A 51729-nucleotide genomic window follows, 5' to 3' on the forward strand; every position below is an offset into this window, starting at 1 on the left:
GTTCATAGCCAGAGAATAGCCGCAGCGCACGAGAGCGCGGCGCCCCAGCCATAGGTGAACGCTGGGCGTCCAGGCGGAGGCGGGGTTATTGGTTGTGGAGCTCTCGAGTTCGGCACGCAGTTCATCATCGACAGCGCGCCGCTGGGCGCCGGCATCGGGGCCGGGCGCAATGCTCTTGGCTGCGCCAACGGCGGATGTGAAAAGGGAGTTTAGCTGCTGCGCCACTGAGTCGTCCACCGGCTGGCTTCCGATAGGGGCCAGGCCCGCGCCGGCCAATAGGGGGTAGGCCGTGGGGCCCGGAATGGGACCGGTTTGGCCCGGCCTGACGAAGAGAAGCCCTGCAGCCGCGAGAGAGACGACAACAGCGATTTTGAGGGAAGTTTTCATAAATACTTGGGCTTAAGTTCTGCGAGCAGCGCTATGCGCCCACCCCGGACAGGGCAGTTTGGGAAGCTTTCCTTTTTATACAGATAAGCATGGTTTATTGGCAACAGACGCTTCCGGCGATCGGTTGGCTTATGGATTTGCTGCACACTAGTACAAGTAAAATTGGAGGCCGATCGGTCACCAAAATATTCAGAAAAGCAAACAAAGTTTGACATTGCTTATGGTTTGAGACGGGAGGGCTTAGAAGAAACCCCCAGCTTCAGGGCCGCGGCGGCAACTTTGCGGCGATGCCTGGCAATGGCCGGATGGGAGACGTGGAGGGCCAAAGCGATCTCGTTGACGCGAAAGCCGTCATACAATAGCAGCAAGACGGCAGCGTCGAACGGGTCCAGGACGGCCACCATCAACCGAAGGAGGTCATGCGCGCAGACGTTCTGGAGAACGTCGTCGGGGTCAATCAGGCACGCAGCGCAATCTTCAAGAGCCAACCTGAGCGGCTGCCGCTTAGGCGCATCGATGCTTCGTCCGATTTTGAGGACGTTCCTTGCGCGAAGGAGACAGCTATCTACATAACCAACTAGGCGTCTTGCCAGGATAATCGCGTTGAACCTGGGAGAGGTGTTCAGTGGCATCCTGCGAAAGTTCGTCTGCCAGAGCCGAGGCAACAAGAGGCGGAAGAGCTCAGCTTCGTGAGTTTGCTCAAGCGGGCGGCAGGTGCCAAACAGCGTGGCGAACAGGTGATTTTCGCAACAAGCGAACCCTTAGCGAGCATTCAGACCATGACGGCCGGGCTCAATCCTCAAATCATCCACTATGAAGGGCGCGTGATTACGAAATATTGATGAGTTGGGCGTGCTCCCGAGGGCGAAATGAATATGACCCGCAATACCATCAGCGCCGATTAGCGTCAAACTCCTTCATTACAAGGATGTTATGCACTACCCTTCCTCACCCTTAAACCATCAATCCAACTACCCTCCAAATCCCCACGATTTCGAGGTCTTCCGCCCCTCTTTATCCTGTTCGCATATGCTAAATTCATCATCATCGATCAACATCGGCTCACAGCCCGACAACAACAACAACCACAACCACAACCTCACCGTTCTCGACGCCGAGCTCCAAGAACAACGCTATAAAACAGCCGGGCTCGCCGGCATCCGCAACTCCATCCCCAACCTGCGCCATAAAGAAGCCAGCGACATCGAAGTCCTCCGCGGAATCGTTTCGGCCGAAAAGCTCGCTGAGTCCTCCCGTGAGGACAATGTCCCCCATCGGAATGACCTCCCGCCTCGTGAAGAGATGCCCTATTGCCCTTCCGGCCCCACCTTTGGCGAGATGCTCCAACACGAGATGAGCCGGCGCGCCTTAGCGTCAAAACCGCAGCCCCAGCCCCGGCAGCCCCTTGCCCCCTCCGAACGTCCCTCGAACGTCTCTCAAACGACATCTCACGGTAACCCACAGTAACCGTACGGTAGCTTACGGTAACCCACGGTAACTCCCGGTAACCATAAATCCCCACAACACTGACGGCCAGACTTACCTCCGCTTTAACCCCCTCAAGGCCGACGCGCACAAACTTTTCCATCAAAACACTGCCCTTGGGCTCCCGACCAGCCTCCTTGGAGCCTCAGGCCCCCTCAGACTTTGACACCATAGGTGACCATGTTGCACTTGTGTTGCACTTCAAAGTGCAACATAAAAACCGCATAATATCAGCGACTATATCGTTAATGTAGCATGTTGCACTTCGTTTTTCCTTTCCCGCGCGCAAAACTTTTCCACCCAAAACGCTCGATGCTCAATGCTACTGGCCACATCACGCTCACTCTCGGAACCGTCGGCGTTAGGTCCCGTCTGCTCTCGGTTGCTCTCCCGTCCCCCCATCCCCCATTAATTGCGCCAAATTGCGCCAAATTGCACGAAATTGCAGCAAATTCCCGCAAATTGCAGTTCGACTCCAGTGCGCACCATCCGCTATGTTGAGAATGTTCGACCTTTGAGCGTTCGATGTTCTGGCCCCGTCCGCTCTTCCGCAAAAAACCGGAGTCAACCGCTGCTATCTCAGTTTCCTTCAGCTTCCGCACTTGAAACTGAATCTCCGTAACGCTAAGTAACGCTAAATAACGGTAAATAACGCTATTTTATTATGTTTCAGTTTCCCTGTTGTTCATCCATTTCACCCCCGATATTCGAACCCCGCCTTCCGAGCCCCGCCCAGTTATTCCAATTCCACAAATCCAAAAACCGACCCGGCGTCACCGGTGGACACCGGTTGACACCGGTGGACACCGGTTGACACTACAGAGCCCACCCCCCTCATTCCCGTGGTGTTCATTTTTCAACACCGGCGACAGAGCAGGACTTCGAGCACCGTTTTCTTCTCCGTTTCAGTTTCTGTGGGGATGCTTGCATTTCCCGACGATTCCTTGTGCGGATGCAAAAGGAAGTTCTTCAGTTCTTCCACATACCCGTATTCCGCGGTTTCGATTTGGTCGCGACTATGCCGCGCTGTGCCTCTGCCGCTTTTTGGCGGCCTTGTCTTCCCCTTCGTGTAAATTCGTGAAATTCGTGTCTCCTCCCCGCCTTCTTCCGCGTTCTTTCGCGGCAACTTCCTAACATGAACTACATCCTTAAATCTGCCGATGCTTCTCCCTCTCCTCCTTTGGAGGAGAGGGCCGGGGAGAGGAGGCCCTGCTGGGAGGATCGTGGGATGGACTACCGCTCCCACCCGTCCATCTGACCAAATCTGACCAAATCTGAGTGATTTTTTCACTCATATGAGATTCGAGGCAACCAGCCCGAACAACCCCGCCCAGAGTCCTGTCAGTCAAAGGACACGTTTTGTCGTGGAATATAGGGTGAAGACATATGAAAACCACCACCGCCTCGATCTGGCCCGGCCAGCCAACCAACGCGCGGACCGCTCGCCCCCAGTCTCCGATTAAACCCACGCGCCAGCTAAGCGAGTCCGCGAGCGCCGTCAATGCTGCCGTTTTTCGATCAAGAACGTTGCGACGCGGTGGAGTGCGCCCGGATTGACGTTGGGGCGCGCATCGGTCAATCTGGGGCGAAGCCGGTCGATTCATTCCCGGCACGAACTTTGTTTTGAGATGAGCAACGGCCTGCAGATTGTTTCCTTGTCGCGCAGTTCGCGCGATATCAACCGATTTTTAAACGTCAGCTACTGCATTTACAATGGTGATCCCAATTGGGTAGCTCCGCTGCTGATGGATTTGAAAAAGGTCTTCACGGACGACAACCCACTCTTCGAGCACGCCAAAATGCAGCTTTGGGTCGCCTCCCGGAACGGTCGCGATATAGGCCGCATTGCCGGCATCATTGACGAGACCCATAACCGCTTGGTTGAGCCGGGGGCGTTCTTCGGCTTTTTCGAATGCCTCAATGACCCGGCAGCCGCCGGGGCCTTGCTCAAAACGATGGCGGATTGGGCGGCGCAGGCGGGCTTGAAACGGGTGCTGGGGCCGATGAACCCCACGACCAATGATGAATGCGGTCTGCTGGTCGAGGGGTTTGATTCACCGCCTGTGTTCATGATGACCTATAACCCGCGCTATTATGTGGATTTGGTGGAAGCGGACGGTTTTCGCAAAGCCAAGGACCTTCTGGCATTCCACATCGACCTCTCGAATATCCCAATGGACCGCTTAACGCGAATCGGTGGGAAGGTCAAGCAGCGCAACCCGGGCTTGGCCTTCCGCCCCGTGTTGCGCAAGACACTCGACCAGGACATCGTGAAGATAAAAGAGGTCTATAACGCCGCCTGGCAGCAGAACTGGGGGTTTGTGCCGATGACCGATGCCGAGGTGGATTTCATGGCGGAGCGCCTGAAACCCTTGCTTATGGAAGGATTGATTTGGCTGGCCGAGGCGGGGTCGCAGCCGGTGGGTTTTCTGCTGGCATTGCCTGACTACAACCCGGCCCTTCAGCCGCTGCGGGGGCGCTTGCTAACCCCGCGCGTGTTGGGATTCATTCCCTATCTGATGGGCTGGAAACGCCCGAAACGAACCCGAGTTCTGACCCTCGGGGTCACTGAAAAGTATCGCTCGAAAGGCATCGAATCGGCGCTCCTGATCGAGGGATTGAAGGTCGGGTTCGATGCCGGGGTGACCGAATCGGAGGCCTCGTGGATTCTTGAGGACAACGTGATGATGTGCCGTGTGCTCGAGGCCATCGGGGGCAGAGTGTACAAACGATACAGGATTTACGAGAAATCTCTTTAGACGCGCGTGGCCGATGTCTTTTTGAGCATGGCTTTAGTCTCGGCCTGAAGGAGCTCCAGCTCTGCGCGCAGTTCTTCTTTGGATTTTTTATCCATCCGATCGATGAAAAGAATCCCGTGAAGGTGATCGGTTTCATGTTGAACGGCGCGCGAAAGCAGGCCGCCACAACGAAACTCCAATGGCCTGCCCTTTTCATCAAGGGCTTTCACATCCACAACGTCGGGCCGGGTAATTTCAGCAAAAACCTCAGGAAAACTCAGGCACCCTTCCGGTCCGGAGACCGGCTGGCCAATCGGGGTAATTTCGGGATTCAGCAGCACCAGCGGCATAAAGCTACGCACGTCGGTTGGTTGGCCCTTGATTTCGAGAGAAGAGGGCCGGTCTGTTACCCCGCGCACGTCGATCACGGTGAGCTGGAGCGCCAAACCGACCTGTTGCGCGGCCAGGCCGATGCCCTTGTATTCATACATTGTTTCGAGCATATCGGCGATCAGCTTCCTGATTGCCGCGCTCACCGTATCTACGCGGGCGCCTTTGTGCCGCAACACCGGCGTGCCATATTTGATTATCGACAATACCATTCCGTCACCATGATTCAGCCCGGCCAGTTTCGCAACATCTGCGCAAGGTCCCGAATCGCCGGGCTTTGGCCGGTGCGCACGTAAAACCCACTGGTGGTCACGCCGCTCAGCAGGCAGCGCTCGGTCGTGAAACCCAGTAATTTGCCCAGGCAAAAACCGGAGTTGAAGTGGTCGCCGGCGCCGGTGGTGATCTTGGGTTTGGGAGCAAACGGCCCCTGAACGATGGCCTCTCCATCCGGACCAGAGGCCAGCGCGTAAGCGGTTGGATGGATGATAATCGTATCAATCGGGATGCGCAGGTGGATTTCCTTGCAGACCTTTTGCAGCCCTTCCGGCGAATGGTCTTCGGCCTTGAGTCCGAGGTTTTCTGCTATTTCGTAACCTTCCTTTTCGTTCAGGCCCAGGATGACGTCAAAATACTTTTGGAAGGCGCGGATCAATTCGAGGGCGCGCAGGATATCTTCATTGGTCCGTTTTTCGGGATCGGCCAGATCGATGAAGAGCTTGCGGCGGGTTCCCTGGAGTTTAGGGCAGATTTCTTTCAAGACAGCGGACCAGATGTCGCTCATCGAGGTGAGCATGGTCCAGTTCACGAAGCCGACCAGGTCGGCCTGGCCGAAGTGAGCGGCAAATTTGTCCTGACCGAACCGGCTCTTGATATTGTCCCAATTCATTTGTTTCAAGGACTCATGTTTGCCCAACATGATTTTGCCGTCTTCGAATTCCAGCGCGTCGGTATAGCCCGGCTCGGCGATGGAATGGACCTGGGCGATTTTGGCAAAGCTTGCAAAAACCGGGTGCAGGTTCGGGTAACCCAAGATGCCCAGATAAGTTATTTTCAGGCCGAAGCTGGCCAGGGCATTGGCCATAATGGGGCCGTTGCCTCCCAGTTTGGTCAATTGGCTGACCAGCTCGATATTGGTGCTGCGGCCCGCCGCAGCCGCCAGTCTTTGCGCCAACTGGGCGATAGTGGGCAGCCGCACGTATTTGTCGGCGCTTTCACGCTTGTCCACCACGTGCAGGATGTCATCCACAAAACCGTCGAGCCCGACAAAAGCAGACATCTGGCCCGCGCGCTGGATGTTGGTTTCGAGCTGGGTTGCGGTTTGTTTGCGTAATTCAGGATCGTTCATGAGTAGGATAGGTGTTTGAATTAAATCGTGAAGGGACCTGCCAATTCAGTCCGCCCTGACCCCCAGGATTTGCAGCACTCGCTCCAGCTCGGCGTCGCTGTAAAAGGCGATTTCCAGCGCCCCTTTTCCATGGGCATAGCGCAGCCGGATTTTTGTGCCGAGGCGTTCGCGAATCTGGTCTTCGAGATTGGCAATGTGGGCGTCCCGATTCGGCGGAGCGGCGGGCGGCGACTTGGATAAAGTTGAAGCTTGGCGGGCATGCAGGTGGGCCACAAGGGCTTCGGTTTGGCGCACATTGAGGCCGTCCCTCAGAATGCGCTCGGCCGCGCTTTTCTGGTGTGTTGGCCCGGCCAGGCCCAAAATGACCTTGGCGTGGCCGACCGACAACTTTCCCTCACGAAGATAGCCCTGCACCTCTGCGGCCAGCTTGAGCAAACGCAGCGAGTTGGCCACCACCGTCCGGCTTTTGCCTACCTTGGCGGCCACTTCTTCCTGCGTAAGCTGAAACTGCTCGATCAATTGGGCGTAGCCCTGGGCCTCTTCGAGGGGATTGAGGTTCTCCCGCTGTAAGTTTTCGATCAGTGCCAGTTCGAGCACCGCCCGGTCATCGGCTTGCCTCACAATGACGGGGACATCAGCCAGGGCCAGGAGTTGGGCGGCGCGCCAGCGGCGTTCTCCTGCGATCAGCTCGAGATGCCCGTTGCGCTCGCGCACAATGAGGGGTTGGACGATGCCTTGCTCCCTGATTGAATCGGCCAGTTCGCGGAGGGCTTCCGGAGCGAAGTCTTTGCGGGGTTGAAAAGGGCAGGGGACGATGCGCTCGAGGGCGACCCGCTGCACGTGGTCCGGCCCCGGAGTGGCGGGCAGGACCTCGGGAGGAGGGTGCGGGGTTGCGGCCGGGAAAGGAGGTTGCGCGAGGGGACTGCCGCCCAACAACGCTCCCAGGCCCCGGCCCAAAGCTGGCTTTGCCATGCGCTAGAGGGTGTCCAACCGCGGCAAATATGTCAATTCAGTCCCTGCCCCATCGCAACCTGGACTGGCCTGGACCATTGAACCTGCGACTTCGGCTTTGGGTTTTGCTGCGCAATTGTGTATGGTTCATTCGTGGCACTCACAAAAACTGACTTCACTGGTTTGATAGCATCCCTCAAGGGACGGGGTTTGCCCCCACAGTACCTCGGTTACTTTGAATGCTTTAATCAGCAGCTTTTTTTCGAGGCCCACGAGGTTTTGGAGGGACTTTGGCTTCGCGAGCGAGGTGGTCCCAAGGATTTATTCTACAAGGGCTTGATTCAATTGGCAGGGGCATTCGTGCATGTGCAGAAGGACCGCCGCGGGCCGGCAGCGGCTTTGCTGCATTTGGCACAAGCCAATTTCGCGCGGTATCCAGATGTTTTCGATAGTCTCGAATTGAATTCGTTGGGGCAGATGATCCAACTCTGGCTGGGGCGCCTGCAAGAGGGCACAGGCTCTTCGAATCCGCTCTGGATTGGCCCCTACCCGCAGCTCAGGCTGGAAGCGCCCTGATTGGCGGATTTGTTATTCCGACACGCCTGTGCCATATTGAACCCAATAATGCCCGCTTTCTTTAACGTGTACGACTGCGAGCCTTTGCATTATGCTCAACGATATTTCGATTTTACTGGCGGAGGATGACGATAATGACATTTTCCTCATGCGGCGTGCCTTCGAGCGAGCCGGAGTTCCCAACCCTCTGGCGGTCGTACACAACGGCCAGGAGGCGATCGATTATCTGGCCGGCACCGGTAAGTTCTCCAACCGCAAACAGTATCCGCTGCCCGGTTTAGTGCTTCTGGATCTGAAGATGCCCTGGATGGATGGGTTCGACGTGCTCAAATGGCTGCGCACCCATCCGCAGTTCGATACCTTGCCAGTCGTTGTGCTGACCTCCTCCAAACTTCAGGCCGATGTGGATAAATCCCGTCAATTGGGCGTCTATGATTATCGGGTCAAGCCCCAGGGCTTTGATGACCTGGTCAGCCTGCTGGATGATGTGCGCAAGTGCTGGCTGGATGAGAGGTTTAATCGATACTGCGCCAACCCGGGGCAAACCACCGACGGGGAACGGCCCAAGCTTCAGAAGTAATAGGAGGACGCGGGGGATGGGCTACGCATAGGGGACCCTCTGCCCTTCTGAAGGAAAGAGGGAGAATCCTGTGCAGCTTGCGGTTGCAGGACACGTTACAGACTCCTCTGAGCGCGGCTAACTAAAGCCGGCTTGCTACGCGGCGGAAATGATAGCCGATGACCGCTAACTCGATAGCGCAACGGAGTTGCCGCGGACGCCGTAAAAGAATGCTCCAAAAGAATCTCCAATAATTGTGACGGCCACGTTCCAGGATACCCAGCATCCAAAAGGATTTCAGAAAGGCCTTTAAATCCGACGGCGATACACGCAACCGCGGCCCGGAAGGCCGGTGGTTCTCCAGGAACGTGCGAATTCTTTGATAGTAAGCCTTGGGCTCGTAAAGGCGCCTCATCAGGTCGCGATAGCCGTTTTGCAGAAACTCCCGGTTCAGGCGCGTCCTGAAATTGAGCACCGCTTCGGTATTATTGCCGGTCGCTTCAGATTCCAGGCGGCCTTCGCGCTTGAGCCGCTGGTACAACTTGGTTTGCGGCAGGGCCTGCAGCAAACCCACCATCGCGGTGACAACGCCGGATTGTTGGATGAATTCAAACTGTCGCTTGAAGATGTCTTGCTGGTCATTGTCGAAACCGACAATAAAGCCACCCATGACTTCCAACCCGGCACGCTGGAGAATCTGGATGGATTCGACCAGATCGCGGCCTTTGTTCTGGAGCTTGTGGCACTCCTGCAGGCTCTCTGCCAAAGGCGTTTCGATGCCGACGAATACCTTCTTAAACCCTGCTTTGGCCATCAACTCGCAAAGCTCGGGGTCGTCCGCCAGGTTCACCGAGGCTTCGGTGAAAAAGCCCATGCTCGGCTGCACCCGTTGGCGCCAGGCAATCATCTCACCCAACAGCGCCTTGGTTCGCTTTTTGTCTCCGATAAAGTTGTCATCCACGATAAAGACCATATCCTTCCAGCCTTGCAAGCGGAGGGTCTCGAGCTCGCCGATGAGTTGGGCTGGAGTTTTGGTCCTGGGCACCCGGCCATTCATGATGATGATATCGCAAAACTCACAATCATAAGGACAGCCGCGTGAGAACTGGACCGCCATCGTGACGTAGTGTTTGAAATCAATCAGGTCCCAGCGGGGCGCCGGCACACGCGTGACCGCTGGCCGTCCGGCAGCCCTGTACAACGGTTGCACGGTCCTGGCCGCCATATCCGCAGCCAATTGCGCCATGAGGTCCTCGGCCTCGCCCAGCACGAAGTGATGGATTGCAGGAAAATTCTCGTAACCGGTGGTGAACAGAGGTCCTCCGGCGATGATGGGCTTGCCCAAGCCGTTGCAGCGGGCGGCGATTTCATTGACAGACTGTGTGTGGACGATCATCGCGCTGATCAGGACGTAATCGGCCCAAAGCAGATCGCTGTCGCTTAAGCGTTTAACATTCAAATCGACCAGGCGAAAATTCCATTCCGAGGGCAGCATCGCCGCGATGGTCAGCAGGCCCAGCGGCGGAAAGGTCGAGCGCTTGGAGACAAAGCGCAGGACATGTTTGAAGCTCCAAAAGGTGTCCGGGTTCTGTGGATAAACCAACAATACGTTCATAGGATTCTCGTGTTCCGATTCCTCCAGCGAGCTTAGCACAGCCTTTCTGTCAATGCACTACTTACACTACTGGGAGGAGGGTGGGATGGACTACACATAGAGGGACCCCTCTCCCCTTCGGAAGGGGAGAGGGAGAAGCATCGGCAGATTAGAGATGTAGTTCATGTTCGGGACTCCTCAGTATAGCGATTATAGCGCTTCATAAGGCGCTTTGCGGTTCTTGCGCCGTGCCAGTTCGCTGGCGTACTTGCGGCCCAGCGTCTCGGCGTGCTCACGCGTCCAGTTGGTAAGCCGGGTGGTTCCCAGAGGAGGGGAATGGGTGCACAAAAGGTTCTGCATCAGGCCCTGAATCTCATCCCTGGTGATCAGGACATCCCCGGTGAGCTTGCCCAAGACCTGGGCCAGGAAAAAACCCACCGAGGGTGGCACGGAAATCATCGGGCGGCGCTTGCCGATAATGGCGCCGATTTGCCGCACCAGCTCGCGGTAGGTGAACGTCTCTGGGCCGATGGCATCCAGGATGGCGTTGCTCCTTTGAGCCCCTTGCGTGATGGCGAGCTGGGCCAGGTCATCGACATAAATCGGTTGGAGTTTGTATTGGCCATCGCCGAACACGCCGAACACAGGCAATCGGCGCAGGCACCAGGCGATGTTGTTGATGAGAATGTCTTCGCGCCCGAACAAGACCGCTGGCCGCAGAATGGCATAGGATGAACCCGATTCCGTGAGCGCCCGCTCCAATTGGGCCTTGCCGCGGAAGTATTCCAAGGGGGATTCGAGCGACGGATTGGTGATACTGACATGAACTACGCGTGAAACGCCGGCCACTCGGCAGGCCTCGAACAATTTGAGGCTGTTTTCGATAGCCCGCCGGCGCGAAAAATCACCGTAGTTGAATCTTACCCAATAGGTATTGTAGAGAACGGCAGCACCATTGAGAGATTCGGCGAGTTTCGCCGGATTATCGAACGAAAAAGGGAGGGCCTGCACCTGGTCGCCGAAAGGGTTGGCCCTTTCGAGCGAGTTGGTGAGGGTCCGTACGCGATGACCCGCCTCGAGCAGGCGGGCGGCAATGTATTTACCGGAATAGCCAAAGGCCCCGGTCACCACATGGAACTCGCTGCTTGTCCCGCCCGGTTTCATTTGTCAGCGCACCCGCTTTCTTCCCTTCGAGCGAAGAAAAGCTCAGGTCTTTAGCTGTGCTAGACATCCTGATGATCGGCGAAGAAGCGCTGCATCGCAAATTTTCTGCTGAATTCGATCGAGTCTTCGAGGCGATGCCGCTGGTGCCGTGACATTGGCCTGAACCCACGCGCCAGCGCCGCGTTTTGCTCGATGTGCGCGAGTTGGGGCATCCCGACGCTGGCCAGTGAAACGGGAAGCGAGAGCGCGTACGCCAGCAGTTTCTCGAAAGGAGCTGCGCCGATCAAATGCTCCTGGCCGGAGACTTTCATGGCGATGATGCCGAGCTGCTTTTCAATTGCCACCGGGAGCGCCAGGCGCTCGAAGCTCTCGGGCCCTGCTGGCGCAGTCTTCATCGCGTCGGTCATGCTGGCCAGCCCCGCATTCAGCGCCATCTGAGTGCAGTCAAAGTCGAACCGCAGCAGCGCCGTGCGTAAGGCCGCGGGACTTGCATGGCACGTAATGCCGATCGCGTGAGTAATCCCTTGGTCACGCGCCGCGTAGAATGCCTCCACGACTCCCCCGGGCTTGCCGATGGCCGCCAGGTCCTGCGCATCCTTCAATGCGTGAATGTGCAGCACATCGAGGTGGTCGGTCTGGAGTCGTTTGAGGCTCAAGTCGATTTGCCGCCGGGCCCCGTCCGCCGTGCGGGCTGCGATCTTGGTGGCGAGCGTCACTTCCTTGCGCCGCGTCGCCATGATTCGCCCGACTCGTTCTTCGCTGCGGCCATTGCCATACGAGTGAGCGGTATCGATATAGGTTATTCCAAGGTCAATGGCGCGATTAAGGGCTTCGAGGGCCTTGTCCTCCTCCGCGTACATGAGGAAGCGGCTGCCGGAGCCGAACCCGAGAATGGGTACCGTGAGGCCGGTTCGGCCTAGAATACGGCTCGGAAGCTTTCCGAAGGGAAGGGCGGCCAGGGTGGGTGCTGCGAGGAGGCCCAACGCCGCGGTTTCGAGGAATTGGCGACGGTTCATACCCAAGCAAGCTCTCCCATGTCGAGCGGAAGCACAAGGAGAAAGGATTGGTGAATGAGCAGCGTGGTGGTGCGTGGTGGCGTTGCTCTTTGTAACGCCAGTCTTTGTTGAAGGTGAACTCTTCTTCGGCGCGGCGCGCCCTGGTGCGGGCTTGCCAATTGCTCCACGGAGTGCGGCTTTTCTACGAGCGCCCCGTTGGACCACACGAATAAGCAAATATAGGCTTATCTGCCATGCCGACCGCCGCCGTGGCCAAATCCACCATGGCCACCGCCACTCCGGGCAAATCCTCCGTGCCCTCCACCATGGGCAAAGCCTCCAGGCCTGCCAAATCCTCCATGAAACCCGCCTCGGCCTGCAAACCCTCGATGGCCGCCATGGAAGAATCGGCCGCGATCGTGATCACCGAAGCCATAAATGCCCCCACCGTAGAAGTCACCATAAAGGCCAGGGCCGTAGTACCCGTAATCGGGGGCGTAATAGCCGTAGTAGGGGCCATAATCATTATAATAATCGCCGTACCACCCGGGCTCCCCATAGCCATAATAACCGTAATCGGCACAACCGGTTAACATTCCGGCGGCCAGGAGACAAATCCATAGCCTCCACGCCCGACCTAATCTCTTCAATTGTTGCATTCCAACCTCCTCTGCGCGATCTGTCCCCCCAACCAACTATCCATTTCCCCTGATCAGGGGACCGTCACATATTTCATCTCTTTACTTTTCCTGGTATCTCATCTCGACTGTTGCGATCCAAGGCGGGTTTAGTGTTCACCCAACAAACCAATCTACCCCCCAAAGTCGTTCCCAGCAAGCCAGGCTCACCCTATCCTACGCTTGCGCAACGCCATCTGATTTCGTCATCATGGAACATTGAATTTGGTTGCCGATCAGCTCAGCGTTTGGCGTCAAATGCGATGTGGCTTTGCCTGGGGACCACACGACGCATATGAAGCGCATTCACCTATTCGAGATTGAGGACCAGGATTGGTGTCCGCGTGTTTTGCGGGATGCGGCCACGGATTATCTTCGGTTTGTGTCGTTGACGACCAAGCCCTACGCAGCAATCGTTCCCATTCTGGCCTCGGCACTCCAGCGGGCCGGCAAAGGGCAGATTGTGGACCTTTGCTCCGGCGCGGCGGGGCCGTGGTCTTGGCTTCAGCCCGCCTTAGCCGTAATGGGATTACATGTCTCGGTTTGCCTGACCGATAAGTATCCTAATCTTGCAGTCTCCGAAGAATTCAACCGGGGGACCAATCCGGCTATCCGCTATCACCCTCAATCCGTCGAGGCAGCACAAGTCCCTCGAGAGTTGAGGGGTTTCCGCACGATGTTCACCGCCTTTCACCATTTTGCGCCACAGAAGGCCAGTGCGGTGCTGGCCGACGCGGTTCGCCAGGGAGAAGGCATTGCGGTTTTTGAGGCCACTGAGCGCAGCCTCTTGGGCCTGCTCTTAATGCTGTTGGCCCCGCTCATGGTGTTGGTCATGACCCCGTTCATCCGCCCATTTCACTGGTCACGTCTGCTGTGGACGTACTTGATTCCGTTGGTGCCGATGGTGTTGCTGGTTGATGCTGTTGTTTCCTGCTTGCGAACCTACAGCCTCGCTGAGTTGGCTGAATTGACTGGGAAAATTGGCGCGGAGGATTATCAGTGGGAAATCGGTTCGCGAAAGAATAACAGGGCGCCCCTTCGGGTTACCTATCTCATCGGGATTCCTAAGCCGTAACGAATCAGTTTAAACAGGGAGCGGCTCAGTTCACCTTAGGGCGGGGCCGGCGATTTTCGGCTTACGATTTGAGCTTGTGCTTGAGCAAGAAGCCGCTGAGCAAACCGGCGCCCATGGCAAGGGCGCCCGAGGCGCAGGGTTTGGATTGGATGCGGCGCTTGACTTGGGCATTGAGGTGCCGAGCACTGAGCCGCTCGCGCAACTGCTCGACGGTTTCAGTCATCCGGTCCTGAGTTGCTTCAACGCGAGTCTGTAACTCGGCGCTTGAGGGAGAAGGCGCTGGCTCGGGCTGCGGCGCGAGTTCTGGTTTGCCTTGCAACTCGTTCCAGGTGTGAACGGTCCGTTCGGGCTTAAGCGATTGTTTGGAGAATGCCTTCAGGGCAGTGAGCAAAAGGGCGCCCCCAATCATCATCACCACTAGACCCATAACCGCCAGGCCGAGGAATCCCGCGAAGACGGGCGAAAGACCTGCATTCTCGAATGCCCACGCCAGCAACCATCCCAACCCGATCAGCAAAACAATCAAACCCGCGTAAGCCACAAACCCGCCCACCGCCAACGCAGCCGCGTCGCGCGCCATCGCTGAGAGTTTCTCGGAAATTTCTGTTTTGGCCAACTGCAGTTCCTGGCGGACGAATCCCCGCACATCTCCGGTTAAAACACGCAACAATTTCAAAATCGACATGCGTCTGGGTGATTCCATCGTGTCCTCCACGGAGCATTATCGCATTCCAAGCGGCGATTTCAATTTGCTGCGGGCTGAATATCTGTGGGGAAAAGACCTATCAGGGCGCTCTATTTGTCCTCCGCTTCGAACGTGGCGACCAGGGGCCTGTGATCCGAGGCCAGGCCCCAATTGGGGAGGGCCAGCACGTAGCTCGCGTTGGCTTTCCATTCCCGCCCCATCCCGCGAGAGAGCAGAATGAAATCAATTCGCGAATAGGTGTCGTCCTTGGGATAATAGTGTGTCCAGGTAACGTTTCGGCTCTCGCGACTGGTCCCAGAAGGAGAGTTATCGCCGTTGCGCTCGGCGGGACGTGTGTCGATGAGCTTGAGTTTGCCTTTGCCAATAACCGCTTTTGTCGAAGCGGAGGCCCATGTATCGTTGAAGTCGCCTAGCACAATAAGGTTGGCCTCCGGGTCCGCAGCAAGGCGAGCGTCGATGATTTCCCGCAACAGCCTTGCTTCTTCGAGGCGCATTTCGGCCTCATCCGCTTGCGGAATGGCGCGCTTGGATTTGAGATGAGCTGCCAGCAAGGTGAAAGAATAACGTGGGCTGACCTGGACTTCCACCTCGCAGAAACCCCGGCCCACTCTCAAGCGCCTTCCACTCAGCAGGTAGCAATCGTTTGTATGCGGGCGCCGCGCCGAAAACGGAAACCGGCTGAGGATGGCCAGGTGAATGTTCGTTTCGGCGCCGGCGATGAATTCCCAATAAGGCAGGTCCAACCCTTCGGTCTTCAAACTCTCGCGCAATTCGAGGAGGGCGTCGGTGCTGCCCATTTCCTGCAATGCCAGCACGTCTGGCTGAATCACACGCAAGCTTTCACGAACTTTGGCTTTGGATTCGCTCGATTTCGCAAAGCGCCCAGGTGTGGTTTCTTCCTGGTAGCCCTCGACATTGTAAGTGACAACCCGGAACAAATCGCCGCCCTGTGCCGCCGGTAATCCAAATCCAAGACATAACCAGCACAGCCAGATACACGACCCCGCTCGTTTGATCCCAAAACACATTTCTCGCACGCGCGTAAAATTGCTCGTTGACGGCGCCAAGTCAATTAAACTGTTAGGTTGCAAATCCCCTGGTCCCTGCTACCTTTGGGCTCATGCTTAAACCCGTGGAAAACGGCTCGATTCGTGCCCGGCGCAGCGCTCTGAAAGCCCCCAGACCGGCGGCGCGTGACCGCGCGCTGGCGCCACCCGTTTTGCATAGGGCAGAGAAGGCGCCATTGCATGATAAACAGAGCGAGCGCGACTACCGCGAACTGCGCATCGATAAGGTGGGGGTTCGGGGCCTGCGCTTTCCCATTACGGTGCGGGACAAAGAACGGACGGTGCAGAACACGGTGGCAACGATTGGCATGTTTGTGGATCTGCCCAAAGAGTTCAAGGGAACGCACATGAGCCGCTTCATCGAGGTGCTCAACGCGCACGGCAACGTAATACATGTCGAGAACATCCCGGACATTCTCTACGCGCTCCAGGCAAAGTTCCACGCCGCCACATCGCACCTGGAGATAGAGTTCCCCTATTTCATGGTAAAGAAGGCCCCCGTGACGCGCCTGGAAAGCGTCATGGATTATACGGCGCGCTTTGACGCGACTGCTTGCCGGAAAGAGATCGATTTCATATTGACGGTGAAAGCGCTCGTCACAACCTTATGTCCCTGTTCAAAAGCCATTGCAGCTTATGGGGCTCACAACCAGCGGGGAGAGGTCACCGTCCAGATTCGATTTGGCAAACCGGTGTGGATCGAGGATGTGATTGCGATTATCGAAGGCTCGGCCAGCTCGGAGTTGTTCGCCCTGTTGAAGCGGCAGGACGAAAAGGCCGTGACGGAGCGGGCGTATGAGAATCCGGTGTTTGTGGAGGACCTGGTGCGAAACGTGGCGCTGAAGCTCAATGCCAACCAGGAGGTGACGTGGTATAAAGTGGAGGCCGAGAATCATGAGAGCATTCACAATCACAATGCATACGCCTGCATTGAGAAGGGGTAGCAGCATCCTGCGCCAGACCGCCACCGAGGGGAATCAGGACCGGGAGGGTTCTTTAGGCGCGACGGCCCCGCTTTTTGGGCTGTTTGGCCGCCCGTACCGGGCAATTTACCCCTTCAAAACTTTTTGAAAATAGTTATGGAGTATTTAGGTTCCTTTGCTACATTCGCGCACCCTCAAAGGGTGGGGGATTACGTCCGAAGGGCGATGGAATGAACAAAAACGAGAATCAGTGATTGAGTTGTGACAACGAAGAAGAAAGAAGTTAGCAAGAAAGCGCCTGTTGGCCAGAAGCCTCATGGTTCAGCCACGGCTGCCTCCATCCTCGGCCATGCCGTGGTGAAAGTGAAGAAGAACGGCGAAATCAAAGTCCGGGCCGAATGGGCGAAATTCTACCAGAGACTGCTGGAATTGCGCGATCAGCTCACACGGCAAATGAACGGCTTGGCCAAGGAATCCGCCCAGGAAATGGCCGGTTACAGCCTCCATATGGCCGATTCCGGCACGGACAATTTCGACCGGGATTTCGCGTTGAGCCTTTTGTCTTCGGACCAGGACGCCATGTATGAGATTGAAGAGGCGCTCAAGCGAATCGAGAAAAACACCTATGGCATTTGCGAATTGACCGGCAAGCCGATTCCCAGAAGCCGCCTGGAAGCGATTCCCTGGACCCGCTTTACGGTTCAAGCCCAGGCCCAACTCGAGCGGGAAGGGGCTTTGCGCCAGCGCCGTTTGGGCGCCCTGGGCACCGTCGATGCCGTGGGCGTTGCCGAGGTGGAAGCCGAGGAAGAGGAGCCCGAAGAGAAGCCGAAGGAAAAGGAATAATATGCCCAGGGAAATTGTCACGCTCGAATGCACCGAAGCGCGCAAGGAAGGCAAGTCGCCCTCGCGCTATACGACCACTCGGAACAAGAAACTAAAGACCGAGAAGCTCGAACTCAGGAAGTACAACCCGGCTCTGCGCCGCCACACACTGCATCGAGAAATTAAATAATCCTCACCTATGCCTCGCAAAACACGCCCTGATAAACCCGCAAAACGTGGCGCGCGCGGCCGCAGTTCTTTTGCCGAGGCGCGCACCCCGCGGCCCAAGCCCAAGATTGACTTTACGGTGGACGCCCTCGATTTCAAGAACACGAATCTCTTGAAGCAGTTTGTCACCGATCAAGGCCGTATCCTGCCCCGCAAATACACCGGGCTGCCCGCCCATTATCAGCGACGATTGAATCGAGCGATCAAACGCGCCCGGCAGATGCTCCTGATGAAGTAAAAAAAGAAAGGCCACGCTCAGGCGCGGCCTTGTCCAGATTCAGTTCAGGTTTTTCATCGTTTTTAAGCCGCCTCGGTGGGTTCCCACTCGCTCAGATGCAGGTATTCCTTAATTTTCCTGCGCTCGTATCGATGCTTAAGGGGTTTTTTTGGTTGGTTATCAATCTTGCGAAACGGTGGTTTTGGATTCCGAATGGCTTCAGTGATGACTTCCAACGATTTGGTCATAGCTTGACTTCCTTGGGTTATTCAGGTGTGAACGATGCCGTCGGCCTGTTCCTTGTTCAGGCCGGCCATGCTCGATTGATGGCACCGGCTTCAAGCGTACCCATCATACCACTTCCGGGGCGGAAATCTACTAAATATTTTTCCGGCGACACCCCAAAGCAGGGCCAATGGCAAGGTCGGTTCCAAATCTTTGTAGGAGACGACGTAAGGAGTCTCTGATCAAGATTGTCATCTGGCCGGGCGGACGCCCTTATAATTCCAAGAAGGGGAGACTATACTTTTCGAATGGCGTAATTGGGAGTGGCGCAAAAAGGCAATCTGGGTAGAATCGCGCCCGCCATTGATCCGGCGGCGGAGCTTCACGGAAAGGCCACCGGGAGGATTTGCGGCAATCCGGCAATGATAATTTGAACTAAAATTAGACCTGATAACAAAAATTTATGACACCTATTGCACAATTGCTCGGCGACAAAGCTGACCACCTGCTCAACTTTAAGACTCCCAAAATCCCTAAGGAACGCCTGCACCTTCCCGGTCCCGATGTTGTGGACCGGCTTTATGCGGTTTCGGATCGCAATAACCGAGCGCTGAGCAACCTGCAGCGGTTGATAGGTCATGGCCGGCTGGGTGGCACCGGTTATTTATCGATCCTGCCCGTCGATCAGGGTATCGAACACTCAGGCGGCGCGAGCTTTGCCAAGAATCCCGATTATTTCGATCCGGAAAACATCGTGAGGCTGGCGGTCGAAGGCGGATGCAACGCTGTGGCATCGACCTTTGGCGTGCTGGGGGCTGTGGCGCGCCGGTACGCCCATAAAATCCCGTTTCTGGTGAAGCTTAACCATAACGAATTGCTGACCTATCCAAACAAGTTCGACCAGATCCTCTTTGGAACTGTCAAAGAAGCTTACGACATGGGGGCTGCTGCGGTCGGGGCAACCATTTACTTCGGGTCGGACCAGAGCGGGCGGCAGATTATCGAAGTGGCACAGGCCTTTGCGCTCGCACACGAGATGGGCCTGGCTACCGTGCTCTGGTGTTATTTGCGCAATAACGCTTTCAAAAAGGACAAGGATTACCATGTCTCAGCCGACCTGACCGGCCAGGCCAATCACCTGGGGGTGACCATTCAGGCGGATATCATCAAGCAGAAGCTTCCAGAGAACAACGGCGGCTTTAAAGCCCTCAACGCGCCTGGTTCCAGCTACGGCAAATATGACGAGCGGATTTACACCGAACTGACCAGCGATCACCCAATTGACCTGTGCCGTTACCAGGTCGCCAACTGTTATATGGGCCGCGCCGGACTGATTAACAGCGGCGGCGAATCCAAAGGGGCAGGGGACCTGGCCAGCGCTGTGGCCACCGCTGTGATTAACAAGCGCGCCGGTGGTATGGGTCTCATCTCAGGGCGAAAGGCCTTTCAACGACCGATGAAGGAGGGCGTCGCGTTGCTCAACGCCATCCAGGATGTCTATTTGAGCAAAGACATCACAGTGGCGTAAGCCGTGCCATTGACTGGCCCGGCGCCGATTGTCTGGTCGGTGCGGGCGGTTCCCATAGAGCAGCGGCATTCCAACTATTGCGTTGTTTGCCCACCGGCGTCGCATGCCCAGTCGAGGACAACTGGTTCAGTCCGTACGCAAACCTTTGAGCAATTGGCCCAGACTTCTCAGAGAACGCAGAGGTTTGCGACTTTGGCTGATCGGATAGCGGAAAGCGCAATGTTCTGGTCGAAAGTGGCAAGTCTCCCCTCATGAGCCGTTGCTAATGCCAGCAGATACAGATCAGTCACCCCGCGCGAACTGTGAAGGCGGTCCCTCTTGAATATGTCCGCGTCTCGTAATGAGATGTCGTCGGGCCAGAACTGGTGATCGGTTTGCGCCGCAAATTGCTCAAGGCGCGAAACCAGGTCGCCCGGCGCAAAGCGCGTATGCTGGCTGTAACTGGCATTGGACATGACCCGGACAACCCCGTTCTCGGTGAGCGGACAACTTGCCCAACCTTGCGGTGCGTGGCTTGCCCACCAGGCATGCGCCCGATCATGGAAGGCATGATCCGGGTCCAGCAAGGCAATCACAACATTGATATCGAATAAAGCGCGCAAGCCCTAAACCCCCTCCTGGTCAATCAGGCGGCGCACTCGCTCCAACGTGATGACCTCGCCCCGGGAAGGCACGAGTGGCACGCCCCCACGGTTCTCGGCCTTGCCCTTTGCCCGGGTGCTTGGGGACCCCAGTCCACGCCGGGCCAAGGCAGAGAGCACTCGACCGGTCGTGCTGCCCTCGCGTTGGGCTAATTCCCGAGCCGCTTGCAGAACGTCATCTTCAATATCGAGTGTGGTTCTCATGCATCTGATGTTATCGCATCAGATTGATCTTGTCAATGCGGGGATATTAACTCGCGCCAACGTGCGACTGCAAAGAGAACGACAATCCCGTCAGGCTGTCGCTGCCACTTTGGCGCGCCGCTCGCTGCGACCTCTGCGTTGAGGGGAAGGACCGGGAAACCGCTGCGTGTTCGCGCTTGCCTGGCGGGAGGGCGATGAGGAGTTCGCCGGTTTTTCCAGCGGCAAGCGGCGTTCCTCGATCAGAAAATCAAACCGTCCTTTGCGCGCGACAGCATCCAAGTACTCGCGCGCTCGCTCCATCGCAATCCGCGGGCGCTCCGGTAAGGTTACCAGGGCCACTAATGCGGCCGTGCCAGGCCCGCGGTGCGGCAGCCAGGAATCGACCCAAACGAAAAATGGCAGCGGCAACCCCTCTGCAGCTCGGATAGCCACGACGATGATGTCGGCGCGCAACGCGGTCGAGACGGCCCCGGCCAGCACCGCAGCATCGCTGAGATCATTCAGGCGCCACCAAGTGGTCCGCACTGCCTCGGGTCCCACCAGACCCGCAACCCGTTCGCAAGTTTCCCTCGCCCATTGGCGAGTGGAAGCATCCTCGTACACTACCGTCACATTCAGGGCGTACTGGGATTGTTGAGAGGGCGCAACCCGTTCCAGGACTGCCTCGGGGTTAATGGCAGATTTCCGTGAATTCATGAGCGCTCGGAAGGTTGGACTGCTATGGTCCAATAGACCTCCGGCTCCCAGCGAATTTGGAGGGCTGTGCTTAGCCGCGCCGGGGCTGAAATCCAAAAGGGGGACCCAGCGTCTCGCATAGCCCCCTCAAACCCCCTAAGAGAGTAGCCATATCGAGACGCCGGGTCTTCTCCCAACCGAACCTCTGTTCTCCGTACCAAAAAGGAAAGCGCTTGCTCGGGGAGTTTCTGCATGTGTTCAAGTTTCTCTTCTGATATCGATGCGCGATCTAACAACGCGCCCAGAATAGGACGTGAGCCGTTGTTTTGCCGAGTCAGGAAGAACAGAGATTATTTGTCAGGGAATTACCTGACAAAGAGAGGTGACGCTGCGCGGCAAAACTATGAGGATGCCTCGGGTGGAGGCAGATTTTGGCTCTTTTTGGCTTCAGAAAGGATTTGCCAGCTTGAAACCAAAGCCCAAATCCAGGCCAGGGCGAACAGCGCAAAGCCAAGCAGAGGCCAGCGGATTTGCTGCCACAGTTCGCTTAAAGCTGCGAGCGGATCGGTCTCGGTCTGCAACCGCGACCAGTTGTGAAAGTACCATACCCCCAGCCGAGCCCCAAACAGGACTGTGAGAACCAACCCACCGGCCATCAAAGCGGCTTGGACGTAACCCGAGAGCCGCCCGGCCATGAGCGAGCCCGCCCCCGGCACAGCCAGGTTTGCCGTCACACAAGCCCACGCCGTCTCACGGCTAAGCGGTTGACGCGGACCTAAAGACAAAGAAAACTTCACCAAGCATACATCGGCGCGCCCGGGACAAAGCGCAAGCTGTGATTCCACTAGAGCGCGATGGAACGATGGCTTTGAGAATCTCCCCTTCGGTTCGGTTTTGAATAAGGGCCGGGGACGAGCGAGATGGGTTTAATGCTGAAAGGCCCAATGAAGGTGGCCCCACGGCAGATTGCGTACAATCCCGAAGCCAACCATGACGACCAGGGCGCTCCAAAGCCAAGCTGGCCGCAAGGACCATGCAACCGGCTCCCGCCGCAGCCACGCCAGGGCCGCCCGGGCCCCTGCGATGGCAAGCAGCGGCAAGGAGAGTACCAGAATCGCGTTGTACCGCAGAGCCGCCATAAAATTTCCGTGGAGCAATTGATGCAGTGCTCGCAAGGAACCGCACCCGGGGCATTCCATGCCTGTCAATTCATGAAAATAGCACCGTGGGTAAAAAGGATATTGGTTCGGATCGAATCGAAAAAGCACCGTTGCAGCCAACGCTGCGAACACCGTTGCCACAAAGCCAAGCAACCACAGGTGGCCAACTCTCGATCCGGTCCGCATATTACAGCCGATGAATCCGCCGGAAGAACTCATGCGAACCTGGGGCAAAGCTCAAACCAAAGAACACCGCGCCAAAGAGAAGGCTCAGCACCGAGAGCACCAGACCTGCTATGGCCATACCGGTGCCATGCTCGGTGTGGGGGGCTCGACTGATCTGCGCCAGCGCCAGGCTCGAACAGAGAATCCCAGCCAGGCTCACAGGAAAACCGTAGCAGCAGCAAAGGATTGAGCACAAACCCAGAATCATTCCGGTAATGGCCAGGGGATTGGTTCGAGACGGCTGAACGACGGCGACCGGGAACGGCGTCGCGGCTGGCGGTTTGACAAAATCAGCCATGAACTCCGGCAATTCGGCGAGGCCTTTCCATTCAGCTCCTCCTTCGGGCATGGCTTTGGTCTGACTGTGGGCGCGGCCCTGGGCAATCCATTGTCTGAGGACCTCAGCCGAGACAGGGCCATACTCCTTGCCATCGCCGCCAATGATTTTATACATAAATGTCCATAGACTCTTTGGCTCAAAAGGTCCGCTTGCTCAACGCGCGCATTCAGAACCACTCGCGGTGGCGCTCGACATAGGTCCGGACGAAGTCTTCATCGGTTTTGGTCAGGTAAATGATTCCTTCAATCAGACCGATGAGATGCATGACAATAGCGCCCAAGCCGCATGTCAGGACCGTCACCAACAACATAATCAGCCCTGCGCCCGTATAGCCGAGGATGAATTTGTGGACACCGAGAGAGCCGAGGAGAATCCCGCAAATCCCGGCCGGAATCTTCGTCGAGGCCAGCGGATGCGCAACAGGCAGCGGCGGAGAGGGCGCCGTCGAGGAGGGGGGAATCTTCAAGTCCGCTGCGAATTCAGGAAAGGAAACCAGAGGCTTCCATTCTTGCGAACCTTCGGCTTGAACGAGAGTTTGGGCGCTGATGCGGCGTTCCACGAGCCAGCGGCGCAGTTGCTCGGCCGACACCGGCCCGTATTGTTGGCCATCCGAACCTACAATTCGATACATAAGCATCCTTTCTTTTGCATAGAATACCGGAACCCTGAGCTTGGCTTAGGCGTAACCCGGGAGGACTTCTTTGGCAAGCCAATTAGTCAGGCGAGACCCCTCAGGCTTTTGATAATTCCAAAAGCTTCCGGGCAGCCAGGCCACTGTCAATCACGCTTGCTGCCAATTGCAACCCGGTTGAAATGCTATCGGCCCGTCCCGCCACGAACAGCGCCGCCGCGGTATTGAGCAGGGCCGCATCGCGTTTAGGCCCTCGTTCTTGCCCGCATAGAATTTGGCGAATGATCGCTGCGTTCTGCCTGCCATCCCCTCCTTGCAAGTCGGCCAGGGTCGCTGGTTGCAGCGGGAAGTCCTGCGGCGACAGGCTGGAGGTGGTAATGGCGTTTTCCTGGTAGAACTCAGCCACGACCGTTGGCCCCAGGGGAGAAATCTCGTCCAGGTAGCGCAAAGAATCTGGCCCATCTGCCACCGAGCCACAGACCACCATCGCCCGGCGCACACCCAGGGCCTGCACCACGCGAGCCAGGGGCAAACACAGTTCTGGCCGGGGGACGCCTATGAGCATCGCTGAGGGGGACGCCGGGTTGAGCAAAGGTCCAAGAAGGTTGAAGATGGTGCTTTGGCCGCGCTCGGCGCAAAGCTTTCGGGCCGGAATGATGTGCCGGAATGCCGGATGGTACTTGGGGGCAAAGAAGAAGGCGAACCCGTGTTCCTGCAGCGAGCGCGCCGCCTCTTCCGGGCCCAAATCGAATGGAATTCCCAGCGCATCCATGACGTCAGCACTCCCCACCAGCGACGTGCTCGCACGATTGCCGTGTTTGGCCACTACGATCCCAGCCGCCGAGGCCAGGAGGGCCGCGGTAGTTGAAATGTTGAACGTGCTCAGCCGGTCTCCGCCCGTCCCTACTACGTCCAGTATTTCCCGCGCGCGCAATTGTCCATTCAAAGCGGGTTGCACCGCCCTCTTGCGCAGTTCCCGAACAAAACAAGCGATTTCCAGCTCCGTCTCGCCCTTGAGGGCAAGATGCGTCAGGAACTGGGCCTTGACCTCGACGGGGGCCGTTTCATTGACTAACTGTTCGACTGCCAGGCAGACCTGGCCCTCCGTCAAATGTTCTAATGAGCTGAGTTGAACCAATAGTTCTTCGAGCACACGCCATCATAAGGTGGTCGTGGCGAGGGCCAAAGAGCAAATTTGGAGTGTCCTTGTCGTTTGCTGCGTTGACTGCGTTGAGGCCTGACTCGACATCGGCCAATGTGGCCGCATAAAATCCAGTTCACATGACGACTCCGGCTTATTACTCGAGGCTCGCGCCGTTCCGGAAAATCTTCAGTACAGGCAACGCCGTCCTGGCCTACCACAAACTGGGGCCGCGCCCCGGGGGTGTGCGACTCAAAGGCCTCTACATGAGCCGGGCGATGTTTGCGAGGCAATTGGGGGAGTTGCGCCGGGCGGGATTCAGCAGCGGTTCGCTGGCGGCTTGTGCCGGGCCCAATCAGCACAAGCGCGTTGCCCTCACTTTCGATGACGGTTATGTTAATGTCCTCCGCTACGGCTTGGAGCCAATGGCCGCAGCAAAATTCAAAGCGGCTCTCTTTTTAGTGGCCGATCTGCTGGGCAAACACAATCAGTGGGATGTCTCTCTGGGCGAGGTGCCCGAACCGATGATGGATGTGCAGCAGGTCCGCGATTGGCTCGCTGCCGGAAATGAGATCGGCTCCCACACGCTGACGCATCCCTATCTGACCCGAATTGCCCGGCGCCGCGCGCAAGAGGAAATTAGCGCCAGCCGCAAAAAGCTCGAGGACTGCTTCGGACGCCCGATCCAGCACTTCTGCTACCCCTACGGTGATTGGAACCCGGCAATTCGCGAGTTGGTGATGAGCGCGGGATACAAAACCGCGTGCACGACCGTTGCCGGTGTGAATACTGCGGCGGATTCACCCTTTGCGCTGAAGCGATTCACCGCGCGGTATCCGAGCCGCAATTTGAAGGCCATCTGGTCCCGCCTGCGAGCGCAGGTTGGCTGAGCTCTGACCTGTGCCGCGCTTGACGCCAATAAAAGCATAACGCGCGTGCGTCAGCCCGTTGAGGACTTTGTTCACGTAATACTTGAACCCGCGAGAGAGATTGACTCGCTTGACTTCGAGCGGCAGGGCGGCTTGCCGGAAAAACTCCTGGTAATCCGACAAGGTGTAAAAGCGCTCGTTAACGCCGGTGGCGACCAGCTTGGCCACCATTCTGGAACGGGATTTGATTTTGACCAGCGGCCAGACCGGCTCCCGGATGGCGACAAATTGACCCCCTGGTTTGAGGATCCTTTTGGCCTCGCGCAACACTTGAACGATGTTGACGGCGTCGTGCAGCACGGCGGAGCAGACCACGAAATCGAAATGATTGTTCGGGAAATCGAACCGGTGGAAATCGCCAGGCATTCTCGTGATTTTTGCATTGCGCGCGTTGAGCAACTGAAAAACCTTGGGCGCCTGTTCCTTTAATATCACGGCCGAAAAATCCGTGGTAATGACCTCGACCACTTTTGGCAATTTAGAGATTTCGGCGCTCAGCCAGCCTCCGCCCGCTCCGATCTCCAGCACACGGCCTCGGAACTCCAGTCCGCATTTCCTTACCAAAAAAGGAATAAATCGCGGCAAGTCCTCCTGCACGGCGCGCAGCCATTCCGCCTCTTGGGCAGAACCGGCAGACCGCCGCGTGGCCGCCTCGTGAAGGGCCACCATCCTCGCATGTGTATAAGGCGAGAGATAACCCTTCTTTTCAATATATTTCGACTCGCTCACCAGACGCCAGCCAGAGTACGGAGCAGCGCCCCACAAGGCAACGGTGTTTTGACTATTATAGTCCAAAACGCCGGCGCGCCCTCTCGTGCCGGTCCGCGCGAAGCGTCTTGGACTGCGCCAGTCCTCCGGCGCTTTATTCCGGTCGCAGGCCGTCTGCATTTTCGGGCTTCGCTTTGTTGCGCTGTTCGACAAAAAAGGCCTGGAGCAGCGCCCGGCATTCGGGTTCACGCACACCGCTGGTGATGGCGCATCGATGATTCAAACCCGGGAAATCGAGCAGGTTCAAGGCGGTCCCTGCTGCGCCCGCTTTGGGGTCGCTGACGCCGAAGACGACTCTCGCCAGGCGCACGTGCACGACAGCGCCAGCGCACATAGGGCACGGTTCCTTGGTGACATAGAGGGTGCAGTCTGATAATCGCCAGTCGCCGACGGCCTCTTCCCCTTGCGTCAAGGCCAGCATCTCCGCGTGGGCGGTGGCGTCCTTGAGCAACTCCACCTGATTGAATGCGCGCGCGATGATGCGGCCTTCACGAACGACAACTGCCCCGACAGGTACTTCCCCGGCCTGGTAAGCGCGGGCGGCCTGGCGCAGGGCTTCGCCCATAAAGTAATGGTCACTCTGCAGGTCGATTATCGGGTCCATAAGCTCAAAAGCCAATTAAACCGGGCGTGCATGCCTCTTCCAGGGTCCAATCGTTTGCGCCGTCCTCGAGGCAATGACAATGGGCGGCAAAGAATCCATGGCGGTACTGCCAAAACCAGGGCCAGATTCGCTCACGGTCCGTCTGGGGCAGCTTCAATTGAGGAATGCTTTGGGTTGGAAAGAATTCAAACCGTCCTTCGCGGTGAGGAGGTGGCAACGTGCTTAGCTTGCGTTTGACTTCAAAGAGAAACATAAGCCAGTGGCTCTGGCCTTGGTAGCCGTATTCGCTCACAATGCCGGCCAGGTGCAGAGCGCGGTTGTCAATCCGCAATCCCAGCTCCTCCTGCGCCTCACGGCGCGCGCAGGCAAAAGGCGATTCCCCTCGAGCCGTATCCAGCTTCCCGCCGCACGGACTCCAAAGTCCAAGATTGGGTTGCTGTGCCCTTTCCATTAAAAGGACCTCGTCCTGCTGGTTGAAGCAGTAGAGCAGTGTCGAAATTCTATATTGCGTCATCACTCGCTATCTTGGCCAAACTCTGAAGACCCTTTACACTCTTGCCGGGTGAGGTTAAAACTGCCGCATGCATGGTGATCGGTTGATTTATGTAGTGGTCGCGCTGGCAATCATTGGGCTATGGGCCGGTTTGGCTTTTCTTTCACACGATGCCCGACTGCGCAGGCGCCGCCGCAAGAGCCATAGCCGAGTCACCTCCAAATCCAATCGCCCCATGGTCCGCTTCAGCGTGCGTCCACCTAAAGATTGACCGAATTGGATGGCCAGCTTCAATGTTGAATGCTCCGTTTGGATGTTCGATGTTCGAAAGAAACTTCTGAGCGCTTGCTCTTTCCTCAGCGATTCCACTTTACTCGGGAGGACCGTGGGATGGACTACACACAGGGACCCCTCTCCCCCTCGAAAGGGGAGAGGGAGAAGCATTGCCAGATTAGAGATGAAGTTCATGTTATGGAGTCCTCAGTAAGTCCCCAATTGCCTCCGCCCGTCCGAGAATCCGCTCCTGTCGGGTTTCCAGGTCTTTTGTTTTCACCACCAACTCGCCTGCGGCATTGCGACCGAGCGCCACGGTGCGAGCCGCTTTCAGCTCCTGGGCGCGCTTGAATTGTTTATCGGGTTTGGCGCGGGTCAAAGAATAATCCACACATAAGCCGGCCGAGCGCAGGTCCTGGATAAATTTCAAAGTTTCCGGTCGCAGCGCCTCATCTTCGATGATACAAAACGCATCCAGCGCGGCGTGGAACTCCGGGAGCAATTTCCGGCTCTTCAGCAACTCCGCCAGCACGACGTCGCCCATGCCGAAGCCCAGCGCCGGCAGGTCCACTTTGCCGCCGCTGATGAGCTTTACCAGGTTATCGTACCGGCCCCCACCGGCGATTGCGCGAGGCTGGTCTCCTTTGCGATCAAAGGCCTCAAAAACAATGCCCGTGTAATAAGCCAAGCCGCGAATGACGCCGTAATCGACTTTGACAAAATCACTCAAGCCGCGCGCGGAGAGATTGTCCAGAATAAGCTGGAGCTCCGTTGTGGGTTTGGCCTCATCAATCAGGGCCATGACCTCCACCACTGAGAAGCCCAGGCCCCGCAGTTTTTGCTCGTTCGTTTCAGGGGCTTCTCGCTCCAGTTTGTCGATGACCTGGTAAAAATCGTACTCTTTGGCTGGGTCTCCATGGTGGCGGTGAAAGAAGTCGTGCCAGGCATTACGGCTGCTGAGGCGCAGAACGATATCCGTTTCAGTCAGACCCAAGGCGCGGAGGGTATCAATCAACAGTGCCATGAGCTCGGCGTCGGCTGCAGAATCCGTTTCGCCGATAATATCGGCATTAAGTTGGAAATGTTCGCGCAATCGGCCCTTTTGCTGGCGCTCATAACGGAACAATTGGGGGATGGCAAACCATTTGATGGGCTTTTTATAGCTGCGTTCGTGAGCGGCGACCATCCGCGCCAGGGTGGGGGTCATCTCGGGCCGCAGGGACACGTCGCGTTCGCCTTTGTCTTTGAAATTATAGAGCTGCCCGATAATTTCCGCGCCGCTCTTGGTGGTGAAGAGTTCCAATGGTTCGAGGGGCGGCCCGTCGTATTCGCGAAATCCATAGCGGCGGGCCGTCCGGCGCCAGTGGTCAAAGATGTGCTGGCGCGTGTCAGCGCTCCAGAGGTCCTCGTGCGGCACTGGCTCGGGATAGAAATCGCGAAAGCCCGGTAAACGTTCCATAGTTCAGGCCAGAAGGTAAAAGCCGGCAGAAGAAAAGCAAAAGTAAAACGCCCTGATTAGCTGCTGGCTGGGCGTGTGGCCAGCTTTCGAGCCGTCAACCCCATCACCGCGCCAAAAATCAAATGCGCCGTGAGTGTGACCGCCACAAAAGCGGCAGTGAGCGCAATCCCAAACACATTTGGGTAAGGCGTAAAGAGCATCGCCGCTTCGAGTCCAGCCGCCATGACCACGCCCCAGAGCCAAGGTTGTCGCACGGCGTCGCCGATGACAGCCAGATACATGATGCCGAAGGTAACGCCGTTGCTGAAATGGTAAGCCCAGCCCAGCAGGTGCGAAACGGTCGAATAGGCGCGTTGTTCCTGTGGCTGGCCCAAAATCATCGCGCCAAACTGGGGAAATACCTTGTACAGATTCATCGGTGGCACAATGGATTGGAGGCCCCATTGCTTCGAAAAAACAAAAGGGAGGCGGAACGCGTCATACGCCACCGCGGCCAGCAGCCCGGCGGCCGCTCCGATGAGGACGGCCCGCCACAGTTTGTGGTCTCCCCGAAAACGATCGGCTATAGCTAAGGCCCCCAGCAACATCAACGCCGGCGCCGAGACAAACAGCGTAAAGGTCCGCATGGAACAAATCCCATAAAACTCCGCCAGCAGGCACCAGATGGAGGTCGCGGAAAGAATGAAAACAGCCCAACGCCAACAAGGAGTCCACAACTGCATTCTCGCGTCCGGCGAGTTACTGATTCGCATGCTCAATCCTCATCGCAATTTGACGTGCCCAGGAAATTGGGGGCAGACCTTGAACTTGGGCGCGGGCTGATGGGTGATCGAGTGGAAGAATCCCATCGTTCCTGATTCTGAACACAGCCACACTTCTTTCGCGCCCGCATCAAAGTAGAGTGCCATTTTCTCTCGCATTTCTGCATCTGTATTCCGCGGCGAAAGCACTTCCACGCAAATTTCAGGAGCGCGGGGGAAGGCAATGGAGTCCGCCAATTCCTGCAGGCGCTCGGGGGATGCCCATGCCACGTCCGCTGCTTTCACACCGTCGGCTGTCGAGATTGGACATTCTGTCAGAACACGCCCTGTTTGCATGAACTGGTCCAACAAGGCGCCGATACGAAACTGGAAACTTCCGTGGTCTGCAGTGGGTGGAGGGCTCATGATAATGTGGCCAAAACGGTCGGTTTCAACGCGCTCATCGATGCGGGCCAGCCTGGAATCGGCCAGCAGCTCAGCCCACCGGCGAAGATTGAACTCGGTTTGGCTTTGCTGCGAGGGTAACCGGATCGTCAACGTTGCCATGGCCTACAATAGAATGGAGCGACCAGGGCCGTCAATTGGCGGAAGGCGACGCAAACCCTGGCCTAAAGACTTCTTTTGAGCCGTTATTTAGCGATATCGAACTGAAACTCGCGCCGTCCAATTAGACAGAGCGTCTCTGGCGACGCGTGAACAGCACGAACTTGCGAGGTCGGAGTCTCACCACCGCCAGAAGACTAGAATCATTTCTGGAAGTGACCAAGATGGCGCAGGCTGCTGTCCGCGCCGGGGCGGTCGGGGCGTCACTGGCCATGAAGCCGGAAGTAGTCCTGTTGGCTGGGGATCGTAATGCCCAGGAAATGGTGGCTGCCGTTGTCCGCTTGCAATACTCTATTGGTTGTGGGGGACCAGGACTCTCCTGAGCCAAGCTCCCAACTGCCCTCAACCGCCAGGCGAACTGAGTCCGACGACCAACCAAGCTGAATCCCGCCCAGGGTCGGTGTCACGTCCAAGATTGGCTCTACCGATTGGAGGGGTGAAAAGGAAACCGCATTCGCCGCGGAATTCGTCAAACCAGCGCCCAATGCGAGCATGGGCGAAGTGCCGGGCACAGCCGCCCCAGCCCGCAGGGGAACCAGTTGGAAATTGATTTTTGCGCTGGTCCCGCCCAGCAACGGCCCCAAGGTATAAACAACGAGCCGATTCGTTGAGTTGAAAGAGGCTGAACCTTGCGGGCCGCCCGCGCCGGCAAAATCGAAGGCGTTGTCCAGAGTGAACGAGACGGTAGCGCCGTAGGCCTGAACGGAACTTTGATTGGTTACTTGCATCGTGACCGGTTGTGCGAGGCCAACCACCCCGCTGCCCGACGCGGACAGAGGCGTGAGGGACACGCGCACCGTGCTGGGCGTCTGGTCGGGAGATCCGCACCCGCCGGAGCGGGTGTCAAGGAAGAGCATTTCGTCCACAACCTTTCCGGAAGAACCGTCGGTGATCTCGACCGACCAGTTCGCTGCGTCGCCCGCCTTGGTGGTGTCGTCGCGCATCGTCACGACAAAGAATCCGTTGCGGTCGGGGTTCGTAGTTGGATTTGTCAGACAGGCCCATTGTTCATTGGTGAACAGCGTTTGCAGGTGGGTAGTGATAGTGCCATTTATATCATTGAGAGCAGCCTTTGGATAGGCGAGCAACATGGTACTTTCAAAAACGGAAGGGTCATAATAAACATTGGTTGAGGTTGAAGTGGAGTTCCCATTGTGCAATAGAAGCAAGTTGCCGAATGGTTGTGCGATGATGATACCGGAGCTACCGCAGTCAACCCGGCCAATCAGGCAATGGTAGTTAATGCCGCCACCCGCGCTGGCATTGTAAATTTTGTAAGGAAAGCTGTCCAGGGCGTAAAGGGTGGGAAATCTGAGATCACTCAGGTTGGCGAGGAAAGTGACAATATCATCGGGCACGTCGAGCGGCGCACCCGAGTTGAAATGATTGTTGGCGATGGTGGTCATGGCGGTGAGATAACCATTCACGTCGCTCCACTTGTTCGTCACGAGCTGCTTACCCTGGGGGTTCAGCCAGTTTGCATTCTTCCAGGGGGCGAGGCGTTGCTGCCAAACTTGCAGGGCGGTGTAGGCTTGGAGAAAGCCGTCATAGTCGGCTTGGTCCATTGGCGGCGGGATGTACCCCCCAAGCAGAGAGAGGTAACCGGGAACGGTCTGAATCGGATTCAAAACGTAGCCCGTTGTTTTGGCATCAGCCTCGGTGAATGAATTCGCGTAATTCTCGAGTTGGCTGACGTTCGTCCTGAATTGCTGGAAGCTGGTGATCAAGCCGCCTTGCGGCGGTAGTCTCGAAGAGCTTGATGTTATCTGACAGCTCATGGACACGGCAGTGTTGGTGCTCTTGAAAAACGAGTCAACGAAAGCGGAAAAACTCGCGGAATCCAGTGAACTGCCGCTCGCGGTCACGCTCAACTGTTGCTTGACGGTGGCCGACGAGTAGCTAAAAGTATAAGCTGCCCAAACGAAGGCCGCCCTTTGCAGGCCGGCCACGTAGTGCGTCCCATATTCGCCGGTGATTTTCGCGTGCAGGGCCTCGCCCTGCAGATTCGTCTGCCAGGCCGGCACGTCGTACGTGAAATTCCCGCAAATCGGGCAAAAACCTATCGGAGAATAAAGCGTCGTCCCGAAATTGCGCGTCTTCGTAAAGACGAACGTCAGATTGGTCGCGTAAAAGTTCTGTTTGTTCAAAAAGCTTAATCCGATGCTGGTGCCTCCAACAAGGGTATCGAGGCTGATGGAGCTGTTAACCGAGAGCGTCTTGATCATGTCGTAAGTGTGCTGCGCAAAAGTAACATGCTCGCTTTGCCAACCGTCGTTGAGCAGCGTTCCATTGGTGCTTAATACGACCAGACCTTTGCCTTTTGGCGCGGGTTGCCCCTGCTGATTCAATAGCACCCCGTCGCCGTAACCACTGGTGCAATTGATGGTCATTTTAGATGGATCATGCCAACCCACCACGATGGCTGCCGCCGGATGTGACCACCAAAGGCAGGCGGCAACTGTTGCTAGCGCGCAGATTTCCGAACGTTGTTTCATAAACGGCTTTTCAGTGGTCTAGTTGGCGTGACATAGTTTGGTTTCGTTCAATCCCCGGCGCGGGATGATTTTTGCCCATTCCTGTTTCGACTAAACAGGACCGGCACGGAGATCGCGGAAGTTTCCGGCAGTCCACCTTGCGGGGTGATCGGCTGAACCGCGGCGACCAGCCCGCTCGCCGGCACCGTGGCAGTGGAGGTGGAAACGCTGGCGAGATTCGTGCCAGCCAGATTGGTGATGGTAATCGTGCAAGGCAGTGATACTGAAGAGGGAGTGGCAACCCGGGTCTGGTCCGACAAGTACATTTCGTCCACAACCAAGGCGTTTCCGTTGGCATCAGTGCCGCCACTGATCACCAGGGACCAGTTTGTCTCGTGTGTGACCGGTTGCGTGGCGAGGAAGAATCCATACCGATGGCCAGAAATATTGGCCGCGTTTGTCCAGGACGGCCATGTTCCATTTGTTCCATTGAAGAAGGTTTGCAAGTCATTATGGACGGTGCCGCTTGGATAAGCCCCTAGTTGGGCTTTCTTGAAATCCTGTGCGTCGTAGTAAATCGGAACGAGCGATCCATTGTTGGTCCCGTAGTACAGCTCCGACAAGTTGTTGAAGGGAATGGCTATGGTCTGGTCGCTGCAGCCGCAATCAACCAAGCCGAGCATGTAATAGTTGCCGCTCACAACGACGGGGAAGCTCGCGCCCTTTATGGAGTAAATTCGCGGAAGACTGATATCGTTCAGCGTGGCCAAATAATTGACGATGTCGGCCGGTATGGCCAGCGGCGCGTTCGTGGTGAAATGACCGGCGGCGAGGGACTTCATCGTGGCGAGATGGTTCTCAGCGGTGAACCACTCTCCAAGCACTTGCTGCCGGCCCTGGGCATTGAGCCAACTCATGGCGTCGCCATCCAGAATCCAGGGGTCAAAATGCTGCTTCCAGGCTTGGAGCGCCGCATAAGCCTGCAGAAAACCATCGTAGTTCGCTGGGTTCGCAATTGGTATTTGGAAGGAGGGACTGAAGAGGGAGGAGTAACCGGCCACGGTCTGGATTGGACTCAAAATGTAACCTGTGATCTTGGCATGGCTCAAGCTCATGTTCGTCACATAGGTCCGCAATTGGCCCACAAACTGCAAAAACTGCTGGGGGTTGGTGATCACCCCGGCCGAGGCGAAGCCGGGATTGTTCGTCGCCTGGGGATCGCTCGACCAGAAGTCATAGCTCATGCTCGCAGTTGTGTTCGTGTCCGCAAAAAAATTATTGACGGAAGTGGAGAAGTTCACGTCTCCAACGCCTCCCAAACCGGCGCCCCCGCTCGCGGACAAACTCGACTGCTGCCTGGCGGAAGCGGAGGCGTAGTGGAAGGTATATACCACCGCGACCATTCTCGTCGCTTGGTAGCCGGAGACGTAGTGAGTGCCAAACGTGCTGGTGATCGCCGAGTGCAACGCTTCGTCCTGCAACGACTTCCGGTAAACCGCCACTTGGTTCCAGAAATTTGACGAAAAAACCGCCGCATCGTAGGAGACGCTGGTCGGACCCAGTGATGCCGTGTAGATGAAAGTCAGGTCATTGGCGTCGAAGGTGTGGCGGCCAAAAAAGCTGACATTGACATCACCGCCAAAAACCAGCGCGTTCAAGCTAACCGCGCTGTTGGCGGAAACGCTGCTGACAATATCGTAGGTGTGCTGTGCGTAAGTGTAAGACTCAGACCAACCGCCGGTACTTGTGACGGGGAGGGACAAACTGCTAATGATTCCTGGAAACGCCGGCTCTTGCTGCCGATTCAATGCCACTCCGTCGCCCAACTGCAGGGTCATGCGATCATGCCAACCGATGGATTGTTGGGCGCCCGCAGAAAAGACCGCACAAAGCACGGCGCTGAAAATCGCCGGCAGGGCTGTTTTGCGAACTCTGGAAGGTTGCTTCATAATCTGCCTTTTTTGGTAAGCCCCGCATTTTAGCGTATCCGGAGGCGGTACAGAGGATTGTGGCAAGAGGTGACCGGCAGGCACCTGTGTTGTATTCATGCAGCGTGCGGGCATTTGGTTCGTGTGCGCAAAAGCTCAGTGTTTTATAGTTAATCGGGCGGCGGCGCCGGATCTTTCAAAAAATCGCAAAAAAAGATTTTCCGGATTTGTTTGAAAGAACCGCCCTGGGTTTGCGATTAATATTCAGCGGATAATAAGGGCGCTCATCATGAGTATCGAAAGCGAATTGCTCCCGACACGCCAGAGCTTGCTGAGCCGGCTGAAAGATTGGGGTGACCAGGAAAGCTGGCATGACTTTTTCAACACGTACTGGCGCTTGATTTATAATGTGGCGATCAAGGCCGGATTAACCGAAGAAGAGGCGCAGGATGTCATCCAGGAGACAATAATGTCAGTGGCGAAAACGATGCCAGGATTCCGATACGACCCAAAGGTGTGCTCGTTCAAGACGTGGCTGCAGCACTTGACGCGCAAACGCATCGTCGATCAATTGCGCAAGCGTCCGCCTCCTGGGGCGCAGGGCCGCCGGCTGCCGTCAGAAACCGCCCGCACTCCAACGGTCGAACGGATTCCAGTCCCCGGAGGGTCTGAGCTGGATGCAATTTGGGAGGCTCAATGGCAACAGGCGGTGCTGGGCAGCGCCATGAAGACGATCAAGGAGAAGGTCAACCCGAGGCAGTACCAGATGTTTTACCTCTACGCGATAAAGCAACAGCCGATCCAGGAGGTTGCCCGTTCGCTTCGCGTGCCGGTCAGCCGCGTCTATTTGGCCAAGCACCGCGTTTCAGCGCTGATCAAAAAGGAGGTCAAGCGGCTGGAGACTAAATGCTTTTAGCCGGGAATTTTGAAACAGGCTCTTTGCCGAGTCGAACGGGCACGGGACCTGTTTTTACGTGATGACCGAAATGGGTTGCTCAATCCCGGCAAGGGAGTATAAAGGGGTTAAATTCAGTTCATGAGTGACCCTGATGTGGATACGCGGGCGCAAAAATTGTCCGCAGTGCCCCCCGCGCCGAAAGTAGAGTATTTTCCGCCAGCGCGACCGGAGCGGGTATTTGCTCCGCAGGTTCCCGATCATGAATTGCTGCGCCGCATTGGGGGAGGCAGTTATGGCCAGGTCTGGCTGGCTCGCAACGTGATGGGGACATACCGCGCAGTCAAGGTGGTTTATCGCCGCAGTTTTGAGCACGATCGCCCCTACGAGCGTGAGTTTGAAGGAATTCTCAAGTTCGAGCCCGTCTCCCGTTCGCACCCGGGGCTGATGGATATTCTCCAAGTCGGTCGGAATGATGAGGCAGGATATTTTTATTATGTGATGGAATTGGCCGACGATGAAGCAACCGGCAGTGCACTGGAGGCGGCTCTGGTAACCGGGGTGCGAAGCGGTCCCGCAGACGGGATGCAACCGGGGGCAGACGTTGGGAAGTCATCAAGCTATGTTGGTCCGGAGACGTACTCCCCGAAAACACTTCGCAGCGGACTGCGAAACCGTGGCCGGCTGTCGTCCTCCGAATCTGTGCGGGTAGGTCTTTCGCTGACGGAGGCGCTTGATCATTTGCATGAGCAGGGCCTGGTACACCGGGACATTAAACCGTCGAACATCATTTTCGTGGGGGGCCTGCTGAAGTTGGCAGACATAGGCTTGGTGGCTGAAGCGGGGCATACCCTTTCCTGTGTTGGCACGGAGGGGTTCATGCCTCCGGAAGGGCCGGGGAGTGCGCAGGCGGACCTCTACAGCCTGGGCAAGGTGCTCTACGAAATGAGCACCGGCAAGGATCGCCAGGATTACCCTGACCCTCCAACAGACTTGGCGCTTTTACCAGACCAGCAATCTTTGCTTGAGCTGAACGAGGTGATTTTCAAGGCCTGTGCCCTTGACATTCGCCAGCGCTACGCATCAGCACAAGCGATGCAGCGGGATCTGCTCCTGGTCCAGAGCGGCCAATCGGTCAAACGCCTCCACTTGCTGGAGCGGCGCTTAGCTCTCGTTACCAAGACGAGTTGTGGCATTGTGCTGCTGATGTTTCTAATCGGCGGCGAATATTTACAAACCAGCCGAGCCCATAAAACAGCCACTCACCGGCTGATTCGCCTTCAGGTCGCCAATGCGGTGCGGCGTATCGATGAAGGCGACTTCCCGGGGGCGCTGCCTTGGATCGCAGAGTCCTTACGATCGGCAAGTGGTGATGCGGTCGCGGAAGAAATGCACCGTTACCGTTTTGAATCGGTTTGGCGCCAATGCCCCAAGCTGACCGCGGTTTGTTTGCATCAGAGCCGGGTGTGCGAGGGAGCATTCAGCCCGGATGGCCTGCGGTTTGTCACGGCCAGTGCGGACCACACCGCGCGGGTTTGGGACGCCGCAAGCGGGGAGCCGGTGTTGCCACCGCTGATGCACAATGACGAGGTGCGCCACGTAATCTTCAGTCCAGATGGCCGGCGGATTGCTACTGTTACTCACGACGCTACCATGCGGATCTGGGATGCGGCCACGGGCCGGCCTCTTTGCCCCCCGCTGCAGAACCAGTTTGAAATCTGGTGCATCGCTTTCAGTCCGGATGGCGAAAGGATTCTTACTGGAAGCGGTGCTGTTGGCGAGGACAAGGAGGCGGTCGAGGAGCGGGAGCTGGCCAATGGCAGGCCCGTCAGGCTTCGTCGCCACGCAGGAGAGAAACTGGGAGAAGCGCAGGTCTGGGATGCGGCCACAGGCAAAATGGTGGGGCGGCCCTTTCGCCAGGCGGGTACCATTCGGAGTGCGGCCTTCAGTCCCGACGGAGCGCGTATCGTTACGGCCGGCGATGATAAGACGGCTGTCATTTGGGACGCGGTTACGGGCGAGCCGATAGCCCCCCCACTGAAGCATTCCGATAAGATCGAACGGGCGGTGTTCAGTCCGGACGGTCTTCGCGTGCTCACGGCAAGCGAGGATCACACCGCGCAGCTTTGGGACGCTCGCACCGGGCGTCCTTGCGCCCCTGCGTTAAGGCATCATAAGGGGGTCCTCTATGCTGCATTCAGTCCGGATGGTAGGCGGATTGTTACCACGAGCCGGGATCAGACCGCCTGCTTGTGGGACACTTTAACCGGTGAGCTGGCCTGCGTGCCGTTGCGCCACGACAGTGACGTTCGGCATGCCGAGTTTAGCCCCGATGGCCGGCGGTTGGTTACCGCCGGTTCGGAACCGGTAGTGCGCCTGTGGGATGCGGTTACGGGTGAGTTGTTAGCGCGGTTGCCCGAGAACAATAACGGAAACTTTGCCACCTTCAGCCCTGAGGGCAGACGCCTGCTCACCGTCAGCCGCGATGACCTGGCGCGCCTGTGGGACTTGCTGCCGCTTTCCCCAACGATGCTCAGTCTGCACCATGAAGAGAGGGTCAATAGCATCGAGTTTAACGATCAGGCAACCCGGGTAGTCACGGCTTCCGAGGATTGCATGGCGCGAGTTTGGGACATTGCTACCGGCGAACCGATAACATCTTTCCTGGGAGGAAAAAGCCCGATTGCCATGTATCCGCGCTTCCACGCTGGGTTCAGCGTCGATGGGAAGAAGGTCCTCACGGATGGGAGAGGGGCAGGTGTATATGATGCGGTCAATGGTGGCTTGGAGCTCTCCGTTGAAGCCCAGGGAGGTAAAACCCTCCGCGTCGGGCTCAGTCTTGATGGCGAGCGCATTGTCACAGCGGACACGAATGGAAGTGCGTGGGTCTGGATGGCCTATCCAGCCGGGTCGCTCATCTGCGTGCTTCAGCATCAAAAGCGTGTAGTTAGGGCTGTCTTTAGTCGCGACGACCGCTACGTAGCCACTGGTTCGGCCGATGACTGGCCTCTTCTCGCCAATCATCAGGAACAGATTCGGGTTTGGGATGCAAAATCAGGTCTAGGTCTCTCTCCGGTCATGACAATCAAAGGCATAATCTCCGCTGTTTCATTCAGCCCAGATGGTCGCACGCTGTTATCCGCTTCAGTTTGGCCGCCTTTGGAGGAGCGTGAGGCACAAATCTGGGATTGGCGCACGGGCCGGCCTGCCGGACCGCCGCTCAGGCATTTTGACGGGGTGCCGTGGGCCGAGTTCAGCCCAGATGGCCGGCGGGTGGTCACCGCCAGTTTTGATAAAACGGCCCGAATTTGGGACGCGACAACCGGGAAGCCCCTGGTCACTTTGCGCCATAATCGACAGGTGGAGCACGCTGCTTTCAGCGCGGACGGCAGGCGGGTGGTCACTGCCTGTCAGGATGGCATGGCCCGTGTGTGGGATGCTGCAACGGGCGAGCCTTTAGGTTTGCCCCTGAAACACGCTGGGCCAGTTTGGTGGGCCACGTTCAGTCCCGATGGAAGCCGCGTGGCGACCGCCAGCGATGATCATAGTGCGGGCATTTGGCAGTTGGGAATGAATCAGCGTCCGGCCCCAGACCTTCTGCTAATGGCTGAATTCTTGAGTGGACAGCAAAACGACAGCGATGGGGACGGCACATCGATAGAATCCAAGGACCTGGTTAAGATTTGGCGGGTTTTGCGCGCGAAATACCCGGCCGATTTTGCAATTTCTGCAGCGGACGCTCTTGCCTGGGATGAGCGCGAGGCGGAGGCCAGTGAGAAGAGCAAAGAATGGTTTGCCGCCGTGTTTCACCTCAACCGGCTCATTGCGGCAAAAGCTGGCGATCTGTCGTACCTTCGGCGGCGCGCTTCGGCCTATGCGGAAGAGAAGGCAATACCATGAGTCAGTTACGGCGGCGTCTGCGAGCAGCGGGGTGTGTGCGAGCCGGCCGCGTGGTCTAACCGCTTCAGCGGTTTTCCTACCGCAGTGTTCGGTCGCGGTGTTAGGAAACCGCTAAAGCGGTTCAATGGCCCGCCCAGAGCGCGCTCACCCCGCTGAAGCGGGGCGTTAATGAGAATCGGCATGCGACCCGGAGAATTCTACCGTACGCCCTGCGCTCCCTTCCCTTGGCACTTCGATTGCTGTTTCTGATGATTATGCAGAAAGTGTTCGCTTTATCCCCGCGGCACAGTCTGGTGTTCATCCTGGTCAGCCTCTGTGCGTGTGGCAATCCTGAGAAATCCGCGAAACCCTCTCGCCAGTTTCTTCAGACCCGCAGCGAGATGCTCCAGAAATATGGAACGTCCGTTCGCACCAGCTTCACCGGTTCGTTCGCCCCTTGCGAGCGCCTGTCTTTCCGCAGCGATACTCTTTCCATAGATGCCGATTTTTCGGGCGAACAGTGCCATTATATTCGTTACACGCTCCCGAATTGGTGGACCGACGAACAGATCGTTGCCGCACTCGCGAGCAACGGCTCACATTGGCAGCTTGTAGGAGCAACCGGTATGGGATTCTTCTCGCTCATGTTGCGTATGAGCGAATACGTCAGCCAAGACGGCCATCACGCGAAGTATAGCGCTCCGGCCAAATGGCTCGAAATCTGGTCGAGCGCATTAGTGGCGCGGTCCCAGCAAATCGAAGCCGAACGCCAAAGAAAAGCTGACGCAATTCCAAAGTTCTGAGTCGTGGCACCGCCATTTGGCCTTGCACGAGGAGGTGACCGGTCGGTTAGGCAAGGGCGGACACTTACAGCAAAGCGATCTGCCGGTCAGCGCTTGGCCCGATTCTGGAACCTGGTCCGGTCATTGAAGCCCCAGGCTGCAGGTCTGTCTTCTCAAAACGGAATTGAGCGCCGAGGAGGTAGTCGAGGACAGGTTCGAACGCCATCCACCTTCTATCCAGCCGCTCGGCTGCTTCGCCGGTGGTGCAACTGCCGGCAAACGGGTCAAGAACCAGGTCACCCTCGACGGTGAGAAATTTGATAAAAAACTCCGGGAGCTGGACGGGGAAGCGTGCCGGGTGAGGCTTGATTTTCTCCTCTGCGCAGCGGGTGAGGTAGTATCCGTTGGCATCGTTGTTTCCAAGCGTCAACAGGTTGGGGGGGATAGCGCCACCATGCGCAGTGAATTTATTTGTGATCTTATGGCCCGAGGGGCGTTCTTTCGCCCGATATCCGCGTTTCAGCAGGCGTTTCATATCTTCAGAATACTCCGTCAAAATCTTGCGGTTATCGGCCTTGGGTTGGGTGGATTTGGAGAGCCACCAAAGGGCTTCGACGGAATCTTTAACACGAATGCGCCGCACCGTTACCCACTCCGCTGGAGCCGGGAGTTTGGCCGGGTTGTGCCAGAAGAATTCCTGGGCCAGGTGAAACCCATGCTCGCGCACGAGCCGGATGAGGACCTCAAAATGGCAGAGTGCGCGGACAGGGTGGCCCGGACGCCAACTGCCACCGATGTTGATTACGAGGCTTCCGTCGGGCTTGAGCACCCGCTTGAATTCGGAAGCAAACCCAAGGAACCAGTCCACGTATTGGTCCTGGTCCACGTTGCCGTAGTCCTTCTTGAAATGGAGGGCGTATGGCGGTGATGTAAAAATGAGATTGACTGAATCGTCCGGCACACCAGGCAGCAGTTCCTCGGCTTTGCCGCAGTAAGCGGCACCGCGGCTTGTGCTGAAATGGGCCTCTGGGAGGCGGGCTCCGTAGGCCTTTGGCTCCTCACGAAGCTTGCGAGCGGTTTTCATAGTCTGAGAATGCATCAATTAGCGACTGTCTCCAATGGCCGTATGGCTCGACCTGGGGAACAGTTTGCATGATCTCCAGGAGGTCAGGGAATTCTTCGCGACGGACCAGGCCATGAACTGAGATGTGAAGATACTTCCACTCGCCCGTGCGATTGAAGAGACATACCGACAAGATTTCAAATTGATCCGCCCGGTAGGCTCGCGTTGGTGTTCCATCCTTGGAATTGCGTGTCTTTTGCAATTCCGCCCGAACCCAGTCATTCTTACGCTTTGCGTCGGGTGATCGAACGTTCTTGCATTCAAGCCGCAACAATTTTCCATGGAATCTGAACGTAAAATCTGGCTCGCCGTCTCTGCCATACCAGACCAAATCGCAAATGGAGCCATTCTTCTCCAATTCGTCGAGTTCACGATTCAGGAAATATTCGGCCAGTTTGCCTTTGGCGTCGATAATCGCGCGAAAACCCTTCTGAATGGCCGAGAGAATATCATCCGAAGTCGCGTTGAGCTTGGTTTCAAGGGGATGGGGCGCAATGTTGAAGAGGCTCTTGATTGGAACGTGCAGTGCGCTGGCGACCGCTTGCAGAACCTCAAGGGTGACGTTTCGGTCGCCGCGTTCCAAGCCACCGATATACGTGTAGTGTTTCTGGGCTTTCTCGGCAAGATCTTCCAACGTCCACCCGCGGGCCTTTCGCAGCTCGCGTATCCGCGCGCCCACCAATTCCTGGATCGTCGGCATTCACGGATCAGTGGAGCCAAAATGAGCCTCATGAGTCCAGAGACTATGAGTCTTAATTTAAGAAATCGCAAGAGATTCTTTCAAGGAGACCCTTCCTCATGTACCTCGATACGTCGATTTGGCGTTCGTGGGAAAAAATATAGTCTCTTTTTGGTCTTTACTAAAATGCCTCCAACGCGCTTTGATTTCATGCAGCAAAAGAAAGATTTCTATATGAGCGCGAAACCGGGACGCAATGATCCCTGCCATTGCGGCAGTGGCAAAAAATACAAACGCTGTCACCTCCCTCTGGATGAGCAGGCGCGCCTGGCTGCGCGCCCCCCAACGCCGGAACCGCCTGAGGAGGCCCCGTTCGAAGGGCTTGAGGAGGCCGCGCCGGATTGGAAGCCTACCCCTGAGAATTTGAAGAATTTTGGCAGTCTTTTCAAATCACTCGAGTCATCGGGCATGCTTAAGCGCGACCCGGAATTGCGGCGTCTCTTCGACGAGAACGAAGTCCTGATCAGATACGTAAATTGCGAGCAGGAGATTGAGGCAGCATCGAAGGAATTGACCCTACATGAGGACGGATTTAAAAAGCTTGCTGCGGACGATGAGGCCCTGAACCGCATAACAGAGAAACTCTTCGCTGAGGAGGCCTTCAGACACTTGCGTTTCACGCCTGAGCAAGTCGAGAAGGCATTTGAAAAGGCAGGCTACTCGCCCTCCATTAAGGGCAAAGAAATGATTGAAAAGCTCTTTTTCAAGGCGCTCCTGTTTTTGGCCTCGAAAGAGTATCGGAAAAAGACCAGCATGGAATTGCTGATGCTGGCGCCCCGCTACGTTAAAGAAGGGCGTTTGATCCAAGCGCGCCTCATCGAGATTGCGGCCTTGGCTACTGTGGAAGACACAGATGAAACCAACCCCTTCCTGATGCAAATGTTCAGGTGGGGCCTCGATGAATGGGCCGCTCGGAAGGACCAGGAGCAGGAAAACCTAATAGAGATTCTGGGATGCGACCCGAAAACAATGAGCCCGGAGGAGTTGGAAAATTGGCTGGAAGGCCTGGCCGATCCGGCTCAGGAGAAGCGACTGAAAGAAGCGGTCAACGCATGCCCTGGCCTGGTCCAATCCTCCGTCGCAACGGAAGGGACCATGCTGCGTCAGGCCATCCAGCTTTTTGAACGAGAAGACTCCGCCTGCCTTTTGCTGAGGGCCGAAGAGATGGAGCCCTGGGCGCCGCGGTTCAATCGCATCGTTGAAGAACTTTTCGAGAGGTACGGGCCAGTGCAGGACGGCGCACAACTCTCTGACACCCAGCAGGAAGAAGCCTATTCCACAGTTTATCTGCCCGCTATGCGTGAAATAGCCAAAGGTGTTTTCAGCCCGGAACGGCTCAGAAAACTTGTTGCCGACCTGAAAGCCTATCGCAAGGAGCTGTTTGGCGCTGGTGAAAGAGAGGCGGGATTAAGCGCAACGGGCGCGATTATTTATGTGGAGCGAGAGGATGATCCGTCGCAGAACCCGTTTCTGATAAACCTTTGCAGCAGGTCCATCCATGCCATGGCTGACGCTGCGCAGGAGCAGAGCGGGGAAGATGTCCCCGCCGCCTCCTCAGCCGGGACTGCCTAAGGCGCTTGAGCAACTGGTAAGACTCAGGAGTTGATCATTTGAATTCATGAAGCCGTTGCTCCTGCTCTTCGTGTCCGCTTTCAGTCTGGTTGCGGCTGTGCCGGGACACCCACGTGTGGGAGAAAGTGGAGCTGACTTTCCGGGCGGCAAACTCATATCCCAATCCATACAGCGGCTGGGCCTACTGTGCGCGTTCTCCCGGCAAAGATTTCTTCCTGGCCTATTTTGAAAAGGGTTGTCCGCAGCACAGCCTCGTTCGCGGCGCGCTGCCGAATGCAACTTCCCGGCGATTTCCCTTTTGAATCTGCGTTTCTCTGCGGTATCTGGGGTCGAAGTGGCGTTTTAGGAGTTGTCGCACGGGTTGGTTCTGGGCATCCTTCGCGCCCAATATGCGGCAGGTCAACCTCGGGCTTATCGGCGGCGGGACGGTGGGCAGCGGCGTGTTTCACGCGCTGCAGCTCAATGCCGGCCTGATGGCCTCGCGCATTGGCGTCGAAATCGGCGTTCGCAAAGTGGCCGTTAAGGCGCTGGATGAACCCCGACCGTATCCGATTGCCCGCTCGTTGCTGACCACCGATTGGAATGGGGTGGTGCAGGACCCGGCCGTGGATGTCGTCGTTGAATTGGTTGGGGGCACCACCATCGCCCGCAACATGATCCTGACCGCGCTGAGGCTTGGCAAACCGGTCATTACGGCCAACAAAGCCCTGCTCTCTGCGCATGGAGAAGAGCTGTTTGCGGCTGCCAAAGAGTTCGGCACCAATCTCTATTATGAGGCCAGCGTGTGCGGCGGCATTCCGATCATCAAGGCCCTTCGGGAAGGCTTTGTTGGCAACCGCATCACGCATCTGTACGGCATCGTCAACGGGACCTGCAATTACATTCTGACCCGGATGAAGCTGGAAGGGGTCGAGTTCGCGGATGTATTGCGCGAGGCGCAAGCCCAGGGCTACGCCGAAGCCGAGCCGTCGCTGGATATTGACGGCTGGGACGCGCAGCACAAGGTCGGCATCCTGGCGTCACTGGCACATGGGTTTTGGGTCAAGCCCAAGGACATTTACGTCGAGGGCATCCGCGCTATCACACGCGCTGATATGCAATTCGCCGGCCAGTTTGGCTATACGATCAAACTCTTGGGGATTATCAAGGGAATTGACCAGAACCCAGCCGGCCAGGGCCCGGGGAAGAAAAGGCATCAAAACAATGGAGGCGCCCGCGTGCAGGTCTCCGTGTATCCAACTCTGATCCCCAACTCGCATGTGCTGGCGAGTGTCAACCACGTCTTCAACGCCGTGTTCGTGCGCGGCGACGTTGTCGGGGATACCTTGTTCTATGGCCGCGGCGCCGGCAAAGATGCCACGGCCAGCGCCGTGCTGAGCGATGTCGCCGATGCAGCCCTGGACCTGAAATTCGGAACCAAACACCGTCGGCCGCCGTTCGTCCCCCATGATCGCCAGGGCAGGGTGCTGCCGATTGGCGAGGTGTTGTCCCGCTATTTCGTTCGGTTAAACGTGGTGGACGTGCCGGGAACGTTGGCCAGGATAGCCAGGATATTTGGAGATTTGCAGATTGGCATTTCTTCGGTCATCCAGCCGGAAGGCCATGAAGGGGCGAGCGTGCCGTTGATTTTGATGCTGCACGATGCCGTGAATGGCGCCGTCTCACGGGCGCTCCAGCGCATAGCCGCGTTGCCGGTCATCAAAGGCAAGCCGGTGATGATTCGCGTTGAAGATTTCCAATGAAGCCGGTTGAGAGGAATTTATGGCTTTAATTGTTCAAAAATACGGCGGCACCTCCGTAGGCAATACCGAGCGCATTAGGAACGTGGCGCGCCGCGTGGCCCAGTATCGCGCCAAAGGCGACAAAGTGGTTGTGGTCGTCTCGGCGATGAGCGGGGTGACTGATAATCTGATTAAGCTGGCCAAGGACCTCATGCCGCTGCCCAACGAGCGCGAGATGGATGTCCTTTTGGCAACCGGCGAGCAGACCACCATCGCCTTAACGGCCATCGCCCTTCATTCGCTGGATGTGCCCGCGGTCTCATTGACCGGGGCCCAGGCGGGGATTGTCACCGATGGTGTTCATACCAAGGCAAAGATTCAAAACATCACGCCAAAAAAAATCCATGACCTGCTCAACGAAGGCCAGGTGGTGATCGTCGCTGGTTTCCAAGGCCAGACGCTCGACGGGCAGGTGACCACCCTGGGCCGGGGCGGCTCGGATTTAACTGCCATTGCGCTGGCCGCCGCCCTCAAGGCAGACCTGTGCCAGATTTACACCGATGTGGATGGGGTCTATACCGCCGACCCGCGCCTGGTGTCCAGCGCCAAAAAGCTAGACGAGATTTCCTACGACGAGATGCTCGAGCTGGCCAGCCTTGGGGCCAAGGTCATGCAGTCACGCTCGGTCGAGTTTGCTAAAAAATTCGAGGTGGTATTCGAGGTCCGGTCCAGTCTTAACGATCATCCAGGCACCATTGTGAAAGAAGAAACCAAAAACATGGAAGACATCGTCGTGCGGGGCGTCTCGCTCGACAAGAACCAGGCGAAAATTACGCTCGTTGCAGTGCCGGACAAGCCCGGCATTGCGGCGCGCATCTTTAAGGCCATAGGCGACGCGGCGATCAATGTCGATATGATCGTGCAGAACATCAGCCATGGCAGCGGCGCCCCCGCCACCGACCTGTCATTTACGGTCGATAAACCAGACTTGCTCAAGGCCCAAAAAGTGATCGATTCCCTAAAGGCCGAGGTCGGTTTTGGCAAAGTCATTGCCACCGATAAAATCGCCAAGCTCTCGATCGTGGGAGTGGGAATGAAAAGTCATACAGGCGTGGCCGGAAAGATGTTCGAAATCCTGGCCCGCGAAGGGATAAACATCGACATGATCTCGACCAGCGAAATCAAAATCTCTGTGGTGATTGATATCGCCAAAGGGGAACAGGCGATGCGGGCCGTGCATGAGGTGTTTTTGAGGTAGATGGATTTCCTTTTTGAATTTTGATTTTAGATTTTCGATTCGCGGGACGACATCCGTGAAATCTATGGTCAATGTATTGGTTGTGCGACCTCGTTTCCGATTCGTTCGAGGTCGAACAGCGGATCATCCAGGCACTGGCGGACGGCGTTCAACAATTGATTGGGAGAGCAGGGTTTGGGAACGAAGCGAGTGCGAGTGCGGCGAAGGAAGGCGGTGTCCTGGCCCAGTGAATCGCCACTGTAGCCGCTGGTGAAGAGAACTCTGAGGGCGGAGTTATGGGCGCGCAACCGTTCGGCCAATTCGCGACCGGTAATCCCGCCGGGCATGACCATATCGGTCAGGAGCAGATCGAAATCGCACGCGCAGGAGGAGTATTGCTGGAGGGCCTGGCCGCCCGAGGCCGCTTCGCGAATACGATAGCCGAATTTCTCGAGAACGGCGCGGCTTACAGCGCGCACCCCCTCTTCATCTTCCACCAGGAGGATGCGTTCCGAGCCACGAGCGGGTGCTGGGCCTGTCTGTGCGGCTTGGGTTTGAGCCGGCACTTCTTTGAGTTCCGGAAGAAAAAGAGCGAATGTGGAGCCGACCCCAAGTTCGGTTGAGACTTCAATCCAGCCTTCGTGCTGTTTGGCGATTCCGTAAACTGTGGAGAGGCCCAAGCCGGTCCCTTTGCCGACGTCCTTGGTGGTGAAGAATGGTTCGAAAATGCGAGGGAGGATCTCCTGGGGAATCCCGGTTCCGAAGTCCTGAACCGAGAGGGTGACGAAGGAACCTGGGCGGGCGTCGTGATGAGTGCGGACATGGGAGCTATCGACTCGGCTGATGCTGGTGCGAACGATAAGACGCCCCCCGCGAGGCATGGCATCGCGGGCGTTGACCACCAGGTTGACCAGCACCTGCTCGAGCATCCCTGGGTCTGCCTGAACGTAAGGGGACTTGGCGGAATAATCGCATTGGAGGTTGATATGCTCACCGATAATCCGCTTGAGCATTTTGGTCAGATTACTCACCAACCCGTTTAGGTCGATGGGGCGAGATTGCATGATTTGTTTGCGGCCAAAAATTAGAAGCTGGTTGGTGAGATTGGCGGCGCGATCAGCGGCAGCGGCAACCTGGTGCAGGCACTCGCGAGCTTCGGGCTTGAGTTGGTCTCCAAACATGATAACCAGGTCTGCATTGCCCCGAATGACTGCCAGGAGATTGTTGAAATCGTGGGCCACACCCCCGGCGAGCTGGCCGATGGCCTCGAGTCTTTGGGATTGGCGCAGTTGCTCCTGGGTTTGGCGCAGGATTTCCTGGGCCCGTTTCCGGGCCGAGACATCGTGTTGGATAGCGACATAATGGGTAATGGCCCCCTGGGGATCAACGATGGGCGTGATGCTGGCTTCGCAGGTGAGCAAACACCCATCTTTGCTGCGATTCACCATTTCGCCATGCCACGAATTTCCGGATGAAATTGTTTGCCAAAGCTGTTCGTAAAATTCAACGGGGTGCTTGCCCGATCTCAAAAGACTCATCTTGCGCCCAAGCGCTTCTGCCGCAGAATACCCGGTGAGCTGCGTGAATGCCGGATTAAGCCATCGAATCACGCCGTTCAGGTCGGTGATGACAATGGTATTCTCAGCGGCGCTGAGTGCAGCGCCCTGAAGCCTCAATTGGACCGTCTGCTCAATCGATTGAATCGCGAATGAGAGATCGGCCGAGAGCCTTTCCAGGAGTGTCAGCTCGTGCTCCTTAAAGAAATTTGCTTCACCGCTATAGAGGGCCAGGATGCCAAGGGTTCGGGCGTCCGTCCTAAGCGGAAAGGCGGCAACGGAAGCGTAACCGCGTTTGAGGGCTTTTTCGCGCCACACATCGATGCCTGGGTCATGGGCGATGTCGTTGCAAAGAGCGACCCGGCCTTGGATAAGGGCTTGGCTGCCGGGGCCGGAGCTCAACTCTGAATCAGGATTGGCTGAAAGTGTTACGTCGGAAAGATAACCCTCTTCGTGGCCGAACCAAACGGTTGGCCGGACCAAAAGCGTCTCGGGGTCCAGCGCGCCAAACCAGGCCATTACAAAATGACCCTCCTGGACCAGGACGCGGCAGGCCTCCTGGCAGAGAGAATCGACCGAACGCGCGCGGACGATCAGTTCGTTTATCCCGCTGAGGACTGAATAGAGCCGGTTGGCGCGTTCCAGCCGCCTGGCCGCGCGTTGTCTTTCTGCCGCAAGCGTGGTGAGTTCGCGGTTGGAGGCGCGCAGTTGGCGGGTGCGTTGCTCGACGGACTCTTCCAACGCCTTAAGGGTCGCCTTGGAAATCCGTCCCAGACGCCATTTTTCGGTGAGCGTATGCGCAAGCTGCAGGACCTCAATGACGTCGAAAGGCTTTTTGAGTATTAAGATGCGCTCGGGATGGCCTAGCCGCGTCGCCATTTCGTCCCAGGAGTAATCGGAGTAGGCGGTGCAGATGACAATCTGCAATTCGGGATCGACCTGCCAGAGGTGAGCTATGGTTTCAATTCCATCCCATCCCGAGGGCATCCGGATGTCCACAAAGGCCAGGGCGAAGGGGATTCCTGCGTTCGTTGCCCCGCTCACCGCATCGAGGCCCTCCTTCCCGTCGTAAGCGGACGCTACATCGAATTGAACCGGAGTCGCGCCGGTTTTATTTTCGTCGAACAACGCGGCCTCGAGAGCGTCGAAATCAGGACGGCTTGTGGCGCGAAGAATTTTGCGGAAATCATCGTGGATCGAGGGGTTATCGTCGATGACCAGGATGCGGTGGTTAGGGGGCTGGAGGGAGTTGCTCATGATCAGTTGGAAGATGCGACCGGCAGTTCGAGGGTGAAGGTGGCTCCGGCGCCGGGCCCTTCGCTTTGGACACTGAGGCTGCCGCCGAGTTCTTTGGCGGCCAGGGCGGCGCTATGCAGGCCAAAACCGTGGCCGTCTTTGCGTGTGGAAAAGCCAAGGGTAAAAATGCGGGACAGGTTCTCGCGTGGGATGCCCACACCGTTGTCAACAATCGAAATCCGCACGCGCCCGTCGCCATTGCCAATGCGCATCGTGAGTTTTTTATCCGATCGCTCGGATTCGTCGCACGCATATTTGGCGTTGCGAATGAGGTTAATGAGAATCTGAAGGGCCTTGTGTTTGTCCAGCGTCACCAGGGGCTGTTTCGACGGGTAGTCGCGGCAGACCTGGACCTTATGATTGGAGAGGCTGCCGGCGTTCAAGCGCAGGGCATCCTCAACCAGGTCCGACGCAGGGATCGTTTCTGTCGAGCCTGCGAGCCGGGCGTAGGTTTGCTGCATGGCGACGATTTGTTTGATGTGGTCTATATTTTTGGCGAGGGATTCTACTTCGCCACGGAAGCGGGCCTCATCGGCGGCCATGACAGCCGCCAACTGCTTGACGTAAGCCGCCAGGTCGTGAGCTTTTGGGTCAGAGGTGAGGAACTCAGAGAGGTTCCGGGAATGATTGTTTAATACATCGGAGATTTTGGCGATGCGGCGGGCAAAGGAATCCTTAACGTGCTGGGCCAGCAGAGTCACCGAAATATTCACGCTGTTGAGGACATTCCCAACATTGTGAAGGACGCCTGTGGCAACCTCGGCCATCCCCGCCTGGCGGGAAACCTCCAGGAGTCGTTGGTGCGCTCGGATTCGTTCCAAAGCGCCGCTGCAGTGGTCCGCCAATGCCTGCAGGGTGGCCAAGTCCCGCTCATCATAGGCATGCGGCCTGTAGCTTTGAATGGAGAGCACGGCCACAACATTCGAGCCGTTTCGCACAGGCGCATACAGGATGGAGAGGGACCGGCGGGCCGTGTCGCCGAACGGTACTCCCTCGGCCTTCTCAAGTTCCGAGACTTCGCGCAGCAAGAGCTGCGGCCCGGATTCAATGGCCCGTCGAGCCAGCGGGGAGGGCGGTAATTGGGTGAATTGCGGCTGGCATTCAACACGCCGGCCATCGATTAAATCAATATTCAGCACGTGCGAGGTCAGATGGGTTTCAGGCGAATACATGTCGCAGAGGGCGCAATCCCACCCTATCAAGCGGTCCGCCACTTCAAAGATAATCATGGCCGCATCTTTGGGCGTTGCGGCGGCGCTCAGCCGGCGGCCCAACTCCGAGAGGGCGCGATTATGTTCTACTTCCCGCTGGAGCGTCGCCTGCGAGGTCCGCAGAGCTGTCGTGCGAGAATGGACCTGCCGGCGCAGGGCGAAGATCCAGGAGAAGGCGATGAGTGCGACAAATCCCAGCGTCCCTGCAAGAACCACCAGATGCCGCGCGCCCCATGCTGGAGGGGCTTTCAGGAGCGCAATGGCTTCAGGGTTGGGAAGGAGAATGCGGAAGGATTGGGGACTATGGCTATCGCTGCCTTGAATCGAGCACACGCCGCTCAGGCGCAGCAGACTTCCGGGGCGCCAGTTGTAGATGCCAATAGGGAATCTGCCGGAAGAAAGTTGGGCGGTAAAAATGATCGGACCTTCCTGGAGCACCAGTTTGGGTTGTGCAGAATGCGGGATGTATTGAAGCAATTCGGCGCGAAGCTCGACAAGAGAGGCGTCATTGGTTCCATAAAGCAGAATCTGCTCGCCTGTGGCGGCAAGAGGAGTTGGTAATCCAACAGGCTTTAAACGACGGATGAGCGCTTCTTCCAGATGTGGCGAGAAATCGCCCATATGAGAGCGATCTCGATAATTGATGGCGGTCCGTGTTGAGTAATTGAGGGATTTGGTTTCGGATGTCAGGTGGTTTGGGTGAGGTGGATTTTTCGCTTTTTTCCTGCTCCAGCAGAAGGATAAGGCCGGAGCGGCC

50 protein-coding genes and 1 pseudogene are annotated in these 51729 nt (G+C 57.1%); 18 read left to right on the top strand and 33 right to left on the bottom strand.

What is annotated here, in order from left to right:
* Together VG146_03515 and VG146_03520 are read right to left on the bottom strand one after the other, a co-directional pair.
* The coding region (locus VG146_03515) for a hypothetical protein (GenBank protein HEV2391412.1) at nt 1-387 on the bottom strand (387 nt) is incomplete at its 3' end.
* 218 nt (nt 388-605) lie between these two features.
* Nucleotides 606-1019 carry a hypothetical protein gene (locus tag VG146_03520; GenBank protein HEV2391413.1) on the bottom strand — a complete coding sequence of 138 codons (414 nt, stop codon included), beginning with the start codon at nt 1017-1019 and terminating at the stop codon, nt 606-608.
* 397 nt (nt 1020-1416) lie between these two features.
* On the opposite strand from VG146_03520, the gene VG146_03525 reads away from it, so the two are divergent.
* Nucleotides 1417-1854, top strand: coding sequence for a hypothetical protein (locus VG146_03525; protein ID HEV2391414.1), 438 nt, complete (start codon nt 1417-1419; stop codon nt 1852-1854).
* A 1646-nt stretch (nt 1855-3500) separates the two neighbouring features.
* On the top strand, nt 3501-4631 hold the full coding sequence (locus tag VG146_03530) for a GNAT family N-acetyltransferase (GenBank protein ID HEV2391415.1): 1131 nt from the start codon (nt 3501-3503) through the stop codon (nt 4629-4631).
* On the opposite strand, the gene def is transcribed toward VG146_03530, so the two are convergent.
* From def to VG146_03545, 3 genes are read right to left on the bottom strand one after another with little or no spacing between them, the layout of a single operon-like run.
* Nucleotides 4628-5212, bottom strand: coding sequence for a peptide deformylase (gene def / locus VG146_03535; protein HEV2391416.1), 585 nt, complete (start codon nt 5210-5212; stop codon nt 4628-4630). The genes VG146_03530 and def overlap by 4 nt on opposite strands.
* Before the next feature lie 14 nt (nt 5213-5226).
* Nucleotides 5227-6345, bottom strand: a complete 1119-nt coding sequence (locus tag VG146_03540; protein HEV2391417.1) for a PfkB family carbohydrate kinase — start codon at nt 6343-6345, stop codon at nt 5227-5229.
* 45 nt (nt 6346-6390) lie between these two features.
* Nucleotides 6391-7317 (bottom strand): ParB/RepB/Spo0J family partition protein, encoded by a 927-nt coding sequence (locus VG146_03545; GenBank protein ID HEV2391418.1) that lies wholly within the window; start codon nt 7315-7317, stop codon nt 6391-6393.
* Between the two features lie 132 nt (nt 7318-7449).
* Here VG146_03545 and VG146_03550 point away from each other — a divergent pair, with 132 nt between their 5' ends.
* Both VG146_03550 and VG146_03555 read left to right on the top strand, forming a co-directional pair.
* Nucleotides 7450-7872, top strand: coding sequence for a DUF309 domain-containing protein (locus VG146_03550; protein HEV2391419.1), 423 nt, complete (start codon nt 7450-7452; stop codon nt 7870-7872).
* 91 nt (nt 7873-7963) lie between these two features.
* Entirely contained in the window at nt 7964-8452 is a 489-nt protein-coding gene (locus VG146_03555) for a response regulator (GenBank protein ID HEV2391420.1), read from the top strand.
* 121 nt (nt 8453-8573) lie between these two features.
* Here VG146_03555 and VG146_03560 read toward each other — a convergent pair whose 3' ends face one another.
* The 4 genes from VG146_03560 to VG146_03575 form a co-directional block, all read right to left on the bottom strand.
* Nucleotides 8574-10046 carry a DUF4070 domain-containing protein gene (locus VG146_03560; GenBank protein HEV2391421.1) on the bottom strand — a complete coding sequence of 491 codons (1473 nt, stop codon included), beginning with the start codon at nt 10044-10046 and terminating at the stop codon, nt 8574-8576.
* Between the two features lie 189 nt (nt 10047-10235).
* Nucleotides 10236-11189, bottom strand: a complete 954-nt coding sequence (locus tag VG146_03565) for an NAD(P)H-binding protein (GenBank protein HEV2391422.1) — start codon at nt 11187-11189, stop codon at nt 10236-10238.
* A 59-nt stretch (nt 11190-11248) separates the two neighbouring features.
* Nucleotides 11249-12205: an aldo/keto reductase gene (locus tag VG146_03570; protein ID HEV2391423.1), complete on the bottom strand. Its 957-nt coding sequence runs from the start codon at nt 12203-12205 to the stop codon at nt 11249-11251.
* 181 nt (nt 12206-12386) lie between these two features.
* Nucleotides 12387-12704 carry a hypothetical protein gene (locus VG146_03575; GenBank protein ID HEV2391424.1) on the bottom strand — a complete coding sequence of 106 codons (318 nt, stop codon included), beginning with the start codon at nt 12702-12704 and terminating at the stop codon, nt 12387-12389.
* A 452-nt stretch (nt 12705-13156) separates the two neighbouring features.
* Here VG146_03575 and VG146_03580 point away from each other — a divergent pair, with 452 nt between their 5' ends.
* A complete protein-coding gene (locus tag VG146_03580; GenBank protein ID HEV2391425.1) occupies nt 13157-13936 on the top strand; it encodes a class I SAM-dependent methyltransferase in 780 nt (259 codons plus the stop codon).
* Nucleotides 13937-13997: 61 nt separating this feature from the next.
* Here the strand turns inward: VG146_03580 and VG146_03585 are convergent, their stop codons facing one another.
* Nucleotides 13998-14621: a phage holin family protein gene (locus tag VG146_03585; GenBank protein HEV2391426.1), complete on the bottom strand. Its 624-nt coding sequence runs from the start codon at nt 14619-14621 to the stop codon at nt 13998-14000.
* Between the two features lie 110 nt (nt 14622-14731).
* Nucleotides 14732-15580, bottom strand: a complete 849-nt coding sequence (locus VG146_03590) for an endonuclease/exonuclease/phosphatase family protein (protein HEV2391427.1) — start codon at nt 15578-15580, stop codon at nt 14732-14734.
* 182 nt (nt 15581-15762) lie between these two features.
* On the opposite strand from VG146_03590, the gene folE2 reads away from it, so the two are divergent.
* From folE2 to rpsR, 4 genes are all read left to right on the top strand, one after another.
* Nucleotides 15763-16653, top strand: a complete 891-nt coding sequence (folE2, locus tag VG146_03595) for a GTP cyclohydrolase FolE2 (protein ID HEV2391428.1) — start codon at nt 15763-15765, stop codon at nt 16651-16653.
* 240 nt (nt 16654-16893) lie between these two features.
* Complete coding sequence (locus VG146_03600; GenBank protein ID HEV2391429.1) at nt 16894-17475, top strand: TraR/DksA C4-type zinc finger protein; 582 nt, start codon at nt 16894-16896, stop codon at nt 17473-17475.
* A gap of 1 nt (nt 17476) precedes the next feature.
* Nucleotides 17477-17644, top strand: coding sequence for a 50S ribosomal protein L33 (gene rpmG, locus VG146_03605; protein HEV2391430.1), 168 nt, complete (start codon nt 17477-17479; stop codon nt 17642-17644).
* A 9-nt stretch (nt 17645-17653) separates the two neighbouring features.
* Nucleotides 17654-17920 (top strand): 30S ribosomal protein S18, encoded by a 267-nt coding sequence (gene rpsR, locus VG146_03610; protein ID HEV2391431.1) that lies wholly within the window; start codon nt 17654-17656, stop codon nt 17918-17920.
* A gap of 62 nt (nt 17921-17982) precedes the next feature.
* Here the strand turns inward: rpsR and VG146_03615 are convergent, their stop codons facing one another.
* Nucleotides 17983-18147: a hypothetical protein gene (locus VG146_03615; protein HEV2391432.1), complete on the bottom strand. Its 165-nt coding sequence runs from the start codon at nt 18145-18147 to the stop codon at nt 17983-17985.
* A gap of 440 nt (nt 18148-18587) precedes the next feature.
* On the opposite strand from VG146_03615, the gene VG146_03620 reads away from it, so the two are divergent.
* Nucleotides 18588-19652, top strand: coding sequence for a class I fructose-bisphosphate aldolase (locus VG146_03620; GenBank protein ID HEV2391433.1), 1065 nt, complete (start codon nt 18588-18590; stop codon nt 19650-19652).
* Between the two features lie 167 nt (nt 19653-19819).
* Here the strand turns inward: VG146_03620 and VG146_03625 are convergent, their stop codons facing one another.
* The 9 genes and pseudogenes from VG146_03625 to trpD form a co-directional block, all read right to left on the bottom strand.
* Nucleotides 19820-20254: a TA system VapC family ribonuclease toxin gene (locus VG146_03625; GenBank protein HEV2391434.1), complete on the bottom strand. Its 435-nt coding sequence runs from the start codon at nt 20252-20254 to the stop codon at nt 19820-19822.
* A 3-nt stretch (nt 20255-20257) separates the two neighbouring features.
* A complete protein-coding gene (locus tag VG146_03630) occupies nt 20258-20497 on the bottom strand; it encodes a hypothetical protein (GenBank protein HEV2391435.1) in 240 nt (79 codons plus the stop codon).
* Between the two features lie 90 nt (nt 20498-20587).
* Nucleotides 20588-21193: a hypothetical protein gene (locus VG146_03635; GenBank protein HEV2391436.1), complete on the bottom strand. Its 606-nt coding sequence runs from the start codon at nt 21191-21193 to the stop codon at nt 20588-20590.
* A 380-nt stretch (nt 21194-21573) separates the two neighbouring features.
* On the bottom strand, nt 21574-21957 hold the full coding sequence (locus VG146_03640) for a hypothetical protein (GenBank protein ID HEV2391437.1): 384 nt from the start codon (nt 21955-21957) through the stop codon (nt 21574-21576).
* A gap of 141 nt (nt 21958-22098) precedes the next feature.
* On the bottom strand, nt 22099-22551 hold the full coding sequence (locus VG146_03645; protein HEV2391438.1) for a DUF2752 domain-containing protein: 453 nt from the start codon (nt 22549-22551) through the stop codon (nt 22099-22101).
* Nucleotides 22520-23011, bottom strand: a complete 492-nt coding sequence (locus VG146_03650) for a DUF4190 domain-containing protein (protein ID HEV2391439.1) — start codon at nt 23009-23011, stop codon at nt 22520-22522. The genes VG146_03645 and VG146_03650 overlap by 32 nt, the downstream gene beginning before the upstream one ends.
* 52 nt (nt 23012-23063) lie before the next feature.
* On the bottom strand, nt 23064-23324 hold the full coding sequence (locus VG146_03655) for a TM2 domain-containing protein (GenBank protein HEV2391440.1): 261 nt from the start codon (nt 23322-23324) through the stop codon (nt 23064-23066).
* Nucleotides 23325-23384: 60 nt separating this feature from the next.
* Nucleotides 23385-23534: pseudogene (locus tag VG146_03660) on the bottom strand (DUF4339 domain-containing protein).
* 94 nt (nt 23535-23628) lie between these two features.
* Entirely contained in the window at nt 23629-24681 is a 1053-nt protein-coding gene (gene trpD / locus VG146_03665; protein ID HEV2391441.1) for an anthranilate phosphoribosyltransferase, read from the bottom strand.
* 128 nt (nt 24682-24809) lie between these two features.
* Here trpD and VG146_03670 point away from each other — a divergent pair, with 128 nt between their 5' ends.
* Nucleotides 24810-25559, top strand: coding sequence for a polysaccharide deacetylase family protein (locus tag VG146_03670; GenBank protein HEV2391442.1), 750 nt, complete (start codon nt 24810-24812; stop codon nt 25557-25559).
* On the opposite strand, the gene VG146_03675 is transcribed toward VG146_03670, so the two are convergent.
* From VG146_03675 to VG146_03685, 3 genes are read right to left on the bottom strand one after another with little or no spacing between them, the layout of a single operon-like run.
* Nucleotides 25470-26486: a class I SAM-dependent methyltransferase gene (locus VG146_03675; GenBank protein ID HEV2391443.1), complete on the bottom strand. Its 1017-nt coding sequence runs from the start codon at nt 26484-26486 to the stop codon at nt 25470-25472. The genes VG146_03670 and VG146_03675 overlap by 90 nt on opposite strands.
* On the bottom strand, nt 26461-26970 hold the full coding sequence (gene tadA, locus VG146_03680; protein HEV2391444.1) for a tRNA adenosine(34) deaminase TadA: 510 nt from the start codon (nt 26968-26970) through the stop codon (nt 26461-26463). Before tadA ends, VG146_03675 begins: the two co-directional genes overlap by 26 nt.
* A 4-nt stretch (nt 26971-26974) precedes the next feature.
* On the bottom strand, nt 26975-27484 hold the full coding sequence (locus VG146_03685) for an NUDIX domain-containing protein (protein ID HEV2391445.1): 510 nt from the start codon (nt 27482-27484) through the stop codon (nt 26975-26977).
* Between the two features lie 67 nt (nt 27485-27551).
* Here VG146_03685 and VG146_03690 point away from each other — a divergent pair, with 67 nt between their 5' ends.
* A complete protein-coding gene (locus VG146_03690) occupies nt 27552-27734 on the top strand; it encodes a hypothetical protein (protein HEV2391446.1) in 183 nt (60 codons plus the stop codon).
* 198 nt (nt 27735-27932) lie between these two features.
* Here VG146_03690 and hisS read toward each other — a convergent pair whose 3' ends face one another.
* The 5 genes from hisS to VG146_03715 form a co-directional block, all read right to left on the bottom strand.
* The gene (gene hisS / locus VG146_03695; protein HEV2391447.1) at nt 27933-29195 is read right to left on the bottom strand and encodes a histidine--tRNA ligase; all 1263 of its coding nucleotides are present in this window, start codon (nt 29193-29195) and stop codon (nt 27933-27935) included.
* A gap of 56 nt (nt 29196-29251) precedes the next feature.
* A complete protein-coding gene (locus tag VG146_03700) occupies nt 29252-29947 on the bottom strand; it encodes a DUF6789 family protein (protein HEV2391448.1) in 696 nt (231 codons plus the stop codon).
* A gap of 9 nt (nt 29948-29956) precedes the next feature.
* The gene (locus VG146_03705; GenBank protein HEV2391449.1) at nt 29957-30502 is read right to left on the bottom strand and encodes a Uma2 family endonuclease; all 546 of its coding nucleotides are present in this window, start codon (nt 30500-30502) and stop codon (nt 29957-29959) included.
* A 260-nt stretch (nt 30503-30762) separates the two neighbouring features.
* On the bottom strand, nt 30763-33054 hold the full coding sequence (locus VG146_03710) for a hypothetical protein (GenBank protein ID HEV2391450.1): 2292 nt from the start codon (nt 33052-33054) through the stop codon (nt 30763-30765).
* 47 nt (nt 33055-33101) lie between these two features.
* Complete coding sequence (locus tag VG146_03715) at nt 33102-34982, bottom strand: hypothetical protein (GenBank protein ID HEV2391451.1); 1881 nt, start codon at nt 34980-34982, stop codon at nt 33102-33104.
* 268 nt (nt 34983-35250) lie between these two features.
* Between VG146_03715 and VG146_03720 the strand changes: the two genes are divergently transcribed.
* The 3 genes from VG146_03720 to VG146_03730 all read left to right on the top strand — a co-directional run bounded on the left by VG146_03720 (nt 35251) and on the right by VG146_03730 (nt 40538).
* Nucleotides 35251-35877 carry a sigma-70 family RNA polymerase sigma factor gene (locus tag VG146_03720; protein ID HEV2391452.1) on the top strand — a complete coding sequence of 209 codons (627 nt, stop codon included), beginning with the start codon at nt 35251-35253 and terminating at the stop codon, nt 35875-35877.
* A 120-nt stretch (nt 35878-35997) separates the two neighbouring features.
* Nucleotides 35998-39756, top strand: a complete 3759-nt coding sequence (locus VG146_03725; protein ID HEV2391453.1) for a protein kinase — start codon at nt 35998-36000, stop codon at nt 39754-39756.
* Nucleotides 39757-40010: 254 nt separating this feature from the next.
* On the top strand, nt 40011-40538 hold the full coding sequence (locus tag VG146_03730) for a hypothetical protein (GenBank protein ID HEV2391454.1): 528 nt from the start codon (nt 40011-40013) through the stop codon (nt 40536-40538).
* Nucleotides 40539-40602: 64 nt separating this feature from the next.
* Here the strand turns inward: VG146_03730 and VG146_03735 are convergent, their stop codons facing one another.
* Together VG146_03735 and VG146_03740 are read right to left on the bottom strand one after the other, a co-directional pair.
* Nucleotides 40603-41601 carry a site-specific DNA-methyltransferase gene (locus VG146_03735; GenBank protein ID HEV2391455.1) on the bottom strand — a complete coding sequence of 333 codons (999 nt, stop codon included), beginning with the start codon at nt 41599-41601 and terminating at the stop codon, nt 40603-40605.
* The gene (locus VG146_03740) at nt 41576-42340 is read right to left on the bottom strand and encodes a helix-turn-helix domain-containing protein (protein ID HEV2391456.1); all 765 of its coding nucleotides are present in this window, start codon (nt 42338-42340) and stop codon (nt 41576-41578) included. The genes VG146_03735 and VG146_03740 overlap by 26 nt, the downstream gene beginning before the upstream one ends.
* Before the next feature lie 213 nt (nt 42341-42553).
* Here VG146_03740 and VG146_03745 point away from each other — a divergent pair, with 213 nt between their 5' ends.
* The 3 genes from VG146_03745 to VG146_03755 all read left to right on the top strand — a co-directional run bounded on the left by VG146_03745 (nt 42554) and on the right by VG146_03755 (nt 46930).
* Nucleotides 42554-43951 carry an SEC-C domain-containing protein gene (locus VG146_03745; protein HEV2391457.1) on the top strand — a complete coding sequence of 466 codons (1398 nt, stop codon included), beginning with the start codon at nt 42554-42556 and terminating at the stop codon, nt 43949-43951.
* Between the two features lie 389 nt (nt 43952-44340).
* Nucleotides 44341-45693 (top strand): homoserine dehydrogenase, encoded by a 1353-nt coding sequence (locus VG146_03750; protein ID HEV2391458.1) that lies wholly within the window; start codon nt 44341-44343, stop codon nt 45691-45693.
* A 19-nt stretch (nt 45694-45712) separates the two neighbouring features.
* Nucleotides 45713-46930 (top strand): aspartate kinase, encoded by a 1218-nt coding sequence (locus VG146_03755; protein ID HEV2391459.1) that lies wholly within the window; start codon nt 45713-45715, stop codon nt 46928-46930.
* 68 nt (nt 46931-46998) lie between these two features.
* Here VG146_03755 and VG146_03760 read toward each other — a convergent pair whose 3' ends face one another.
* Complete coding sequence (locus VG146_03760) at nt 46999-49722, bottom strand: response regulator (protein HEV2391460.1); 2724 nt, start codon at nt 49720-49722, stop codon at nt 46999-47001.
* A 2-nt stretch (nt 49723-49724) separates the two neighbouring features.
* Nucleotides 49725-51729, bottom strand: a 2005-nt coding sequence (locus tag VG146_03765; GenBank protein ID HEV2391461.1) for an ATP-binding protein, incomplete at its 5' end; no start/stop codon positions are given.

It is taken from the genome of Verrucomicrobiia bacterium (assembly GCA_035946615.1).
Taxonomy (GTDB): domain Bacteria; phylum Verrucomicrobiota; class Verrucomicrobiia; order Limisphaerales; family UBA8199; genus DASYZB01.

Excerpts from the sequence above, each read along its gene's own strand:
- VG146_03520 (HEV2391413.1), bottom strand. The coding sequence starts at position 1,019 with ATGCCACTGAACACCTCTCCCAGGTTCAACGCGATTATCCTGGCAAGA.
- VG146_03525 (HEV2391414.1), top strand. The coding sequence starts at position 1,417 with ATGCTAAATTCATCATCATCGATCAACATCGGCTCACAGCCCGACAAC.
- VG146_03530 (HEV2391415.1), top strand. The coding sequence starts at position 3,501 with ATGAGCAACGGCCTGCAGATTGTTTCCTTGTCGCGCAGTTCGCGCGAT.
- def (HEV2391416.1), bottom strand. The coding sequence starts at position 5,212 with ATGGTATTGTCGATAATCAAATATGGCACGCCGGTGTTGCGGCACAAA.
- VG146_03540 (HEV2391417.1), bottom strand. The coding sequence starts at position 6,345 with ATGAACGATCCTGAATTACGCAAACAAACCGCAACCCAGCTCGAAACC.
- VG146_03545 (HEV2391418.1), bottom strand. The coding sequence starts at position 7,317 with ATGGCAAAGCCAGCTTTGGGCCGGGGCCTGGGAGCGTTGTTGGGCGGC.
- VG146_03555 (HEV2391420.1), top strand. The coding sequence starts at position 7,964 with ATGCTCAACGATATTTCGATTTTACTGGCGGAGGATGACGATAATGAC.
- VG146_03560 (HEV2391421.1), bottom strand. The coding sequence starts at position 10,046 with ATGAACGTATTGTTGGTTTATCCACAGAACCCGGACACCTTTTGGAGC.
- VG146_03565 (HEV2391422.1), bottom strand. The coding sequence starts at position 11,189 with ATGAAACCGGGCGGGACAAGCAGCGAGTTCCATGTGGTGACCGGGGCC.
- VG146_03570 (HEV2391423.1), bottom strand. The coding sequence starts at position 12,205 with ATGAACCGTCGCCAATTCCTCGAAACCGCGGCGTTGGGCCTCCTCGCA.
- VG146_03575 (HEV2391424.1), bottom strand. The coding sequence starts at position 12,704 with ATGGCCCCTACTACGGCTATTACGCCCCCGATTACGGGTACTACGGCC.
- VG146_03580 (HEV2391425.1), top strand. The coding sequence starts at position 13,157 with ATGAAGCGCATTCACCTATTCGAGATTGAGGACCAGGATTGGTGTCCG.
- VG146_03585 (HEV2391426.1), bottom strand. The coding sequence starts at position 14,621 with ATGTCGATTTTGAAATTGTTGCGTGTTTTAACCGGAGATGTGCGGGGA.
- folE2 (HEV2391428.1), top strand. The coding sequence starts at position 15,763 with ATGCTTAAACCCGTGGAAAACGGCTCGATTCGTGCCCGGCGCAGCGCT.
- rpmG (HEV2391430.1), top strand. The coding sequence starts at position 17,477 with ATGCCCAGGGAAATTGTCACGCTCGAATGCACCGAAGCGCGCAAGGAA.
- rpsR (HEV2391431.1), top strand. The coding sequence starts at position 17,654 with ATGCCTCGCAAAACACGCCCTGATAAACCCGCAAAACGTGGCGCGCGC.
- VG146_03615 (HEV2391432.1), bottom strand. The coding sequence starts at position 18,147 with ATGACCAAATCGTTGGAAGTCATCACTGAAGCCATTCGGAATCCAAAA.
- VG146_03620 (HEV2391433.1), top strand. The coding sequence starts at position 18,588 with ATGACACCTATTGCACAATTGCTCGGCGACAAAGCTGACCACCTGCTC.
- VG146_03630 (HEV2391435.1), bottom strand. The coding sequence starts at position 20,497 with ATGAGAACCACACTCGATATTGAAGATGACGTTCTGCAAGCGGCTCGG.
- VG146_03635 (HEV2391436.1), bottom strand. The coding sequence starts at position 21,193 with ATGAATTCACGGAAATCTGCCATTAACCCCGAGGCAGTCCTGGAACGG.
- VG146_03645 (HEV2391438.1), bottom strand. The coding sequence starts at position 22,551 with ATGAGTTCTTCCGGCGGATTCATCGGCTGTAATATGCGGACCGGATCG.
- VG146_03650 (HEV2391439.1), bottom strand. The coding sequence starts at position 23,011 with ATGTATAAAATCATTGGCGGCGATGGCAAGGAGTATGGCCCTGTCTCG.
- VG146_03670 (HEV2391442.1), top strand. The coding sequence starts at position 24,810 with ATGACGACTCCGGCTTATTACTCGAGGCTCGCGCCGTTCCGGAAAATC.
- VG146_03675 (HEV2391443.1), bottom strand. The coding sequence starts at position 26,486 with ATGCAGACGGCCTGCGACCGGAATAAAGCGCCGGAGGACTGGCGCAGT.
- tadA (HEV2391444.1), bottom strand. The coding sequence starts at position 26,970 with ATGGACCCGATAATCGACCTGCAGAGTGACCATTACTTTATGGGCGAA.
- VG146_03685 (HEV2391445.1), bottom strand. The coding sequence starts at position 27,484 with ATGACGCAATATAGAATTTCGACACTGCTCTACTGCTTCAACCAGCAG.
- VG146_03690 (HEV2391446.1), top strand. The coding sequence starts at position 27,552 with ATGCATGGTGATCGGTTGATTTATGTAGTGGTCGCGCTGGCAATCATT.
- hisS (HEV2391447.1), bottom strand. The coding sequence starts at position 29,195 with ATGGAACGTTTACCGGGCTTTCGCGATTTCTATCCCGAGCCAGTGCCG.
- VG146_03700 (HEV2391448.1), bottom strand. The coding sequence starts at position 29,947 with ATGCGAATCAGTAACTCGCCGGACGCGAGAATGCAGTTGTGGACTCCT.
- VG146_03705 (HEV2391449.1), bottom strand. The coding sequence starts at position 30,502 with ATGGCAACGTTGACGATCCGGTTACCCTCGCAGCAAAGCCAAACCGAG.
- VG146_03710 (HEV2391450.1), bottom strand. The coding sequence starts at position 33,054 with ATGAAACAACGTTCGGAAATCTGCGCGCTAGCAACAGTTGCCGCCTGC.
- VG146_03715 (HEV2391451.1), bottom strand. The coding sequence starts at position 34,982 with ATGAAGCAACCTTCCAGAGTTCGCAAAACAGCCCTGCCGGCGATTTTC.
- VG146_03720 (HEV2391452.1), top strand. The coding sequence starts at position 35,251 with ATGAGTATCGAAAGCGAATTGCTCCCGACACGCCAGAGCTTGCTGAGC.
- VG146_03725 (HEV2391453.1), top strand. The coding sequence starts at position 35,998 with ATGAGTGACCCTGATGTGGATACGCGGGCGCAAAAATTGTCCGCAGTG.
- VG146_03730 (HEV2391454.1), top strand. The coding sequence starts at position 40,011 with ATGCAGAAAGTGTTCGCTTTATCCCCGCGGCACAGTCTGGTGTTCATC.
- VG146_03735 (HEV2391455.1), bottom strand. The coding sequence starts at position 41,601 with ATGAAAACCGCTCGCAAGCTTCGTGAGGAGCCAAAGGCCTACGGAGCC.
- VG146_03740 (HEV2391456.1), bottom strand. The coding sequence starts at position 42,340 with ATGCCGACGATCCAGGAATTGGTGGGCGCGCGGATACGCGAGCTGCGA.
- VG146_03745 (HEV2391457.1), top strand. The coding sequence starts at position 42,554 with ATGAGCGCGAAACCGGGACGCAATGATCCCTGCCATTGCGGCAGTGGC.
- VG146_03750 (HEV2391458.1), top strand. The coding sequence starts at position 44,341 with ATGCGGCAGGTCAACCTCGGGCTTATCGGCGGCGGGACGGTGGGCAGC.
- VG146_03755 (HEV2391459.1), top strand. The coding sequence starts at position 45,713 with ATGGCTTTAATTGTTCAAAAATACGGCGGCACCTCCGTAGGCAATACC.
- VG146_03760 (HEV2391460.1), bottom strand. The coding sequence starts at position 49,722 with ATGAGCAACTCCCTCCAGCCCCCTAACCACCGCATCCTGGTCATCGAC.